Source organism: Rothia sp. HMSC069C01 (assembly GCF_001814655.1).
GTDB lineage: Bacteria > Actinomycetota > Actinomycetes > Actinomycetales > Micrococcaceae > Rothia > Rothia dentocariosa.
In genome coordinates, this window is record NZ_KV817375.1 from 1 (window position 1) to 57,671 (window position 57,671).

Here is a 57,671-nt window from a genome sequence, read left to right on the forward strand (position 1 = left end):
AGCAGCTTTTTACTATGGCTGATGATGATATAAGTGCATGTGTGAATATTCTTGAAGAGATGGAAGTATATTACGCCACTCGCCAATTACACGGCAGCGGGCTATATCAAGTCATGGTTGGGTATGGGTTTGATATTTCACAGGAAAGCTTGCCGCGGGTGAAAGAGTTTTTCAACGATAGCATCGTGATTGCTGCTGACGGGGCCAAGTATCCTTGGTCAGGAATGGAAAAAAATAAGAAGTTTTTCTTCCCGAATGGTTTTCCGGATCCTCTGTATGAAGATGGAGATGACTGGATTGATGATCCTGATGAGTACCCTGAGAGCACATCCTACACCGGCGGTCATGAGGGAGAAAGTTCATCTGAGTAAACATAGTTAGGCTCCTTTGCCTGTCTGTGTTTTAGAGAGAAACATGCCTTATCAACAAGAACGGTCTGCCGTAGAATTTACTGCCCCTTTGTTCATCCGTGAAGACCAGTACTGGGAAAACCACATGCTGCCCTATCTAGAAACAGAGGGATGGAAGGTTATTATCGTTGACTGCACCGGGATAAAAACCACACTAGATTTTGCATACCGTCTGGTTGAGAGTATTGAGAGTGTCTATGCTATTCCGGATGATTTTAACCTGCGCTGGGCGTCCGAAGATGCCTGCCTGATCAACTGGTTCAATATGCGACAAGGACTCTTTGTCCTGTATAAAAACTTTGACGACCTCTTCGTGATGGAAGACGAGGACGTGAGCCTATGCGTAAATATTATTGAACAGATGGACACACGTTATACAGTACGTCCGATCCATGGTAGTGGTCTTTACCAAGTTCTTTTTGGGTGGGGATTCGAAATCTCGCAGGAAAGCTTGCCGCGGGTGAAAGAGTTTTTCGAGAATCATGTGGTAATCGCCGCCGATGGGGCCAAGTATCCTTGGAGCGGTGTGGAGAGGTTTAAGAAAGTGTTCTTCCCTAACGGTTTTCCTGACCCGCTGTATGAGGACGGTACGGAATGGATTGATGATCCTGACGAGTACCCCGAAAGCACTTCCTATACCGGCGGCAGTAATGGGTAAAGTACATCCGAACAAACCTCAGTATTCAATATTATGAGCTTGATGTTCGTGATTCTGGATACATTATCCGCAATGAACCAAGGATTAGAGGAAGACGAGACACAGAACGTTTAGTCGTTGGGAGTAATGGAGATATTTATTATACTCCTGATCATTACAGGACTTTTGTTCTTCTGAAAGGACTATAAATATGACTATTGATTTTAAAATGGATGAAAGGTATCCTATAACACCAAATATTTATCTAAAAGGAGAGCCTATTCTCCATAATAGGATAGATTCATTAGTTTCTTCTGGGTGGGAAATTATTGAAATTAGAGGAAATGTTATTATCGATTTTGATACCATGACATCTGAAATACTTCGTGCTATTAAATGTCCCTGGGATATTCCGGATTATGGTTCGCAATGGACATTAGATTATATTGAGGATATTGATCAATGGCTGGATATATCACATGGTTTTTTTGTGTATATATCTAATTTTGATGATATTATGCTCAAGAATTCTCGAATAGCAAGTTATCTTTGCCAGCATCTCCACCGGTTGCAAACCAGGTACCGTTGGGAGCTTTTGGAGGAAGGAGAAGCGAACCTTAAATTTGCCTACGGTTTTGAATGTTCTGAGAAGAATCTTTCGCTGGTGCGGGATTTTTTCCTAGGGCATGTGGTGGTTGTGGATAGGTTTGATCCTGAGCATCCTGAGCTTGGGAGTGCGGAGGCCCTGGTCCTTTCGTGGATGAGTATCCGCATTTGCCAGAGTAAAGGATTAGAATCAATAACCTATATATAAGAAAAGGCAGGGTTGTCTATGATCGATTGGTGTCGCTTGTGGGCAGCCCTGATGTTCTATATGTCGAACCATGATGAAACGTTTATTTTGATTAAGGAATAGAAAATGGGATTTTACACAGATAAATCGGATAAGACTTTTTTCCCGGTCGTTTATGTGCGGGAGGATGGTGTTTTAGAGCGGCAGTTAGAGCTGTTGCGGCAGGCGGGGTGGAAAATTATTGAGCTTTCCTGTGAAAAGTTTTTAAAGTCTTCAGGCTCCGAGGAAGACGCCATGATAGTTTTTGAAGCTATTGAGTTTCCTGATGAGATTCCTCGGATTCCAGAGGATTGGATTCATGAGTATCTTGAGGATTTGCATTGGTTGGATTTGAGTCAGGGGTTCTTCTTTGTTCTGAAGGATTATGATGTGTTCTTCCAAAATCAAGAAAAAACTGACTATTTTATGGCGAAGTGGACTGCAAAGTTGTTGCAGACAGTGGATAATGATTCGCGGTACAGGCATTCTTGGTCTGGGTATGCGGACTACGATCCACCGCATGTGCTCTATGGCATGGAGGTGTCTCGGAAACACCTTGATCAGGTGTTGGAGTTTTTTGAGGGTCGGGCGATTGTGGTGCCTGAGTTTGATGAAGAAGACCCTGGGTCCGAGTATCCAGTGTATGTTAAAAATAAGGAAGATACTATTAGAAGTTGGCGAGGGATGACGGTTGACCCAGAGGATACTGAGGGCTAATTGTATCTTCTGAATAGACGATGTGACGAAAAATCCAGATCTTCAATTTACTAAAGATGGTAAACGGTACTATGTTGAATGGGATCGTACTACTTCGGCACGTGAAATTGGGCATGCCGAACGTATCGCAGCTAATGATCCTAACCACGGCGGTATTGAGCTACGTATTGTTGACCCGTATAAAAAATAATTATGTTTGAAAGGGTAACCCCTATGGTTGAGGATGTTAACCGTTATCGTCTAGCTCGTGGTCGGTATGAGCCTACTACGTATAATTTGGTATTTTTTAGGGGTGATTACCATCGAATTGCTACGTATTACCAAGACTGGGCAAAAAATATAATATTTCCACAGTTTCTAACTAGTACTGAGGAAAATCTTGCTGGGGAAGCAATATTTGATGCCTTAAATCCTTTAACACGTGCAGAGTCAAAGATTATATTTGCTCAATGTCGTAATGGGTGGACTGTTATGTTAACTAATAGTCCTAAACCGGTGGATTATACAACAATAATGTGGAATATGAAAAAGAAATATTTATTAGATAGTGTTTTTCTGCGTTATATACCTAACATATACCCACCAAAAAATTATAAAGAACTTGAAAAATATCGAGAGTCTTATGGAAGTATTCGGCTTGCATATTATAATGGTTCTGGACAGAAAATCTGTGGGAATGACTGTGGCCGTTCATTGCACTTAGGGCGTGAAGGTGTAAGGAAATGGTTTTTTCAAAGTAGTGGTAATCCTTTTGAATTTGAGGATACAAATGTTTACAGTAAACATAAAGTAACTGACCGATTCTCTCCAGAACTATTGCTCCATTATGCACGGCAGCTGGGGATTGACCCATATAATCTGAGTTTCTACACTGGTCCTGCACTTGTATGCAATGTAGATGCACCTTGGATGCATGAAGACCCTGAGTCTTTGCGGCCTTTGAGCTTTACCCAAGCGCGCAAAGAATATAAGCTCGATCATCTTTACGATAGCTATGGTGATGATGAAGGCCCATTGAAACCATATCTTGATGATGTCCAGAAGAATGAATCTAAAAAATCTGATGAATTCGAGCCTTTAGATGAATATCAGGCTGATTCTCTACGTCTGAGTGAGCTACAGGCATTGTTGCCATTATCGGTTGAACAGGTTAGCGTGGGAGATTTGAATTTTTCTTTCACGGGTAATAAAGATAATTCTTCCTTTAAGGTCTATGTGGATTGTGACTGGCGTATCGCTCCAGCACTAGAGAAAAATCGCCTAGAGGAGTTTCCGAAGAATCAGCAAGAGCCTATTAAAGCTCTCCAAGGCGGCATGATAATTGCCGTTGAAGCGGATACACCAGATGCCTATGATCCGCTTATTACCGTTCGCGATATTCATGGTGAGGACTGGGTAATTCACATTCTGAGCGAAGACGAAAATGCTCCGTGGGGTGTCATACAAAATCGGGAACAGATTATCGAAGGCCCCAGTTGGCAGGCTCACGAAGCATGGAAAGAAGCACATCGACGGATCAGCGAATATTAGATTTAACCCCCTGTTTCCGAGAGATAAAAACAGTTCTCTGCCCAGAAGCAGTGTAATCTGTCTCTTTTTGCCCTTCACCGCATCGCCGGAAAGTGAACGGCGTTCCGGCTGGTAAACTGATGGTGCTATACGTGCGGTATAAAACCGCTCAGTCACCGTGTGAATGTGCCCCAGGCGTCTGCCGTAAGCACGTACCCTAAGAGAGGGTTTCTTATGATTATTGGATACGCCGCCGGCGCCTACGACCTGTTCCATTACGGGCACCTCGAAATCCTGCGCAAGGCGAAGGAAAACTGCGATTACCTTATCGCCGGTGTCGTGCACGACGACGTTCTTGAACAGACCAAGGGGCGCCGCCCCGTCATCCCCATTGATGAACGTGCCGCAATCGTCAGCCATATCGACTATGTGGACGAAGTCTACATCGAAACCACCCCCGATAAGATCGAAACATGGCGCCAGAAGCCCTTCAACGTCTTTTTCAAAGGCGACGACTGGAAGGGAACCCCGCAGGGCCTCGCCCTCGAAAAACGCTTCGCAGAGGTCGGTGTGAGTGTCCACTACTTCCCCTATACGGAGCACACCTCAAGCACCAAGCTCCGCAAAGTTGTTGATTTGTTAGAAGCTGAGCACGACTTGCGTGTAGAGATGCGCCGCTTCGCCGAACTTCTTGGTGACCGTGCCTACCATGAGGCGGTAGTCGCCGCTAAAGCAGAGACCCCCGTGGGAGCGGCAGAAGCCGAAGCATCCTAAAGCCCCATCGGTCGTTAGCATTCAGTACCCAACATAAGAAGGCTCTTTATTCGAATAAAGCGGGTTTTCCGCCGCTTCATTCACATAAAGAGCCTTTTTAGCAGGTAGACTAGCAGGTCAGTAATTAACCCTGCTGAGCGGTCCACTTCTCAGCCGAGGTACCAAGAACCTTGAGCACGCGACCAACCTGAGGTTCGGCAGCGGCAGCAATCTTCTTGCCCACCAGTGGAATCGAGCAGGAGACCTCACCATTGACGTCCACACGTGCCTGGCTGTCGCTCACAGGAGTGAGGGTCTGGGTAGCCTGTGCGCTTACAGGCATACCGCTAACCTTAACCTCGGTGTTCACGGTGCGGGTGCCGTCGGCAGCGGGTGCGCTCACCTTATCGGTCTGGGTCATACCCACACCGTTAGAGATGAACTTCTTCGCAATATCCGGCACGCGGTCTCCGGGGATGGTGCGCTCTGTGGTGATGGTGTACTCACCGGCGGGGTCACCGTCAAGGTTGAAGCTGACGAAATTAACACCAACCTCGTTGCATACAAAGCGTGCGAAATCTTCGCTGGCGTATGCTGCAGCGATCTGCTCAACCGACACGTTGACGTCGTTGGACTCTTGAACTGCCATATTTTCTCTTTTCCTTCCATGGCGCGTGCGAAGCCCCGGGCATCCTATCCGGAAGATAAGCGCTCCGAGGCTTTCGTACCTAACAGGTAACAGCCTTCGTAGCTGCACAACTTGAGTGGAACACCCGCGCATATGTGCGGTCTTCTGCCTCATATAGTGGCGAATGTTCCGGTGTAGCCTTACGTCTGAAAACTCGGCGGATACATGTGCACTATATCGTCGATAGCTACTTAGATTCTACTCGCTGGGTGTAATAGCGTTAATTCGAGCCATTTCTTGCTTACCCGCAGCGTGGGCACGTGCTGCCTGCTTGAAACGGGCTATATATCCCTCAGCACGGCGAGTCCTCCCCGAAAGCAGGTTATCGAGCCCCTGCGCCAGCTGTCCCGCTGCGATACTCGGGTTCGCCACATAGGGCTGTGCCGCATGAAAAAGTGAGGGATTTTCAAAGGCTAAAGTAAGCTTGTCGAACAGGTCTGCGCGGCTCTCAACGATAACGGCGCCGCCCTGCTTCTCCATCATGGTAACGAAAGGGACCTGGTGGTTATCGACAACTTCATCAAACTCAACGCGGCGCGGTACAACGAGGGGGATAGCACCGGTAGCACGCGCATCTTGAATAGACCCTGGGCCGCCCTGAACCAGTACAACCTGCGCCTTGGCATATAGGCGTTTGAGGGTTCCTGCGGGCAGAAGTTTAACGTTGTCTGCTCCTTCAACGGGGGAAGTATGGCCGTGTTGAATGAGGCATCGTACCTGAGGATTCTCCGCCAAATAAGCCTTGACCCACCGTAGCAGCCGATCAAAGGTGTGATAGTCGGTTCCGAGAGAAACCACAAGATCATAAGTATCCGCCGGAAGACGTGAGGGAGCCTGGGCGAGAGTGAAGCTCGCCGGATCGAGAATAATGCTATGCCCTGCAGTATGGGGCACGTTCTGAATAGACATATATGTCTGATCCTAACTCTAATCGGTGAGTGCGGAATCGGTCAGCCTAAAGAGTGGAAGTAGGCCAGCTAACCCCGAGTGGTTGGTAAATCGGAAGAGTTTCTGCGATTGACTCCGGTGGTTAGTCGAAGGTAATGCTCGCCCGCAGATGTTGTTATCAGTTTGTTATGTATTAAGTATATACGCGCAGACGCAGGATTAAAGTAAAACTTCACGGTCATGAAAGCGGTGAAAATTATTAATCCCACGCCCGCGCATATAATGCGGTACTGCGCCCTAGAAAATCGGGTGCAGAATCGTCGAATCCGGAAAATTCTTCTGCTGTTCCTCATTCTGAACGTTAAAGCTATCGGCCAGAATATAGAGCATTTTTCCCGTCATCGTTGGCAGTGTTGGGCGGTCATAACACTCAATGTACATGGTCTTGACCCGAAACAGCTTTGCCGCCACGAAGAACGGAACCGCAACCCCGGCCCCCGCAGAAACTACGGCCTGCGGTTTCTCCTGAGGAATAACCTTCAGAGCCAAGAAGAAATTCCGAATAGCGTTCTTAATATTGCGGGTCGTAGGGTAGTAGGCCCAATGCACACGCTCGTTCTCAAGCGCCGCCTGAACATCGGGCTGTTTGAAACTCACCCACACTCGCTCGTAGTTTTCCCATGCAGAAGCGGTCTCGGTCAGATGTTTCAAATGCCCGCCGCTGCTAGAGACGAGAAGTAACTTTGCGGACTTATCCGACGAATTAGTCATCGCTTACCCCTCCTTCTGCGGTTCCATAAATACTGCGATGCTCACGGTATTTTCAAGAGTCTGCAGGTACGAGAAGAGCTCGCGCAGCTTTGCCCGGTTAGTATCTTTATTCACCGGAATCAGGCACAAACGAGTGGCATTGCTGAATCGCACAACCTGCGGAAGCGTAGCGGAATTTCCCAAATCAACCACAACGGGAATGGAATTACCCGCAACATACTTCTCGGGGTTCTGCAGCGAGTGACTGTCTTTGAGCGACTTGTAGTCGATAAAACGCACCTGATCGCTTGGCAGCGCAGTGTAGAGAGCCTGGTACATACGGTAAGCGAGTTTGCCGGATACAGAACTGAGGGTAATACCGGCATAACCGGCCTTCTTGAGGTCACCATCCGTAGCGCCTACACGGTGCAGCAGCAACAGTGCGCCTTCGGTGTCGTTCGGCTTGAGCTCATGCGAATCGATACCCATTTCCTTGAGACGACCAGCGTAGCCCAAGGTACGCATCGAACGGTCATAAATGTATGCCGCAGCAATACCCACCAGCAGACCGAAGGCACCGCCAACGACCGTCAGAACCACGGGGGAGAGACCCTTCTGGCTCTTTGGAACCTGAGCCGAGGATACAACACGACCGCCCTCCTGAGAAATCAACTCAAGCTGAGAACGGCGTTCACGAAGCTGAGTAAGTTCGGAGGCAGGGATAGTAGTGCTATTTTTTGCTTCGTCAATCTTCTCATCGAGCTTCTTGCGCTGGTCCTCCACATTAGCCTTGAGGCCTTCACTGCGCACCTCCAGATAGGCTTCAGCCACGGCATTTGCGTAGTCAGCCGCTTGCTGGGCGTTAGGCAGGGTCACTTCAATATCCAAAACGGCCGACTGCGAAGTACCCGTTACCTTTGTGGCAGCCATGAGCTTATCAACGTCCATCGCCTGGTAGTTGGGGCCTTCTTGGTTAGCCTGAGCCTTGGTGACGGCACGCACGGCAACCTGGCGGGAACTTGCCGCACGGGACTCGGTGTTAATATCGACCTTCAAGGAGTTCGCGCTGCCCGTTCCTGAAAGGTCGTTCACGAGCGGATAAACTACCACAGTTGATTTCGCGGCGTATGACGCAGGGGAAATCACTCCGTAGGTTCCTGCAAGAATCGCCATCACTACGATCGGAATAAGAATAATGAGCTTATGGCGCCATACTCGCTGAACCTGCTCAAGCAAGGATGCCGAAGGCTGTTTCTCGGAAGTGCTCGAATTTTCCATGGTGTTCTCTTTCTGAACGATAATCCTGGGTCGTTCGTGGTTCGTGATCGGTGTTGTGTTGTGAGAGTCTGTCGTATCTTCAGGAGATTTCGCCGGGGCTTCGGCATTTGTGCTTTCCGCTGGTGTCGCCTGAGTCTTAGCGGCGGGCTGCGCGGGTATCATGCCCGTGGGTGTATTCGGGGCACCATTCGCGGTAGCCTGTGCAATCGCAGGAAGCCTTGGCTTCTTCATGGCTTGCACGGGTTGAGCTGGCTCGGGAGATTTATCGGCTTCAGGCTGTGCAGAATCCTGCGGCAGAGCATTTCTGAGGGTACCAACTGCAGAATCGGGTGAACCCGGCTCATCACCAGCCGCCGCACCCAGGAATATTGGCACGGTTGGCGATTTTTCGATATGCGGTGTTTTCCCCGTCTGGGGGTTGCTGTGATCCTGCGACGATGCGTTAGCCTGCGGCGCAGACTCTTGTTCTCTCCCCATGCGCGGAGTTTGTCCCTTCTCGTGAAGTTGTTCGTGGTGAACCGCCGTTCCCTCGGCGGGAGGCGTAGCTGACAGATGTTTCTCAACTGCGGTATGTTGCTGAGTGGGCGCATCCGAAGACTGCGCCGGTGGTGTTTTGGAAAGCGCCGCAGTAACGGCGGAAGCAATGCTGGAGGAGCGCTGAGGATGCTGCGGGGAAACCCCGACGAGCTGAACCATCGTTGCCCCGTGGGCAAGCGCATCATTCAAGCGCTGTGCATCTGCACCGGAATCGGTGTACTGCGGGAACGCTTCACGTCGCCCCTGAGCAATGGCGGCACGCACCGCTGAAAACTTGCTGGGGGAGCGAACGATCGCCATCACCGTGGTAGGCGCGTTTTCCGGGGTCTGGGCTGCAACAACTTCTTCCGCGGTTGCGGGTTTCTTGCGTGCCGAGAGGAAACGTTCAACGCCCAACGGCTTGCGGAAGCGCTTCAGCAGGTAACCGTAGCTTGGAACCAGAAGAACCAGGTACAGCACCAGAGCTACTAGGCTTTGCCCCAGAACCGCAAGCGGAATAAGGGCGCATACGGTCGGTACCGCACCGCCAAGGATGAGCGCCGGAGCCATTTCCTTGACGGTAGCGCGAATACCCACCAGCTTGAAGACCTGGTAGCTTGCCAAGAATGTATCAATCAGCAGCGCCGCCGCCCAAGCGGTGACGGCACCATAGAGCCCCCATAACGGGACCAAGGTAAGGTTCAGGATAATCGCCAGAACCAGAGCCGAGAGCTTATTGAGAAGCTGCCAACGGCTTTTACCGCTCATGAGTAGAACTGACTGCACGCCGCCCGCACTCATTGCGAGCATTGCCGCCGGGCAGATAACCCAGAGAATACCGGCGCCAGACTCGAAACCTTTACCAAAGAAACGCAGCAAAACCGGGCCGAAGAAAGCAAGTGAAAGGTAGAAAGGCCAGGCTAGGGCGGTGAGCACGCGGGTGGTCGCAAGGAAGATTTCACGGGCACGAACCAAGTTTTGGGTTGCCAGAGCCGCGCTGATCGATGGTCCAGTCACGATGCGCCCGGTGTGTTCGACCATAGTGCCAACACGCACACACCGGTTTACCGCGCCGTAGACACCGCCCGCGGCCGGTCCGAGGAATGCTGCGATAACCAGCACATCAATCCATTCGAGTGCGGTCTCGACAATGGCGGCAACACCGCGGGCAGATGAGAACATCCAAAAGGAACGCAGCGTTTCTTCCGGGGCATCCTGATGCTCGTTCGTGGTGGGCGGCGCATCCTGGCTCATTTCTTCGGGAAGAGGGCGGTTGAGCAGGTATGCGGTGACCGCCGTGGTGATAATCACCGGAATAGTCCATGCCCACACTAAGCCCATCAGAGAACCCGCGAGAATCACCGCAAGAGCTACGCCAGCTAGGCGAAGAGTCGGGAGCACCACGTTCTGCAGGAGGGTGAATGTCACTACCTGGTTTAGACCGCGTAACGCGCCGAACCCCACCGTCATGGCGGCGGCAATTATCAGGAACGGAGCGCTCACCCGTAGAGCGGTGGCGTATTCGTCGCTTCCCGGCATGATCAAGCTGTACACCAGCGCTGCGAGGGCTACGACAACGGCAAGAAGTACCGAGGGGAAAAGAGCGAAGCGGATAAGCTGGGGGAGCGCAGAGTATCGTCCCAGGGCACGCTGTGCGGACATCGTGCGTACAAGCCCGGTATCCGCGCCGAAGACTGAGAGCGAGGTTCCGATCGCAAAGAGTGCCATTAGACGGAAGAATTCACCGGCACCGGCGGCGCCGATTCCGTTTGAGACCACGAGGGTTGTAACGAACGCAATACCGGCACCGTACATCACACAGAGAGAAGCCAGCGATCCACTGCGTGCTAAAGAAGCATGACGTGCCATTAAAGCTCCTCTCTGTAATATTGCGCACGAATGCAGGCCATGGCGCTGAGCAAAAGAACGCTCAGCTGTGCCACATCGAAGCTATAGAAAATAATGACAACACAGCTGCAGACCGGAATGGAATGCAGCCAGAATCCGGCGGGTGTGCGCACCTTCAACCCTTCACCCAAAATACTGAGAATAAAGAGGGCATATATAGCAAGACCCACAAATCCGAAACAGAACATTAGAGTCCATAGATACCCCTGAGTACCCATCGAAACACCCACGCTCAATTCCATGCGGGGAGTTCCATACCCCACAATGGGAGACTCTAAGGACGCTGCCCAGGTTGAGCGGTACAGCGCCGCGCGACCGCCGGTCGAGTCAGAATATTGCTGACGACCCAAAATAGCCGCCACCGTGCCGGAGGCAATTAACGCGGTCACCACCCCGACAACCATCACCCCGGCCGCCGTTACCAAGCCCCAGTAGCGACCAATAATCAGGCGAATAATGACGTATGCAGTCGCAAAACCCAGACCGATGAACATACCGCGGTTACTGGTCGCAACGAGCGGCACGACCGATGCTCCGAGGACGATCGCCAAAAAGATGCGCAGAAGCCACGAGCGTGTGCGCGCAAAGAACGCGAACATCACGGGCGTAAGCACGGTAAAGGCAAGACCCCAGCTATTGGCGTAGGGGAAAGGAGCGGCGGGGCGCACGTAGGGTTCGGGCGCCCCCCAGGGGTTTTGAACCTCCGCGAAGGGTGGGAGCATATAGTCTTTCACCAAAGAGTTCGACATGAAACTCTGTGGCACGACGTAGCTCATTGGTGTTTGAACGCGCACTTCGGGGAAGAGCACGCCGCCCCATCCGAGTACGACAACCGTAACCCACAGGGCAGTTAAGCTGCCCAAGAGCTGATTGATCGAGATGCTTTCTTTAGCGTTGAAATAGTAGAGTGCATACACGCCCGCGTTGAGAATATTGACGAAGCGCAGCGTCCAGGCGATATAGTCTGTCACATCTTCTAACGAGACGGTACAGACAATCACCCAGAAGATGAACGCAGCCCATATCCAGAGCGAGCGGGGCACTCGCACGCCGCCGCGGATAGTCAAGTAAATGACCATCGTTACCGAAAGCACCAGCGGCACGATCTGAAGCAGCCCCAACGCCCAGAATGCCGGGAACCCATAGAACAGGGCGAGAAGAGGCCACGCAGGAAGACGTTTACGGGGTGCCTGTGCGGATGCACCGCCCGCCGCGGGCGTAGACGCGAGTTTCCTTGAAGCACCGAGGGTTGGAAGAGCTAGAGCAGTAGACATTACAGACCTCTTCCTGTCTTCTGAACGAGATCAAGAAGCAGCTGAGGTTTCACAATCCCCAGTGCTACCACGTATGCCGCCCAGGCACGTAATTGCTTTTTATCGCGTTTAAGGGCCGAGCGGGCGTAGGAACGAGCAAGATCACGGTGACCGAGCGCCGCATGCACAAAAGCTATCTGCCCGGCAATACGTGCCAGTCCACGCGGGCTACGCTCAAATTCGGGGAATTTTTGCAGTATATAGGTAAGCCCGTCCGCCATAGCCTGCCACTTACCGGCAAAAAATGAGGGACGATCCCACAGCACCAGAATAAGCGGTTTCTGCACTGAAAAAACGTCGCCGTAGCGGGTTGCTCGTAAGAGTAAATCGTAGTCTTCGCCGTAGGAAGCTGGCAGCTCCTCATCGACTAAACCGAGATGGTCGGTCACAAGGTCTTGCCTCGCATAGAGCATAGCGGAAGGATGAATTTCCGTAATGCGTGAGAGCAGAAAGTCATCGAAGGATGCACGCTTAGGCGCCAGCCGCTCAATGTCACGCCCACCCGAGCGAACGGTGATACCCGAAGAAACCGCGACCGCCTCCGGGTGAGCATTCCATAGTGCGAGTTGTTCGGTCAGCTTGGTGGGCATCCAATAATCGTCGTCGTCACAGAAGCCAATAACTTCTCCAGTGGCGGCAAGAATCCCGCTGTTACGACCACCCGCAAGACCGCCCGTGCGTGTGTTTGCTATCGTAATGAGCTTCCGATTTTCCGGAACCTGCACGTCTTCCAGTAGATCGGGCTCTACCCGGTCATACACCACGACAACCTCGATAAACCCCGCATAATCTTGATCGAGAATAGAGCGTACCGCAGTGCGCAGAGTTTCGGGACGTTTACCGTTAGTTGCGATCACGGCGCTTACGGCGGGAGCTGAAGATTCAAACTTCATGGTTATGCCTCCTGCGAGGGGGACGATGCGGGGGTTGCGAGCGTGACGTATTTACGGCGCATAGACAGCAAAACGGTCGCCGCGTTTGCCAAGAAAAGAAGCGCATAGACGAAGACGAAGATCACGCCAAAACCCCAAAAAATGTAGATCCAGCAGAGCGTACCGGCGTCCATATGCAGATTGATGAAGGAACGGAGGTTACCCCCGGTCGAAGGTGCCGCAGTTTTACGGTTTTTGCGCAGCTGCTCAGCGAGAATCTGACTCATAAAATGTCCGGCGGTGAGTACTGTGAACGCCATGGGCAGTGCCCAAAGAATCCAGCCACCGGGAAAACCATCGGTGGTATGTGATGCAGAGAAGTACTCGGGAAAACGGATGAAACCTACCAGCGTCGCTAGGTGTACGGTGGGCACTCGCATGGAATCTACTACATGGTCAAGCCATTCTCCGGCAGGTGAGGATGCGCCGGTCACGCGGGCTACCTGCCCGTCCGCCGAATCAAGCCCGTAACCGAGGGCAAACAGAAGCGCAACGATAACGCCTGTCAGGATTGTTGGGGGAGCGGTTAGAAGAACGATAACACCTGCCGCTGAGATAGCTGCGCTGACCGCCGTAACGCCGTTGGGCGTAATACCAAGAGAGACAGCGGCAGCAGCGAAATAGCGTGCAATCCTGCGGTTTACCCATCGGGTGTATGCGGGAACTCCAATACCTGGTTTTTGCGCTTGCTCAAGCGCTCTCAGAGTATCCGAAAAGCCGGGGCGTTCTGCTGTGCTTGGCGTAGTGATGTGACCCATGTGAAGAATCCTAATCGGTGATCAAAGTTTGAGGTGGTGCCGCGGGTGATGACGACGTTTGCTGTTACCTAAGCCCGCCGGAAGACATGCGATCTAAAACCGAGTGTCCGAGCAAAAAGTAAGTCATAAAGATTATAGAAATAAAATGCTCTAAAAAGTAGGACTTTGCCAGGCGCGCCTTATTTTGCTGACTCTTAGTCAAACATTGAAGACGGTATCGCGCTGAAAAACGCCCCCGTAGCCGAATACTAAATCCAGCTACAGGAGCGTTTATGCAGTCCCTACAAAGGGGCTAGGTGATTACCAACCGAATCCGTAGTCATAGAATGCACGACCGAAGAATCCGTGGGCATAACCGAAGCCACCCATGTAACCAAAACCACGGTTATCGTAGTTGTAGGCTACGCGTTGGTTACGGCGACCGTAGTAGTCACCGTTACCATAGTTGCCGTAGTACTCCGGGTAGTACCAGTACCAGACCTGAGGGCGGTGCTGCTGACCGTTATCCTCCTGATTCTGCGCTTCAGGAAGGGGGTTCTGGTGCTGCGCGGTGGAAATAACCTGCATATCGAAGCTGATGTTATTGCTCCAGTGCGAGTTAGCGTGAACCTCAACGGCGATTGCGTTGCGACCTTCGCGCAGGTACTCAGCAGGAACGTCAACTGAGAACAGCTGAGCGTTCTGGCTTTCCGGACGCTGGGTTGCGGGGGTGTTAGCCGAGATACGACCCTGCGGCATGTTCTTACGAGCAACTTCCTTGCCGTTGACATAAACCACAGTACCGTCATCTGCGTAGGTGGTGAGCTTCAGATACTGCTGAGCCTGTTCCTTCGTGAGGGTAACGTCCTTACGGGCGTAGATGCTCATCGGAGTACCAAAGAAGGTGTTCACCTCGGTCTCAACGTTCACCGAGCCAGCACCCAGGGGAGCCTTGCCGCGAGACCATGCACCGCCGAGCCATGAACGAGTTTTCCATTCGCTTTCGGCGCGGTCGCTGCCTACGCGGTAGACCCATGAAGAACCGCTATCGACGAGAACCTGATCGCCCTGGGGTTTCTGCTCCTGCTTCGGGTCCTCTTGTTTGGGCTGCTCCTGCTTGGGGTTGTCCTGTTTAGGATCTTCCTGCTTGGGCTGCTCCTGCTTCGGGTTCTCCTGCTGCTTAGGCTCGTTCGGCTTCAGATCATCGTTGGGATCAGCGGGCTGAACCTGGTCGTCTGTCGCAGGGTTTTCTGGCTGAGGCTGTTCATCCTGTTTAGGATCTTCCTGCTTCGGGTTGTCCTGCTTGGGCTGTTCCTGTTTAGGATCGTCCTGGATGGGGTTTTCCGGCTGAGGCTTGACGATATTCTTATTGTCATCCTGCTTGGGATCATCCTGTTTAGGCTGCTCTTGCTTAGGATCTTCCTGCTTGGGCTGCTCTTGCTTGGGGTTGTCCTGTTTAGGATCTTCCTGTTTAGGCTGCTCTTGTTTGGGCTGTTCCTGTTTAGGGTTGTCCTGCTTGGGATCCTCTTGTTTAGGATCTTCCTGCTTCGGGTTTTCCGGCTGAGGCTGCGGATTCTCCTGCTTGGGGTTCTCCTGCTTAGGCTGCTCAGCCTTCTTACCAGATACAGCAACCGAAGTAGAAGCAGAGTAGTTACCGTTTGCATCAGCCGCACGCACGAAGTAACGAGCGTTGTCGGTGTGCTTTACCCGGTAGCTGGTGCCGTTCACAGTAGCAATCACGCGATCGTTACGGAGCACATGGTAACGTGCACCCGCCTCGCCAGATGCGCTCCAGTTCAGCTGATCGTTATCACCGGATTGAGTAACGGTCAGGTTACTCGGAGCAGGCGGGGGAGTAACATCGCGTGGTGCGTAGCGTACGAAGCCAACAGATTCCTGCTGCACACCATTTTCACCTAGGGAGCGGTTCAAATCGCCGCCAACCCACAGTACACCATTGGAGTCCACGAAGGATTCCCAGATGCCGTGACCACTCTTACCCTTAAGAGTAGGAGCGAACTCGGGGAGAGTTTTACCGCTGTCCTTATCGAACGCAGCAACCAAACGGATGCTGTCGGTCACGGTAGAACCACGCCATGCGTAGTCGTGGGTGCCGCTGCCCTGGTACAGGAAGTCACCACAGTGGCAGGCGCCGTAGATGTTATTACCGTTGAGATGCAGATCCTGGAAATCACCGCCGTTGCGGGTAATACTAGAGCTCAAACGGGTCATTGGTTCGTTCTTAGTGTACTGAGAAATCATGTGCTCAGTACCGCCAAGCCATACGGAGCTGCCAGCATCCTGAACGTCAAAGTGGAAGCCCCACACCCTTTTCTCGCGGGTTTGTGGATCCGGAAGGTATGAGGGAGTGACCTCCCATGTTCCGACCTTCTTGGCGGAATCGAGGATACGTGCCACACGGAATGCGCGTTGGTCATTCATCTCGGTGAAGTAACCGGCGGCAAACACCTCGGAGTTATCTGCCGATGCACTCATACCATTTACTGTTCCGTTGAAACGCGGGGTCCACATGCGATCAACCTGGTTGGTGGAGATCTTCACGCGAGCAGCGTTACGGGAGTAAACCTTATTGGGGGTTCCTGAGCTCTTGAGATGGGTAAACGTACCGCCCAAGTACAGGTAATCTCCCTGAGCTTGCAGAGTCTTCACAGCAAGAGCTGAACCGGAAACATTGTTTTCAACCTGCAGGTTCAGTTCGCGGTCAAGCTGTCCGGTTGCGGGGTCAAGCACCGCAAAACCGGGCACCTTTTCGCCGTTAACCTCGGTGAATTCGCCGCCAACGGCCAACTTGTTGTTCGGCAGAGCCTCAAGAGACTTAATTTGACCATTGAACTTCGGCTTGAAGGTCTGTACCAGTTCACCAGTATTGACGTTGAAACCAGCAAGATAAGACTGATCCACATGAGCACCGGCTGCAGACTCCAGGTATGCAAAGTCACCACCGGTGAAGACAGTGTCGCCTACCTGAGTAATAGCCTGAACGTAGGTGTTCATTTCGTTGACATTACCGGTTCCGGACTTATCGCTTGTGCGCCACTTCCATGGCATAGAACCGCTCTTGGGCAGTGCGCGGCGGTTACTCGCCGCGGTACCGTTATCGCCAATAGCCTGCGCACCCATGTTCTGCTGGGTCAGCTTCGGGCGCAGGTACACCTGAGTGAAAGCGAAGGGAGTAGCGTTGGAACCGCTCGGGCGGTACAGATATGAGTTGCTTGCGCTCTCATTGCGATTTCCGTTAGCACGAACATCACGGCTGTAGCTAAAGCCGAGCTTCCATCCCTGCTCACGCTGCTCATCAAAGTTCAGCACCGAGTAGGTACCATTTTGCTGGATATGACCCTCGGTCTTGTCGAAGTGGGTACGATCCCTCTGCATGTACTGGGGGTTATCCGCGCTGACGTCAATATTGGACCAGATATTGTTGCTTCGCAGAGCCCAGGTCCAACGCTCGGTCTGATCACGGTGCGCCGTGATGTTCTGCCATTCCGTGCCGTCAGTATTCAGGGCGCGGCGGAAGCGCACGCCATCTTCAAGATCCTGCGGCTTCTGACCGTTCAGCAGCTCATCAACAGTGGTGGAGGGCAGCTGTACCGGAGTCATTGCGTCGTCACCCTCAGGGCTGGTGTACAGCTTAGATGCAGCACCTCGACCGTGGTAGTTCTCGGTCCAACCGTCACGGCCGCGACCAATCAGAACCCAACCGCCGCCGTTAGTCTCCTGGTCGCAGTAGAACTGCTGTGGAGCTGACATCGAAGGGGTGTACAGCCAGTACTTACCGGATTTTGCGTCCTTGTTGACTTGTTTAGCTTCATAACAGGAAGCGGCTGCCTTGTCGCTGGAGGAGCCGTCGTGAACGACCGCATCCTCAGCAGCGTAGGCTACGGGACCTACCGGGGCTAGCCCGGAAAGTCCAAGCGTCAGGGCAAGCCCTACCGCCGTAGTCGCTTTTCTAGCAAATTTCATGGTTTTATTGCACCTCCGTTGAATGCTGAATACGTATTGAAGGAATGGAATAAACACGGGCAGACACCGAAGGATAAAACGGCCTTATGATGCCTGTAGGTACGATGTACCATGTGCTTAGCAATCGGGATTGTTAGGGAAGTCGTGTTGGGCTATTTTCCACGTGCCGTCAGATTCGACCAGCGTATATATATTGAGAGCTCGTTTGCCTCCGCTCTGGAGTTCCCGACCCGAGCTGTCTTTGGTCTTGACTTGGGAGGAATCCAGGCACACCTCGACGAATCGTGCACGCTTGCCCTGGTAGGTTCCTTCGGCAACTTTGGGGCTGCCGACGACCGTGCTGGTGCCCTCGTAATGCCAACCGTTCTGGGCATACTCGGCAGCGGATGCCGCGTATTCTTCGGCGGCGTTGTCTACAGCTACCTTGTTGATGGAGTCCATGGTTGCCTCATCAACAAACTGCCGGGGTTGACCGGAATCTGATGAAGCAGTATCTGCTGAACCTTCAGGCGCGCTTGGAACAGAAGACATAGTCTGCTCATAGGAGTTTACGAGACCGTTGACTTCTTTAACCTCGGCCGCGTCAGTCGAGACAGTTTTAGCGTCTTTGAGTTGCTCTGCCTGGGGATAATTTTCGTCCTGCGCAGGAACTTCAGCTTGTGCAGATTCAGAGGAAGTAGCAGTTTCAGAAGAAGGGGCGGAAGAAGCGCTAGATGCGCTGGAAGCAGAAGATGACGAGCTTGCTGAAGCTGAGCTGCCAGGGCTCGCAGTCTGTTGATCTGATGGCTGAGAGCATGCCGCAAGGGGGACTATCAGAGACAAACTCAGAAGTAAGCCCGTTGCTGCCCGTCGCTGTTTCGGAAGTGAAGAAAACGTACGAAGCACGATCTTTCTCGTTCAGTTGTAAGGTGGTTGGTTATCGGTAAAGTGAAGGCACTTCTGCCAACAATAACGACAACCCACCCTTTGTGTAATTGTAAGTGAGTGAATTGCTATTGCCGACGGGAGTACCCGTTGGTTTCTATTATTTTCCATGGGGCTACACCGCGCCATGAAGGCACAGAACTTTCCGTGGATACCTATAGGCTAGCACAGCGAACGAGAGTTGTGACCGTGGTGAGGTCACAATACTCGCGGATAGTCCGAGGGGTGGACAAATATTATAAGAAAACCTAATAAATATTTTATGAACCCTTATCAAAAGAAAGGTGTAAATGGTTGTTTCGATACAAAGTTGATAGTTGTTCTCGTGTATAGAAATTTACTCATAAAATACCTATAAAACTTCTGAGGAGGTAGGTTTTGGTAGCTGAGTCTACTTGAAAGATACTTGAAGCTCTTAAATTTATAAATATGCACTCAATATACGTTCTGAGACTTGGCACATACTTTACCTATCAAATAAAAAATAATAGTATATACCCCCAGAAAACAGGTTCCCTGTGATAACAAGGGAGAAGGGAAGCGGGCAAGCCTTACTATAAATTTCCTAGCCACAGCCTTAAAGTCAGGATTTATAAGGGGATATACCTTAAGGACACTCTCATGAACAGTTAAAAATATGCATTTCGCATGCCATCCTCAAAAATATGAGCAGATAGTAACCGACGAACAATAGATTTTATCGTGAAGGCCCGCCCCACCGGCTGTAGTCGAGGAGATAGACAAAAAGCCTGAGCGAGATACCCCTACGGTATAAGATAGACGGGTACCCAAACGCATCAACGTGGCAATATAGAGCGCACGCGTTATTGGGAGGCGCCGCCTTGATAGCCACCGCATCCGGTAGAAGGAGTATCCGTGAAACTAACTGGACTGAGCCGTCTTCTGGCAGAACAGCCCTCCTACCGTCATATTCTTGAAGCCTGCGATGTTCCCGCTGCGGAACGTCCTGTCCAAACCCTGATTGGCGCCGTTGCCGGTGTACAGGCACCCCTTATAGCTGATCTTGCCGTTGCAGTACGGCGCCAGTCCAGAACCGGAAAAACTCCGCTGACGCTCATTATTACACCAACCGAGCGACAGGCTGAGGATACCGCGCATGCCCTGCACTCATATTTGCCTGATCACCATATCGAGAGCTTTCCCGCGTGGGAAACTCTGCCGCATGAACGGCTTTCGCCACGCAGCGATACCGTGGGAAAACGTTTGAATGTTCTGCGCTCTATAACTCATCTTGAAACGCCGACTCCACAGGTTGTTATAGCCCCGGTACGCGCGGTCATTCAGCCCCTCGTGGCTGGTATTGAGAACCTGGAACCGGTAAGCCTGGCACGCGGTGAAGAATACTCTTTCAAAGACGTTATTAAAGGTCTAACAGATGCCGCATACTCGCGTGTAGATCTCGTAGCAAAGCGTGGTGAATATGCGGTTCGAGGCGGTATTATCGACGTCTTTGCACCTACCGCACAGCATCCGGTTCGCTTGGAATTCTTCGGCGACGAACTTGACGAAATACGTTACTTCTCAACGGCAGACCAGCGCACTCTAGGGCAAGAAGCAGACCACCCAACGCACGTTACTTTACTCCCATGCCGTGAGCTTCTCATTACCCCGGAAGTTATGGGACGTGCTGCCCGACTCAAAACGGACTATCCGGCGGCATCGAGCATGCTTGAGAAAATTGCGGGAGGTATCTATGTCGAAGGCATGGAATCTCTAACCCCGCTTCTTGTCGATAAAATGCAGACTCTTGTGTCTCTGCTCCCCGAAGAATCACTCATTATTTCTCTGGAACCTGAGCGGGTGCGTGCCCGTGCCGAAGACCTTGTGGCAACCAATGAGGAGTTTTTAGCGGCCGCTTGGGATGCTTCCGCCGATGCGGGCTCGCGTGCGCCCATAGACTTGGGACAGCTTCGGGTCAGCGACATCGGGTTCCGCACGATTGCCGCGACCCAGCAGGAATCTTTGGACCGTAACCTATCCTGGTGGGAAATCACCGAGCTTGTCGATAGTGTAAACCTTCTCAACAATGCTCTCGGCGACGACATCCCAACTATGACGGTCGCGGCACAGGCTCCAGCGTCCTTCACCGGCTCGGTAGAACAAATGCTTCACGAGGTTGGTTCGCTGGTTCGTGACGGCTGGACGGTACTGGCGCTTACCAATGGGCGAGGATCCACCGACCGCCTCATCGAACTTTTCCGTGAGAGTATCTCAGGAGAAGACCCAATTCCGGCCATACGCCGGGAAACCCTCGACCGGGGAACGGAAGGCGCTCTACAGCCCGGAGTCGTCGAAGTTTGTGAGACCCCAGCCTCTGCCGGATTTTTAATTCCTGAGGCGCGCCTTGCTGTTTTGACTGAAGGTGAAATTTTGGGCAGGCGCGGCACCTATGCGCCACGTGGCGCGAGCGGCAAAAAACTCAAACCCCGTAAACGACGTAACGCCGTCGATCCTCTGGCGCTAACCCCTGGCGATTATGTGGTGCACGAACGCCACGGTATCGGTAAATTCATTGAAATGGTTTCGCGCCCAGTCGCTGGAGTGTCCTCAAAACATGGGGAAACCCCTTTGAAAGAATACCTGGTGATCGAGTATGCGCCTTCAAAACGCGGGGGAGCCCCTGACCGCCTCTTTGTACCCTCCGATCAGCTGGATCTCATTTCGCACTATGTGGGAAGCGAAACCCCGACCCTCTCTAAAATGGGCGGGAGCGACTGGGCTAAGACAAAGAACCGCGCACGTAAAGCAGTTAAAGAAATCGCCGCTGACTTGGTGAAACTCTACTCGGCGCGGCAAGCTTCGCGCGGTCATGCATTCTCAGAAGATACTCCCTGGCAACGGGAACTTGAGGAATCTTTTCCTTATAATGAGACTCCCGACCAGCTTACCGCTATTCACGAGGTTAAGGCGGATATGGAGAAGGAAATCCCCATGGATCGCCTGATCTCCGGGGACGTCGGCTTTGGTAAAACGGAGGTCGCTATTCGGGCGGCCTTCAAAGCCGTGCAGGATGGTAAACAGGTTGCCGTACTCGTACCCACAACCCTGCTGGCGCAGCAGCATTTTGAGACTTTTACCGAGCGTTTCTCGGGATTCCCCATCAAAATTAAGGTGCTATCGCGCTTCCAAAAAGCTAAAGAAACCCGCGCTATCGTGGAGGATATTGCCTCCGGGAGTATAGATGTGGTGATTGGTACCCACCGCATCCTCTCGGAAAACGTGAAGTTCAAAGATCTTGGACTCGTAGTTATTGATGAGGAACAGCGCTTTGGCGTGGAGCATAAGGAAAAGCTCAAGCAGATGCGCACTAATGTGGATGTGCTTGCCATGAGCGCCACCCCGATTCCGCGCACGCTCGAAATGTCGCTTACCGGTATTCGGGAGACCTCAACGTTGGCGACCGCGCCGGAAGAGAGGCATCCCGTGCTCACTTTTGTGGGGCCGCGTACCGATGCCCAGATTACTGCCGCTATTCGACGCGAACTTATGCGGGAAGGGCAGGTATTCTTCGTCCATAACAGGGTGGCGAATATTGATACTGTTGCCGCCGAAATCGGTAAGCTCGTGCCGGAGGCGCGCATCGCCACAGCACACGGGCGCATGAGCGAATCCCGGCTTGAGCAGATTATCGTGGACTTCTGGGAGCGACGCTTCGATGTTCTGGTGTGTACAACCATCGTGGAAACTGGATTGGATATTTCAAACGCCAACACCCTGATTGTCGATAACGCCCAGAATTATGGATTGAGTCAGCTGCACCAGCTGCGCGGGCGTGTGGGTCGCGGGCGTGAACGAGCTTATGCCTACTTCCTGTACCCGACGGATAAGAGCCTTGGTGAGGTCGCGCATGAACGCCTCAAAGCTGTAGCTACCCATAATGAGCTGGGTGCCGGTCTGCAGCTGGCGATGAAAGACCTTGAAATTCGCGGCGCCGGTAACCTGCTCGGCGGCGAACAGTCCGGGCATATCGCGGGTGTGGGCTTTGATCTGTATCTGCGTCTCGTGGGAGAAGCCGTGGCAAACTTCCGCGGCGAACAGGAGAACACCGAGGTCGAGGTTAAGGTTGATCTTCCCGTCAACGCCCATATTCCGCATGATTATATTGATGCGGAACGTCTACGCCTGCAGGCATACCGCCAGATAGCCTCCGCAGACACCGATCAGAAGATCGCGGAGGCACGCGAAGAGCTTCATGACCGTTACGGTGCCTTGCCCGAACCCGTAGAGAATCTGCTTCAGGTGGCGGTGCTGCGCCGCGAAGCACGGGGAGCAGGCATCCATGAGATTACTGCGCTGGGGCCGAAACTGCGCGTGGTCAGCGGTGAGCCGCTGCCGGAATCACGGCAGATGCGCCTCAAACGTGTGTATCCCGGCTCAACCCACACCCAACCGAAGGGTCTGAGCACGTGGCTGACTCTGGTTCCGCGTCCTAAGACTCTGCCGGTCGGTGGCGTGGACCTTATCGACGGTCCTATGCTGGAATGGTGCTCGAAGTTCATTAACTCTATCTACTCGGCAGACCCGAAAGCATTGGAGGAGTCATGATGTCATCGGCACCTACCCCGCGCACCCCGAAAGGCTGGGTGCGACTTCTGCTGAGTATCGTGGGATGGGCGGCGCTAGGCATTGTCACCTTAGGCACGATTGCTTGGGTCTTTTTCGGCACATACGGGTTAACGATGTACTTCATTGTAGTGGCGTACCTGCTGATCGCGGTTGCTTGTGGTGCACCTGCCCTCCTGTTTTATGTCGCCCATCGAGCTAAGGTTCGCAGCGGAGAATTTGGCACGAGCGGACCGGTAAAGTTTGGCAGCAAGGAATAGCGTGGGAGCAACATACTGCCGGATGGTGTCACAATTCTTATAGACTGTGACACCATCCGGCAGATAAGAAAAACTATAAAATGGGGTACTTCAGTTACTTCTGTACCTTGTTCTGATCCGTAATCTTACGGGTTGTCTTCGAGGGCAGCAGATGGAACACAACACCAAAGAAAATTCCAAACGCAACGAGGGCACCGGCATACAGAACCGGACCGCCTTCGGGGTAGGTGCCCAGCAAGTAGAGGGATAGAAGCAAAAATACGAAGCAGCCGATGAACAACACTGCGTTCTCAAGATGCCTGCCCTGCCCGGAGTAGGCGGGAGGTTTCGTCGTTTTAGCCATAATTTTCCTTCATCTGTAGCGACCTGCATTGGGTCAATGATGTGTGTGCTTCACCCCGGTTTCAGTGCCCTATAAACATTTATAAACCGAGAAATCCTTTCTCAAGTATAGTGTTTTTACCCGCACGAATGCACACTTATGACGCAGCGCAACTTCAAAATATGGTTCATGACGTTACCCAGCAAATATAAGACTCTCGTAGGCAGCAAGATGTATCCGTAGCGTTCTCGACGACTCTGTCGCTTCTGCAGGCCTCACGGTACCTACTCGGCACCAAAAGTCGGCATTTAATATCCTGGAGACGACGGCGGTTTCGGTTGAGTATTTCAGTGTGATAGCACACAATGAAAGTGTGACTTCAACAGTGAACTATGCATCCCAACGAATCGTGATACTAGGCGCTGGGCCCGGCGGCTATGAGGCTGCGCTTGTGGCAGCATCATCAAATGCTGATGTAACAATCATCGAACGTAATGCTCTAGGCGGATCCGCAGTCCTAACCGATGTGGTACCTTCGAAAACGCTTATCGCTACTGCAGATATGATGACTCGTTTCTCTGATGCTGGGCGATTGGGGATCGAAAATACCAAGGGCAAAGCGCCGCAGCTGCAAGTAGATATGAACCGGGTGAATAGCCGTGTTTTGGATCTAGCGCATCAACAATCCGCCGATATTAAACGGGCCCTTGCCTCCGCCGGGGTCAAAATTATCAGCGGCACCGGTAAGCTTACCGGCCCGCATACCGTCGCGGTTACCGATAATACCGGGCTGGAATATGACCTGCATGCAGACTTTATTCTGCTTTCAGTCGGGACACACCCACGTGAGATGGCGACCGGGCAGCCTGATGGGGAACGGATTCTCACCTGGACACAGCTCTATAATCTGCGTGAGGTACCTCGCGAACTCATCGTGATTGGTTCGGGTGTTACCGGTGCCGAATTCGCATCTGCCTATAACGGGCTTGGCTCCCAGGTGACCCTAATTTCCTCGCGAGATCGTGTGCTTCCGGGCGAAGACGAAGACGCCGCGCGTGTGCTGGAAGACGTCTTTGAGCGCCGTGGTGTTCGGGTAATGCCGCGGTCGCGTGCGAGCGCTGTGGAACGCACCGATGACGGCGTGGTGGTGACTCTCTCCGATGGACGCAAGGTTTCCGGCACGCATTGCTTGGTCGCAATTGGTTCTATTCCCAACACTGAAGGACTGGGTCTTGAGACCGCTGGTGTAGAGACCAATGAGTCGGGATATGTGGTTGTCGACGCTGTTTCACGCACGTCAGTACCGCATATTTACGCTGCGGGAGACTGCACGGGCGTGTACCCGTTGGCTTCCGTAGCCGCTATGCAGGGGCGCATAGCGATGGCGCATCTTTTGGGTGATACGGTGCATCCGCTTCGCACCGACCGAGTGGCAGCGAATATTTTCACCACCCCGGAGATTGCGACTGTGGGTATTAGTGAGAAAGATCTTGCCGCTGGGGTTTACCGAGGCGAGGCTGTCATGCTTCCGTTGACTACGAATCCGCGCGCCAAAATGATGGCGTTTCAAGATGGCTTTGTGAAGATTTTTGCCCGTAAGCACTCCGGTACTGTGATTGGCGGGGTTGTGGTCGGTCCGCGTGCATCCGAACTTATCTATCCTATTGCGCTGGCTATTGAGAAGAAGCTAACGGTGGATGATTTGGCCGCTACCTTTGCTGTATACCCGTCTCTGTCCGAGGCGATTTCTACGGCATCGCGGCAGCTTCACACCCGTGTTTAGTTTTTTGCATAGCTCTTGATATAGGTTTGAGGGGCGTGACTCATATAGAGTCACGCCCCTCAAATGCTTACAGTATTCAGGCTATTTAGTGTTGACTGCGTTCATATCGACGTCGCGGGTTTCATGGGTGAGTAGGATGAAGAGAACACTCAGCAAGGATGCACCTGCTAGGTAGTATCCGACGGCCCCAACACCAAACTTCGTATTTAGCCATACCGCCACGAACGGGGTCAAGGCTGCACCCAGAATAGATGCCATATTGTAGGCGATACCGCTGGCAGTGTACCGCACATTAGTGGGGTACAGCTCGGGCAGGTAGGCACTCATGGAGCCGAAAGAAAGCCCCATCAGGCACATTCCGATGAACATGAAGATGGTAACTGCGGTGGTATTGGCCTGTGCTCCGGTACCCACGACGGAGGGTGCAATAAATAGGGTGAAACTACCGCCGAAGACAGCCATAGCGATAGTGGTCCACAGCTGCTGTTTGCGGCGACCGTATTTGTCGGCTAACCATCCCGAGACGGGGATAAAGAACGCAAAACCAATGATAGAGATGAGCTGAATCTCCAAGAACTTGTGGTAGGGGATGCCCAAACCACCCGCATTAACCTTTCCAATACCGTAGGAAAGAATCCATGCAGTCATCAGGTAGAACAGCACGTAGCATGCCACCATGATAAAGGTACCCTGAATCATGGGCCACCAGGCAACTTTGAACGCCTCAACCAACGGGGTCTTGACCTTCTCATCGTTCTCGACGGCTTGAGCAAAGACAGGGGTTTCTTCGAGCTTGAAACGCACATACAGACCCACGGCAACCATGAGGATGGAGAGCAAGAACGGAACACGCCAGCCCCAGACGAGGAAGGGGTGATCGAGGTTCTTACCGTCTGTGGCGGAGTTGAAGGTAATCCAGCTGGTTAGGAACAGCATGAATCCGTTAGCAAAAACGAAGCCAATGGGCGCGCCCAGCTGGGGCCACATAGCGGAACGTGCACGCTTGCCTTCTTCGGCATATTCGCTGGCGAGCAGAGCCGCACCCGACCATTCGCCGCCCAGGCCTAGACCCTGGCAGAAACGCATAATGGTTAGCATTGCCGGTGCCCACAGACCAATCTGATGGTAGGTGGGCAATAAACCGATGAGGAAGGTCGCTAACCCCATAGTGAGTAGAGCGCCCACGAGTGTTGCTTTACGGCCGATCTTATCGCCGAAGTGACCGAAAACGATAGAACCCAAGGGGCGGGCGATAAAAGCAACGCCGAAGGATGCGAATGAAGCTAACAGCTCAGTGGTAGGGTCTTTGGACGCGAAGAACAGAACCGGGAAAACCGCTACAGCTGCAGTGGCGTAAATATAGAAGTCGTAGAATTCGATGGTGGTGCCCACCAGAGAGGCGATAATAACTCTGCTCTTGGGGGTCGTATTCTTAACCTGCGTGCTGTGCCCGGCGGAAACGTCGGGCGCGTGTGTGCTCATCGTGAACAGCTCCTGAAAAGGGATAGTAGCGACTACGCTCGATGCTGTGAGTGTAGATTTTCAACTTTTATATTCTACGCCTCGCGATGCGGTGCCAACATCCTGTATTCATCATCTGGACTATTCAGCTGTATTTCAGCGTTCGAGGATGAAAAACAGGAACACACGAAACAAACCGCCGGATGCGTATGAGAGAACGCATCCGGCGGTTATAGGGTATAGATCCCGTCAGAAGGCTATTTGATGGTGGCTAGAACGGCACCTGCGGTGACGGTATCGCCCGCCTTTAAGGACAGCCCGGAAATCTTACCGGCCTTATGCGCGTTGATAGGCTGTTCCATCTTCATAGCCTCTAGCACCAGGATCAGATCGCCCTCAGCGACCGTGTCTCCATCAGCAACGGAGACCTTCACAATCGTACCCTGCATGGGGCTTGTCAGATCGTCTCCGCTGACCGCATTTGAACCGCCGCGAGCACGGGACTTACGGGTCTTCGATGTGGGCTTTGAACTGCTCTTGGCAGGAGTACCGCCCAGCTCAGGCAGAACAACCTCAAGACGCTTACCATTAACCTCAACGACCACGGTTTGACGTTCGGCATCGTCATCATCCACACTGCCGGGAGCGCCGGAGTAGGGCGAAATGGTGTTCTTGTAATCGGTTTCGATCCACCGGGTGTGAACCTTGAAATCTGCTCCTGCAGCGGGGGCGAAATCGGGTTCGTCCAGAACTGCGCGGTGGAAAGGAACCACCGTCGGAAGACCGTCGAGTGTGAGCTCGTCTAGCGCTCGGCGAGCGCGTTCGATTGCCTGCTCGCGGGTAGCACCAGTCACGATGAGCTTGGCCAGCATCGAGTCGAAGTTGCCGCTGATAGCATCGCCTTCTACGAAGCCGGAATCCCAGCGCACACCGGGGCCGGAAGGAACACGAAGTTTTTCGATGGTACCCGGTGCTGGCATGAAGGAACGCCCTGCATCTTCGCCGTTGATACGGAACTCAAAGGAATGACCGCGCAGCTGGGGGCTCTGCGGATCGATTTTCTCGCCGCGGGCAATGCGGAACTGTTCACGCACCAGATCAATGCCCGATACTTCCTCGGAAACCGGGTGCTCAACCTGCAAGCGGGTGTTTACCTCCAGGAAGGAAATCGCTCCGTCGGGGGCAAGCAGGAACTCGCAGGTACCCGCACCCTGGTATCCGGCTTTCTGCAGAATCTTGCGGGATGCTTCATAGAGCCGGTCGCTTTGTTCTTCCGTAAGGTATGGGGCGGGGGCTTCCTCTACGAGCTTTTGGTTACGGCGTTGAAGAGAACAATCACGGGTCGAAACGACTTGCACATTACCGTGAGCATCGGCCAGGCACTGGGTTTCGATATGGCGCGGGGAATCTAGGAAGCGCTCAATAAAACATTCTCCGCGGCCGTAGGCTGCGACCGCTTCCCGTACGGCGGATTCGTAGAGCTCGATAATATCGCTGCGGTTGCGCACAACCTTGATGCCGCGACCGCCGCCACCGAACGCTGCCTTGATCGCGATGGGCAAACCATGCTCGTCGGCAAAGGCGAGTACTTCATCAGCAGATTCTACGGGGTCCTTGGTCCCAGGTACCAAGGGGGCACCCACTTTCTGGGCGATATGGCGCGCGGCGACTTTATCGCCCAACTGGGTAATAGATTCGGGGGAGGGACCAATCCAGGTTAACCCGGCATCAATGACTTTTTGGGCGAATTCGGCGTTTTCTGAAAGGAAACCGTAGCCGGGATGCACCGCATCCGCGCCGGAACGAATAGCTACCTCAATGAGCTTGTCCATCACCAGATATGACTGGGGCGCGGTCGCCCCTCCTAGAGCGTAAGCCTCGTCCGCGAGTTTAACGTGCTGGGCATCGCGATCCGGTTCTGCATAAACGGCGACGGTCTCTAAACCTTCGTCACGGGCTGCGCGAATAATACGTACCGCGATCTCGCCGCGGTTAGCAATAAGAATTTTACTGACCGGACCGGTATGGTGTCCGGGAACAGCTGTAAAGTTTTTGATGGCTTTTGCCGGGTTGTGAGTCACTGAGGCTCTCCTTTTTATCCTGCCGAAAGCATAGCGAGAAAAGCTGAGAATGGCGAATATATAGCGCCGAATGACGCGAAAAATATAAGAAAAGTGAGGATGCTTATACTAGGTTTGGCTTAGCGCTCGTTAGTCTGATGAGGACTTCCAGAAAAAGCTTATCGATATCCCATATTGTGAGAGCATTTCTTTGAGTGCATTCACCGACAGCCCAATTACCGTATGTGGTTCCCCGCAGATGCCCTGAATAAAGGCAGCACCATATCCGTCGAGGGTAAAGGAACCCGCTACATGAAGTGGCTCACCCGTGGCAACATAAGCATCAACCTCTGCGGCGCTCATCGGCGCAAAGTTTACGGTAGCGCTGCGTACCTGCTGAATAGCGGGAAGCTGTTTATCTTTGGTCTCACCGATCCCATCCCGTAAATCTATGAGGCAATGTCCGGTGTGGAGCACCCCGCTTCGACCACTCATCGCGGCGATGCGCTCGCGTGCTTTCTCAGGGGTGTGCGGTTTGCCGTAGGCAACCGATTCAAACTCAAAGACCGAATCGCATCCGAGCACGAAGGCATTTACTATACCCTGGGCGGCGAGAGAATCAGCAACCGCGCGTGCCTTTGCCTCCGCAAGAATACCGGAGACCTCCGCCGGGGTTAGGTCAGTGCGGCTCTCTTCGCGGGCGCGTTGGGCAGCGCTGGCGAGTACCCCATCCTCATCGACATCAGAGACGTGAATATCAAACATAATGCCGGAGTCTTCAAGGAGCTTTTTACGCGCGGGTGATGCGGAAGCCAGAATCAGGCGCGGTGCGGGCTTTGATGCCGAATGCGACGCACCGGATGGAACAGAAGATTGGGAAGTCATATCTTTATTTTAGAACGAGTATCAAGATTGGTCTTCATACGAGAGAACGAGCTCCGTACCATACCGATGCGCTGCATACCCTATGCCGTAGCCAAGAACCGCCTAGGACGCAGCGGTAACCTTGGCAGAACTAGGCGAGGTATCCTCGCCACGAATCAGCTTCGACTGGGCGGCTTCCACAAGATCCTGCGGCACAAACCCGTTAGCGCTGCGCGGTGCATTGTAGATCTCAGCGCTGAGGATACCCTCGCGCTTAGAGACAATCGTGGGAACCAAAGCTTGCCCGGCAACGTTCAAGGCGGTACGTCCCATATCAATAATCGGGTCAATCGCCAATAGAAGACCCACTCCATCAAGGGGAAGACCCACAGTCGAAAGGGTCAGAGTGAGCATCACGATAGCGCCCGTTGTACCTGCCGTAGCGGCAGAACCCAACACCGACACCAGAATAATCAGCAGATACTGCGAAATATCCAGGTGCACCCCGTAGAATTGCGCCACAAAAATAGCTGCCAGCGCGGGGTAGACGGAGGCGCATCCATCCATTTTGGTCGTAGAACCCAGCGGCACTGCAAAGGATGCGTATGCACGCGGCACGCCGAGATTACGTTCGGTAACGGCCTCAGTTATGGGCATAGTGCCCATCGAGGATCGTGATACGAAACCAAGCTGCACTGCAGGCCATACGCCCGAGAAGTACTGTTTCACAGAGAGCCCGTTGAGCTTCACGATCAGGGGATACACCACCAGGAACACGAGGAGCAGACCCGCATACAGTGCCGCAATGAACTTCACCAGCGAGCCCATGGATGTCCAGCCGTAGGCATAGACGGCGTGCCCGATCAGACCAATCGTGCCCAGCGGAGCGAGGCGAATAATCCACCACAGCACCTTCTGAATAATGGCGAGCGCGCTCTTGACGATATCGATAAAGGGCTTAGCCGCATCGCCCACCTTCAGAGCCGCAATACCGATAGCCCCCGAAATCACGAGCATTTGGAGCACGTTAAAGGAAACCGAAGAAGTTATACCGGAGTCGGTGGTTTTCGTGGTGACCTCAAGCCCTAAGAAATTGGAGGGGATAATCCTGGTCAGAAATGCTGTCCATGATCCCCGGGCGCTGGTGCTGCCCGAGGCGCTTACCTCGGCACCCACACCAGGCTGCACGAGCAGCCCCAGTACGATACCGATGGAGACCGCAAAAAATGCTGTAATAGCAAACCAGATAAGAGTCTTAACCGCTAAACGCGCCGCATTCGTTACCTGCGAGAGATTCGAGATTGAGGCAACGACGGCGGTAAACACCAGCGGGATCACCGCGGCCTTAAGGAGAGTCACATAGGACGTGCCGACAGCGTCTAGAGTGGCCATGAGCCAGTTGGGGTTATTTTTTGCATCGCCGCCGAGGGCGAGTGCAACGTACCCGAGCGCGATGCCCAGAATAAGGGAAGCTATAATTTGATGTCCGAAAGAAGTAGCCCAGCTGGGAAATCTAGATTTTTGCGGTGTTTCATGTGTAGTAGGCATGGCGTTACTGTAGACCCGTAAGAGAAAACAGCGGTAATTAGTGTGACGAACTATGACTGTATGACATAGCGTGACCGTGCAAGCGCCACCGAAAAAGACCCGAGGCACGTATTATTGCTAATTTTTATCGGCTCAGAAAAGCCTTTGTGCGAGGCGCGCTTGGTATCCTGAAAAGAGCCTGTTATCACCGAGACAGGATAGTGTGAAGGAGAAATGACCCGTGAGCGGGGCCGAACATCAAACCGCAGATGCCGCAGACATAGAGTATCCGGAGAACGCACAGGACAATCAAGACCTCAAGTCCCCTCCTGCACGCGGTACCGGTAAGAAAGTGCTCGCAGTGTTCGGTGCCGGTGCCCTTTTGGCAGGCGGCGGCATATTCGCCTATAACTCTTTGCACCAGAGCGAGGAAGCCTTCAGTGCGGACGGTGAAGAATACGCTCAGGTTTGTCAAGACTCCAACACCGGGCTGCGCGTTGAGGATGAGCAATGCGAGAAGGCAGAGAAAGAGGCTGGGAATACTTCTTCGGATTCCAGCTCTGGTTCTTCGGGCGATTCTCATTCCGGAACTCAGAATTCCGGTAATTCGGGCACGACACACCATTCCGGTGCAACCAACGCGTTCCTGTGGTACTACCTAGGGCGCCGCAGCGCCGGTACCACATCCATCCCCGCCGTGGGATCATCTCTGAGCGGCGGCAGCACCACACGCCCCAATTCGGGAACGGTATACAGCGGTCTTTCCCGCAGCGGCGGCGGATTTGAATCCTCCTATAAGAGTGCTAAAAAGACTTCCACCTATTCCTCGGGCAAGGTGACGGAATCGCGCAGCGGCGGCAAGACTACGACCTCTAAGGGAACGGGGCTGACAGGGAATAACTCGGGCGGTAAGGGTGGAAGCAGCTCGAATAATAAAGGCGGCTTCGGCGGAGGCTCGAAGTCCGGAGGCGGTACCTCCGGCGGATAGCCCGCTCCGCGTATTTTCTCAAGGGATACAAACACCCGGCCGACGTATCTATATCTGCGCCGGTTGCTCTATACGCCTCGCAGATGAGAATTCTCTACAAGTTCCTATACTGCACATCGTACTCAGCGGCGGTGTCTTATCACGAAAGATAATATGAAACGCGAAGAATTTCCGGTGGGACGCCCCGGCTGGGAACAAACCATTATTGATGAAGGCCTGACCTATAGCGTTGATGGTCCACACGATCTGCAGCATTACTGGAATGAGTATGCGGCCTATGTTTTTACACCCGCAGAAATGACCAATCTGCGGGACCAGGCGCGTGAGGTTCATCAAATGTGCCTGCACGCCATTGAGCGTATGGCATCTGGTGCCTACGGAACACTCGGTCTTCCCGAAGCCGCCTTTAACCTGGCTAAAGAATCGTGGAACCGCCACGAACCGGATTTCTACGGTCGCTTCGATTTCATCTACTCCGGCGTGCCCGGCGATCCTCTCAAACTCCTGGAATACAACGCCGATACCCCAACCGGCATCGTTGAGGCCACTATCAGCCAGAAGACATGGGCGAGCGATCAACGCCTCGACACCCGCGGTTACGTACACTGGGGTGAAATTGGTGAGGCTTTTACCGAACGCTGGCGGCAAATGTTTGCGCACGATCTCTCTCATGGGCGTTCGCCACGACTGCACTTAGCGAGTGTAACCGAAGAAATCGATGTTAACGATGAAGACTATAACAACCTCTGGCTTATAGCCCATGCCGCCAATCGTGCGGGACTGACCACGAAGCTTATCCGTATCGACGAGGTTATTTTCGATGAGACCCTAAAAATCTGGAAAGACCCTGAGGGAGAGCGCATCGAGAACCTTTTCAAGCTTTATCCCTGGGAAGATATGGTGACCGATAGCGAAAGCGGTTACGATAAGCTGCTCTTCGCCTACCACGATATGATGAACCGTTGGATTGAGCCCGCATGGAAGATGTTCCTGTCGAATAAGATTCTGCTCGCCGCGCTATGGGATTTATACCCCAACCATCCCAACCTCTTAGAAACCCATGTAGGTACGCGAGGCGGTCTGAAGAACTGGGTGCGTAAACCGATATTTGGTCGCGAAGGCGATGGCATTGAGATCAATGCTCCCGATTACGATGTCTTTGTGCGTGATGAGGACGATGACCACTTTATCAACGTACCTGAAAGCGAATTTGTGTATCAGGATTTTGTTGCCCCGCCGGTGTACTCGGGGATTATTAACCGCACTAACCTGCCGATGCTGGGCATCTGGATGGTCAATGGCGAGGCGGTCGGTATGGGCATTCGCGAATCGGACAGGCCTATTACCGACTACGAATGTCGTTTCGCCCCGCATCTCGTACAGGTCAAACCGAACCTTATTCCGTAGCCGGTGTATCGCGTTTGACCACACTAAAACCCGTACACTTTACTGTATATTCGTAGGTTTATGTACAATACGCAGCACAATATACGGGTTTTAGCGCCAGCTCTCTAGGGTCTAGCTTTATTCCCCGGTAAAGTGCAGGGATTTAATCATCGTCGTCGTCATCCTCATCATCACTATGGGGCATGACCTCATCGGTGAGGGCACGTCGTAACGTATCGAGCCCTACCGAACCGAGCATAAGAGCTTTCGTGTGGAACTCACGTAAAGACAGCCCGTCCCGAAGCGCATTGTCCCGAAGTTGAAGCCACAAACGTTCACCTACCTTATAGCTGGGCGCCTGCCCGGGCCACCCTAGATACCGCAAGAACTCAAAACGGATAACGCTCTCGGTACCCTCTAGATTGAGTTTCAAGAACTCGTACCCCAGCTCAGGAGTCCACAAGGTGCCTGGTTCAACCCCCAGCGGTTCAGTCCAAGCATCGGGGATCGGAAGCTCACAGTGCACGCCAATGTCGAAAACCACGCGGGCGGCGCGCATCCGCTGACCATCCAACATGCCCATACGGTCTCCAGGATCGGTCAAGAACCCGAATTCTTCCATCAGACGCTCAGCGTAGAGCGCCCAGCCTTCACCGTGCCCGGAAACCCAGATCAGCTGCGAACGCCATTTATTCATACTCTCACTCATGACCAGCGCAATAGCCGTCTGCAGATGATGCCCCGGAACGCCCTCGTGGTACACCGTCGAAGTCTCGCGCCACGTGCCAAATGTATCGTCGCCCTTAGGAACAGACCACCACATGCGCCCGGGGCGCGAAAAATCGGGGGAGGGGCCGGTGTAATAGATACCGCCCTCATGGGTAGGGGCGATGCGGCATTCTAGACGCAGCATTGGACCGTCAAGATCAAACTGGGTACCTGCGAGCTCGTGCACTGCGTGATCCGAGAGCGACTGCATCCACTCGCGGAGCGCATCGGTTCCGTGCAGGGTGCGTGACGGGTCGGCATCCAGGATCTCTTTGGCACGTTCAATCGATGCTCCGGGTTCGATCTCTTCGGCAACCTGCCGCTGTTGAGCGATAATGCGGTCAAGTTCCTGCACACCCCATGCATAGGTTTCATCAAGATCGACAGAAGCCCCCAAGGATGCCCGAGAGTGCAGGGCATAGAGTTTGCGGCCGACCGCATCCTGCTGGGGAGCTGCCGGGAGCAGCACCTCGTGCAAGTACGTCTTGAGCGTGGCGTACCCATCTTTTGCCGCTTTAGCACCCCGCCGCGCCTGCTCGGCAAGATCCGGTACCGCTTGAGTAATCTCGGCGGCAAGCTCGTCGAAGAAACCGTCCTCGGCGATATACTCGGCGATCTGCTCGATAACAATCTCTATCTGTCGACGCGGCGAGACATGGCCGGCAACCCGAGCCGTATGCAGAGTCTGAACAAACCCGGTGATCGCCTGCGGAACGTTGAACAGACGCCCGGCAATATTAGCCCAATCCTGCTCGGTATTTCGCGCCATCAGATCGAACCCGCCGCGAATCTCTTGAGGAACCGAAACAATGTTGTTTAACTGCCAGCCGCCCAGCCCCGCACGGTGGCTCTCAAGACTAAGCCCCAGACGCTCCTGCATGGCATCAAGAGTCACAAGATCAACATCATCTATGGGAATGACCTGATCAAGTTTCTTGAGGGTCGCGCGTACCAACTGGATATAGGCTTCCTCCCCGGCGGGGGAATAGTCGCGAAACTGAGTCGCGACACCCGTGCGCCCCTGCTCTGTCGCAATGACGGGGTCTAAATCTAGAACCGCTTCGTAGAATTCGTTGGCGATGTGATCGACGTCGGTCAGCGCTCGCTTGACGCGGTAAATCTCCGGAATTTCGTGGTGAATGCTCATACTTTTCATACTAACGTAGCGTGGCATACAGCACGGCATTATTGCGCTGTATGTCCAGTATCCAGTACGTGAAGCGCCGAAACTTGCGTGCACCGCATACGCCGCGACGGCGGCTGAGCAATCCTGAGATTATCAGCCACCGTCGCGTGAGGGGTACTTAAGATAATTACGATGCAGCGGAGCCAGAACCGCTGAAATACGCGTCATCGAGCTCTATAGTCCCGGGCACCCGACCGTCACGAATACCCAAACGATGGGCAATTAGACGGTTCATGAGCTCGTCGCCCGCGATAAGATCCACCAGAATATGCGGGTACTTGGTGGAGCATCGAATGTACTCATCGTATGCATCATCACCGAAAGTTCCATCCGTGATAAACGCACCCAGTTGACCGCCCAATTGTTCCAGAGAGAGGTACAGGTTGGTAATATCCTGTACGCTGACCGTACCGTCGGCTGAGCGCTGAGCCCGCACATAGAATGCGCGGTCGCGTTGCCCACCAGAGGGGTAAGCAATAACCTGAACACCCTGTGAAGCATCCGCACGTTCAGCCGTATATCCGCGTACTGAGAACAAGTCTGCCGCAATATCGGTGAAACGGTCCTTCGTCACCGCCTGCAGCTGGGGCTGAAGAAGCGCACGTTTGAAGATATCGCGGTAGCGCCTCTGCGCATCCTGCACGGCATTCCTTGCGGCTTCGACGGCGCTGAGAGCGTCCGAAGGTGCATCCGACGATTGCTCTACACCGGGTGTCTGAGACGGTACCGGCGCAGGTGCCTGGTAGGCGGGGGCAGGCTGGGTGAAAGACTGTGCAGAAGCGTAAGCTGCCGAAGAAATACCCGAACCACCCTGCGCCTGGGCAATGTTCTGCGGGGTCGCCTGAACGGGGGCACCATAGCCCGAGCGAGGACCCGACCCGTAATGCCCGCGCGAATTCTGGTAGGAATAGGAATCCTGAGAATGCTCTCGCTTCTCATAAGGTTTACGGCCAGTATTGAGCGCAGCCGCAATATCCTCGGGAAGTTTGTGCCGAAGTGCCTGCTTCTGAAGCGGTACGATACGCGCGGCAACAGTCTCCGGAATACCGTTGGGGAAGCGATCCAAAAGCTCTATGGCGCTCTGCGTAAGTGTGTACCGTTCGGGATCCTTGCGAGAAAGCCTACCGCTCTGTCCACCGTGAACCTGCAGATAGCCTTCCTGCTTCAAAACCTGAACCGCAACCGCGTACCGGTTGCGCACGCGAGGAGTCGTATTGGAGCGATGCGGCGCTAAACGAGCCTGCAGATACGGCAAATCCAGCGTGTCCTCAACCTTCGCGAACAGGTCGTAGAAATTGATATCCGGGTTGTCACGCACCAAGGCCAGAATATCGAAAAGCATATGATGCGGATGCGGAATCTGTTCCGCCGCCGCGGGATCGAGGAACGCACGGCGCATCAACTCGTCAATCGAGCCGTCCTCTACGCTACTAAGAGCATCGGCGTAGGCAGTCCCCACCATGAAGACCTCTTGCTCATCTTCATCTCCCTCTTCAAGGTAACGATGCGCCAACAGCACGTCATAAACATGTTCGCGTCCTTGCAAATACTCAGGAGAGTCTTCGTCTGCAAGCTGCTGAATCTCAGCATCCTGGGCAATAGCACGATCCACATCGGCCAGGGGCAGCTTCGCGTTCTCGCCTTTGGCGAGTACCGCATCCATGATGACGCGCCCCATACGAATGAGAAGTTTCTCATGGTGTTTAAGCTGATCCACCGTGAGCAGGGAGACGGGAGCATCATCGAAAATATCGCTGAGTGCTTGGGCAGGTACCCCGTGCGGGAAACTGTACCGCAGATTCTTACCCTCGGTCGTGAGCGCATATGCGATCTTATCGTGGTGCTCCTTAGGGCGCAGGTAGCCTGCATCAAGAAGTCCACGCACAGATTCGGCGCATGATGTCTCAAAAAGCTGCTGTTCCAGTTGGGTGAGACCGTACCATCCCTGCACAAAGCCACATTCGCGCATCACAAGCTCACGAAGTTTACTCTCTGTAACGCTCAGATGCAGCGGAATAACCGATAGGGCAATAGGAGCAATATTGCGCACATTAATTTGAGCCAGCAGTCGCGGATAGTAATCCTGCATATAGAACAAATGCGTGCCAATAATGGGATAGAAAAGATCCTCTAGAATTTCACGCTGTTCGTCCTCAGCGCGCTGAAGAAAATCAAGCCCACGTTCGCTCAAAGAATAGAGCAAATTTCCCGGATGCAGATTACTGAGCGATACATCAAGATAATCATGATTTACGAATGCGACAATAATTTTGTCAATCGCATCACGAAATAGCACGGATTTACCCACCGCAATATAGCGCTGGGTCATGGTGAAACCTATTTCAACCCCAACTGGAGTGTAAAGTTCGGGAAAAAGCAGTTTCTGTCCGTGCTCATGTGCTCGTTCAAATTGGCGCAAAAGCGCTAATGCCGCTCGAACCGCAATATCACGGCAATCATCGCGGTATTCCTCTGGAATATCATCCCAGGAAAGCGCTTTAAGAATGTTATCTACCGGTGTTTTCTCATGCCGAAGCATGTTCGTATTTACGATGGTCACAAGTACCCCTGTTGATATCTATATTTACTGTTCTACTAGTATAAACGGGAAAAAGGAATAAGTGTATTCATCCAAAAGGATGAATTATGGCAGGAAGGCGCGCAGAACTGCTGATCCAGCTTTGCGGTCTATTTATACAGGATTCTGCTGTCCTTCGAAGGTATCACTCATGAGAATCCTGCGGAATCCCGCGGGAGAAGTACTCTTCATCAATTCTGTAGGTGCATTCTCCCGGAGTATGAATGACCCCCACACGGTGTCGAATCATCAGTGAAACTAAACGGTCACGATCAACCAGAGCAATGCGGTTGCCCCCGGGAAGAGCTTCCATTTGTTGCGGAACCTGCGCAGCAAATTCTCCACAGGTAACAAAAACACCCTGTAACCCATTGTGTAAAAGAACTGCTCCAGCAAATTTTTGAATATCGCGGAGGGTTACTTTTGATGATCCGCAATAATGTTTTGCTTGAACATAGATAGGCGGAAAACAAAGTTCTTTAGGATAATGTACTAGAACATCAATCCCGTGATCGTTAGGACCGCCTGTAACTGCTGCATGAAAAGTCCCTAAAGAATTAAAGACATCTGCCACAATATATTCAAAATATGTCGGTGAAACAGCATAAATACGTTCGATAAGATCACCGGCAAAATCTGCCGCATATGCCGCCTGAGCCAAAATAAGATCGGGATGCGCATCCCGCAAAGACGCACCGGAGCTCAACGGGGTGGTCATCGGGGTATACGAACTATGTTCGTGTTTATCTTGGGCTGGGGTATCGTGGGAATCCAGTTTGTCTGGATCCTTAGGAGCGCTTGCATAAAGCGGAGTAAAAAGTTTTTGGAGCTCATATCGAGCGCTTTGGGGAATGACGCTGCCGCGGCGCCGAATCTGCGCCGTTAGAATGTCGGCACCGGAATCGCTGAGCAGATAGCGAGTTTTCGAGGTTGTGGTTTTGGGAACGACCAGCACATAGTCCAAGCGAGCCATCGCCTGGAGCGTAGCCTTGACCTGGTGCATAAAAGCATCGGATTTGAGATCCTGAAGTTCTTCTTTGGTGCCTAAAGCGTGTGTTTGTTCAGAGAGGGACTGCGATATATCCGCCACGGTGCGGGGGACTGCACGGCTAAGCCGCCGCAGAGCCGGCAGAAAAAGAATCTCAACGGCCTCAAGCGGCACAGCATAATTTTTGTATTCTTTAGACATACCTGAACCACCTTTCGGGCATTTTAGTGTGGTTCGCTATATATACCTAGTATATAGGGCATCTAAATATCTTCCAGAGAAGCCATACGTATTTCTCTTCATATACGTCGAGCCTCGTACGTTATAGCGCACGAGACTCGATATTTTGCCGCAGCGAAGGCAAGGTTACATCGGGCGAGCCCTACGCCACGATCCCGGACCGGGACGCAGCGAAGCCCCCAGCCGCTGACGCCGGTTAAGCAAACGAGAAGCCGCCGTCAGAATCGAATTGTGCTCCTGCTGAGCCTGCGAACTCTGATATGAAGCTACCAATACGGTGAGTGCGGCAATCTCCTCAACCGTCGGATTACCCTTGATAACACGCAGCAGAGGCTGCTCGGAAGATTGTGAATCATCCTGAATATCCGCAGGATCCACGGTATCAGCATGCGGGGCAGCCTCCGAAGTGCCGTCCTGCGGTAAAACCTGATCAGCGGACTCTTTGGGAGTCGTAGGAGCATCCTTCTTCTTCCCGAAGGAGAAATAATTCAGCGGATTGTAGCCTGCCACAGGCGCCTCCTGACAATAAATAACCGATAATGCAGTATCTTGGTTCGAACTCCGGTCAGTACTGCATCACAACGTGAACTAAGAGCAGTCAAGAACTACAGCGGAATATTCCCATGCTTCTTCGCTGGCATAGCGGCACGTTTATCATGCAGTGCGCGAAGAGAAGAGATAATACGCACACGGGTCTCATGCGGAGCGATAACCTCATCCACATACCCCAACTCGGCGGCCTGGTACGGGTTCAGAATCTCTTCCTCATACTGCTCAATCAGCTCAGAACGGCGTCCCTCAACATCTTCGCCAGCCTCCGCAGCTGCGGCAAGATCACGACGATAAAGAATATTGACCGCACCCTGACCATTAAGCACACCCACCTGGGCGGTAGGCCACGCCATGTTAATATCGGCTCCCAGAGTTTTTGACCCCATCGCAATATATGCGCCACCAAAAGCCTTGCGGGTAATGATCGTAATGAGCGGTACAGTCGCCTCCGCATAGGCGTAGAGCAGTTTAGCACCGCGGCGAATAATACCGTTGAACTCCTGATCCGTACCCGGCAAGAATCCGGGAACGTCCACAAACGTCAAAATCGGAATATTGAAAGCATCGCAATTACGCACAAAACGCGCAGCCTTCTCAGCGGCGGCAATATCGAGACATCCCGCAAACTGTGTAGGTTGATTTGCCACAATACCCACTGTGCGACCCTCCACACGGGCATAACCAATCATGACATTCGGGGCGAATAACGCCTGAAGCTCGAAGAAATGCCCATCATCAACCACGGACTCGATCACATTGCGCATATCATAAGGCTGATTCGCAGAATCGGGGATGAGAGTATCAAGATCCAGATCATCCACCACGACCTCAAACTCCTGATCATGATCCAACGGCAGCGACTCTGACAGGTTATTGGAGGGCAAGAATTCCAAAAGCTCCCGCACGAAATCGAAAGCGTCTTCTTCATCTTCGGCAAGGTAGGCACTCGTGCCGGTCATTGCATTATGCTGACGGGCGCCGCCCAAGGTTTCCATGTCGACCTGCTCACCGGTGACCGCCTTAATAACGTCCGGACCCGTGATAAACATATGTGAGGTTTTATCGACCATCACAATAAAATCAGTGAGCGCGGGGGAGTATGCGGCACCACCTGCGCAGGGACCCATAATAATTGAAATCTGTGGAATAACGCCCGAAGAACGCACATTCATCCGGAAAATATCGGCAAACAGCGCCAGAGAGGCCACCCCCTCCTGGATGCGAGCCCCGCCGCCATCGTTAATGCCGATCACCGGGCAGCCATTCTTGAGGGCAAACTTCTGCACCTTCACGATCTTCTCGCCGTTCACCTGCGAGAGCGAACCCCCGTACACCGTAAAATCTTGAGAATAGATAGCGACAAGACGCCCATCAATGGTGCCGTAGCCTGAGACTAAGCCGTCACCGAGTGGTTTTTTCTTATCCATACCGAAAGCCGTGGTACGGTGGCGAGCTAAGGCGTCAAACTCTACAAAAGAACCCTCATCGAGAACCATGTCGATGCGCTCGCGTGCCGTATTCTTACCGCGTGCATGCTGTTTATCTACAGCGGCCTGCCCGCCGGGGGCAAGGGTCTGCTCGCGACGAGCATAAAAATCGGCGAGTTTACCGGCGGTCGTACTCAAGTCGTATTCCTGAGCGTTCTCAGACATGTATTCCTCGATTCGTGCGGCACGCATCATGGGTAGAGGGTGTTTATGACGTGCGGTGTCGATACGGATAGTAGGTTTTCTCAGGCTAGAAAAGCTACCCTATCAACTATAGTGTGCGGGGCGGTCATGGTGCCAGGTACCCGCGTATTTTCGTCATATGTGTTGCCTCAGATTCCTATGCTCCATCGGGATAAACCCGCCGGTTCGTTGCCTGGTGAGGGCACAAAGCGGCGGGTCGAAAACGGTGCTGAGGGGTAAAACTAGCGGATGCTGCCCAGAACCGGGTTCCATTCGCCGATAGTGTAGGACTCGACGGCACCGCCAATTTTCATGGGGTCGTTCTTGACGATGGTCTCGGCGGCATCAAAAGAATCAACTTGAGCGATCAGGAGAGCACCTACGGACACCGAGTCTTTCAGAAGCGGACCGGAAACTACGATCGTACCTTCCTGAACGCGTGTAGAGAGGTATTCACGGTGCGCCGGACGATGTGCATCCTGAAGGGCTGGGTCTCCGTAGACGTAAGAAATGACATAGTATGCCATGACGGGTTCCTTTCCTGTGGTATTTACCGGTGGTTATCTGTCTCCAAGGGTACGCGCAGGGCGTAGACCCCAGTTACTCTACTATCTCACACCCGTATGAGAGCTCAGCATCACGAAGTACAGAGTGTACAAGGCTCCGAGCCACTATGATGGTACATATGTCGCTACCAGACCAGAGGCCTGCAATCCTTGATCCGTCCCGTATTCTCCCCGAAGCACGTGAGGCAGGGTACAGCTTCGTGCGTGTTTACGATGTTGTCGATACGACGAACACCGAAATTGTTCGGCGCCTTACACGCGGGGAACCGTGCGAACGTACCGAATTGGGGGAATTGTCGGTTTTTACCACCCTTTATATGACTGCCGGAAAAGGACGTATGGACCGCTCGTGGACAGCTCCTGCAGGTACTTGCTTAGCCACCAGCATTGTGGTGCGCCCCCATGCTGGTATTGGGCAGCAGCTGCCGATCACAAGCTACCATTGGCTGACCATGCTTGCCGGGCTGAGCGTGCTCGATGTCTGGCGTGAACTGGGGCTTGATGCCGCCTTAAAATGGCCCAATGATCTGGTCATTCAAGGTCGTAAGGCATGCGGTATTCTCGCCCTGCTCCTGAGCGAACCGACTCAAGCGCCGGGGGAGAAAGATCGCCTGAGCATTGTCGTGGGGATTGGGCAGAACCTGAATATGCGTGAAGACCAGGTGCCTGTACCGACCGCCACGAGCGCTCTTATCCAACGCGGTGAACCCGTTGATAACCATGTGGTTTTGAACCGTATGCTGACCATTTTTGCCCGTCGCTATCGTGAGTTTGTAAGTGTTGGGGGAGACCCCCAAAAAACTTTGTTGTGCGGACAGTCTCTGCTTGATCAGGCACGTGCCGCCACGGTGACGCTGGGAGCCGAGGTATCGGTGCACCTTCCTGATGGACGCATCGTCACCGGAGTTGCAACCGATCTTGATGCTCAAGGGCGCATCCTAATTCGTGATACAACCGGTGCCGTGCAGGCCTATTCCGTAGGAGACATTGAACATTTGCGTCCGGCAGATGGAAGCTACGGTAATTTTTATCCTGCCCTCAGACAGGAAGATTCTCCAACGCTAGCACCGTCTGAGATAACCCCTAATACTTCTGCAAAGGCATAAGCATGAAACTGCGTGGCAAACTCTACCCCGGCGAACAGACCATTATCCTAACGAGGGCTCATCCCGGCGCTCTTGTGGGAGCCTTCGTCTACCTGCTGGTGGCCTTTACCTCAGCAAGTTTTGCCTCGACCGCACGATCATCGGGGCTGCTCTTCTGGGCGGGCAGTGTGGTAGCTGCGGTTACCGCTCTGGTGGCTCTTCGTAAGATATGGCGCTGGTCTGTCACACGGTACGCTATCACTACGCATCGCATCATGATTATTAAGGGCCTGATGCGCCGTAAGGCTGACATATCCTTGCTGCTTGACGGCATGGGAAATCGTTGGGTTTCGCAGAGTAGCCTGGGCGCTTGGATGGGGTACGGATCTTTCCATGTTGATTATGCAGGAGGGTTTCGGCACCAGCTTATGCACCTTCCAAACCCCGAACGGTTCCGGAATATTGTCGAGCATGCCTGGCAGGACTACTATCCGTTACGTGTTAGTTATGTTTAGGGTCTAGCGGGCGAGATTTTTGCCTGGTAAGGGTAGAATAATGTGGGCAAGCATACTTTTTATGTCTGCCCGGAAGAGCACACGGGTATTCTTAATGTGAAATATTGCACCCGAATACAGTGTGCTGCATATATCCAGGGGACAAGGAAGGAGAACTCAACGCCTATGACTCATGAGAGCCTATCTGGCGATAGCGTTGAGGCTACCCCGTATAAGAATCCCCGAACGTTGGGTCCTGAAACCCAGATGTTGAATCTGCGTATTCTGCAGAACCTGGCGCAAAACAATATTTACCGTGACGAAACCTCAAAAGAAGGCGTACGCGTGCTTGAACGCGCCCTGCTGGGAGAGGGCCGCCGGTATAAACCTGGAGAAGCCGCTGCTGCCGCGCAGATGAGCCTTGAAGATGCTCGCCGGATCTGGCGCAATATGGGTTTTCCTGATATTCACGCCGCCGATCCCCATTTCACAGAACTCGACGTCAATATGCTCGAAGACCTGGAGAATCTCAACCGAACGAATCTTGTTGCGGAAGAGAGCATTGTCTCTTTGACACGTTCTGTAGGGCAGCTGACCGATCGCATTGTGGCGTGGCAGATTGAAACGCTGGTGCACGACATTATGGATCGTGATGGTGTAGACGATGCGCAGGCACGCCGTCAGCTTCTTTTCCGTCTTGCAGATCTCATGCCGGTTCTCGAAGAACTCGCGCTCTACGCTTACCGCCGTCAAATGTATACGGGTGTTCTTCGTCTCGCTCTGCGCGAGAATAAAAAGCTGGGGCCGGAACCGGCTCAGCTCCCCCTCGTGCGGGGTGTAGGTTTCGTTGATTTGGTGTCGTATACCTCCCTGGTTCGTAACCTGAGTGCCCCCGAATTAGCGCGTCTTATCAACCGTTTTGAGCAAAGCTGTCTCGATATTATTGCTCCGAGTGGCGGGCGCATCATTAAGACTCTAGGCGATGAAGTTTTCTTCCTCACGGAGGCTCCCGAGGCTATCGCCGAGATCAGTCTGAAACTGGCGGAGCAAATCGGAAAAGACCCTGAACTGCCAGAAGTGCGTGTAGCATTTATTTGGGGCGAGGTCCTGGCGAATCGTGGAGATGTTTATGGTTCGAGCGTAAACCTTGCTTCACGGCTGGTATCTCTCGCGGAACCTGGTTCTGTGCTGACCGATAGCGAGACCGCCGAAACGCTCAAAGAGTATGGCGACCGCTTTACTCTGACGTACCAAGGCACACGCAACGTGCGTAGCTTTGGTAATGTAGACCCTGTGGCGGTTACGCCCGGCGCTAGTTACATAACGGAGAACGATACATCATGGCAACTCCCTTGAACCTGACCCTGCGCACCGGTGGTGCGACTCATCGTGGGGCTCATCGTGACAACAACGAGGACTCGATGGCTGTAGCGGGGTCTCTATGCGTGGTGGCCGACGGTATGGGCGGTCACGAAGCGGGAGAGGTCGCATCGCGGTTGTGTGTACGTCAGCTGGCGTATTCGCATTTTTTTACTCGACCCGGCGGTATGAGCGAAGAAGAACAAGAAAACTACCGCCAGCGTGTCGAAAAGATTAAACAGGACTACCAAGATAAAAATTCAAAGCAACGTCATCGTCGTTTAACAAATGAACTGAACCATGAAATTGTGCGTGCCCTTGATCGCACACGTGAGATTTTGGGTGAAACGAACGACAGTATTAAAGATGCGCTCTCGCGTTCAGGCGGTACCACCGTAACCGGCGCGTGGCTTACCAATATAGGTCAGCAGTACCTGTGGGTTGTCTTTAATATTGGCGATTCTCGTACATACCGGTTGATGCGTGAAGACGATGGTATTCACCATGCTGAAATGGAACGCCTGCCGGGCAACGAGGGCAATGTATCTCTTGAGCAGGTCACTACTGATCACTCTGAGGTTCAATATCTGGTGGATGAAGGGCAGATTACTCAGCTTGAAGCCCTAACGCACCCGCGCAGAAATGTGATTACCCGTGCACTAGGTACAGGTAATTTTTGGGAACCCGATTTTTGGGTGCTTCCCGCACGAGCGGGCGACCGTCTGATGCTCTGCTCGGACGGTCTTTCTGGCGAGCTTTCCCATGAATATATGGCGCGTGTTCTTACTTCTATACGTCACCCGCAAGATGCCGCCGATGTGCTTCAGCATGAGGCGCTGCGCTCGGGCGGTCGCGATAATATTACCGTGATTGTTGCTGACGCCATAGAAGCGCAAGACTAGTCTTTCCCCGTGACATTAACCGGCGCATCGGGGAAAGCGAACGGTTAGACTAGTGGAGTGACTGAAAATCTTGCTGAAACTCCCGCATCCCTTGACCGTGCCCTCAAGGCGCTAGATTCGAGCGCTGAGCTGACCGATACTATTCGCGCCGAATATGCTGAGCTGACCGATACTATTCGCGCCGCCCGGCATGACTACTATCAGGAAGATGCCCCGACTCTCTCGGATGCCGAATACGATAAGCTCTACCGCAGGCTTGAGCAGATTGAGGCACAATATCCCGCGTTGATTGCTAACGATTCGCCTACCCAAGAGGTAGGTGGAGAAGTCAGCGAGGCTTTTTCGCCGGTAACCCATCTGGTACGCATGTACTCCCTTGAGGATGTTTTTTCTCTTGAGGAGCTTCGGGCATGGCTAACAAAGGCCGAGGAAAATACCCGTCTTCTCACCGGTGCCGCACCGCAGTGGCTTACGGAGCTGAAGATTGATGGTCTTGCGGTCAATCTGCTGTATCGTAACGGTGTGTTGGTGCGTGCGGCTACTCGTGGTGATGGCACTACGGGTGAGGATGTAACCCATAATGTGCGCACTATAGCCTCGATCCCGCAGAAATTAGCGGGGGAGAACCATCCGGCGGAGCTTGAAGTACGCGGTGAGGTTTTCATTTCATCGGCAGATTTCAAGAAACTTAACGAAAAAATGGTGTCTGAGGGGAAGAACCCGTTTGCTAATCCCCGCAATGCTGCGGCAGGTTCCCTGCGCCAGAAAGATCCTGCCGTGACCGCCGAACGCCCCCTGAGCATGTATGTTCACGGCGTGGGCTCGCGGGCTGGGCTAGAGGTAAACTCCCAGTACCAAACCTACGAGCAATTGGCCGCTTGGGGACTTCCCACCAGTCCGTACAGCAAACTTTTTACTTCAGTCGATGATATTCTTCGGTATATCGCCGAGTACGGTGAAAAACGCCATTCCCTGGTGCACGAGATCGACGGCATCGTCATCAAGGTCAACGACTTTGTAGCGCAAACTCAACTGGGGTACACCTCACGAGTGCCGCGCTGGGCTGTAGCGTATAAATACCCGCCCGAAGAGGTTAACACCAAGCTTCTCGATATTCGCGTGGATGTTGGGCGTACCGGCCGCGTGACCCCCTATGGTGTGATGGAACCCGTGCTTGTCTCGGGCTCTACCGTTGAACGCGCAACCTTACATAATCAGGATGTGGTGAAGGCCAAGGGTGTGCTTATCGGAGACACCGTGGTTCTTCGTAAGGCTGGCGACGTGATTCCCGAGATCGTGGGGCCTGTTGTTGCTCTTCGTAACGGTCATGAACGCGAGTTCGTTATGCCCACCGAGTGCCCTTCCTGCGGTACGACGTTGGCTCCCGGTAAAGAGGGCGACGTCGATATGCGCTGCCCCAATTACCGTTCCTGCCCGGCGCAGCTGACCGAGCGCATCTACTACGCCGCGTCGCGGGGTGCTTTCGATATTGAAGCACTCGGCTTTGAGGCGGCTAAGGCGTTGACAGCTCCCGCCGAGCCTGAGCAGCCTCCGCTCACGAGTGAGGCGTTCCTCTTCGATCTCACCGCCGAAGATCTACGCGATGTGAAAATTCGCCGCGAGAAGAAGGTCAAGGGGGTGGGTACCGGCAAGTTTGAGCTTGTTCCGTACTTCTATACGAAGCCCACGAAAGCAAAGCCAGACCCTGTTCCTACGAAGAACACACAAAATCTCTTCGTAGAGCTTGAGAAAGCAAAATCGCAGCCTCTCTGGCGCGTGCTTGTGGCCTTATCGATTCGCCATGTGGGGCCAACTGCGGCGCGAGCCCTTGCCACCGAATTTGGCTCTATGGATGCGATCGCCCAGGCTGACCGGGATAGGTTAGCGGCTGTTGATGGTGTGGGCGGCGTTATCGCCGATTCGATTATCGAATGGTTTGCAACGGATTGGCATCGCGAAATTCTTGCCCGTTGGGCGGATGCCGGTGTGCGTATGGAAGATGAGCGTGACGCGTCAATAGAACGCACGCTCGAAGGCGTGACCGTGGTTGTGACCGGAACCCTTGTGAACTATAGCCGTGACAGCGCGAAGGAAGCGATTATCGTGCGGGGCGGGCGTGCCTCCGGGTCTGTGTCTAAGAAGACCCATTTTGTGGTTGCCGGAGCCTCTGCGGGGTCAAAACTCGATAAGGCCGAGGCCCTGGGAATTCCGGTTCTTGATGAAGACGGGTTCACGAAACTTTTGGCCCACGGGCCCGATGCGCTAACACCGGGGGAGTAGGACTCTTACGCCGAGTTATCTACCAAATAACGGCGAAAGGTTACGCTGTAGCTGGTATTTGGTGTGGGGCAGCGCAGCTATGATGTACTGCGATGAAGGGCCTGAAACCCGGTAATAGAGTTGTTAACGCCCGAAAATAGCTCTATATGGGGTGACATAAGCACATAATCTCCCAAAGACCGTGCATATATGCTAAGGCGCGCCATCGCGCCGCAGAGCTGTTAAGTGGTTTGGACTCATGTCGTCATGAACCCTTAAAACACGCCGCAAGCGAAAAATTTTTTAAAAAATTTTTAAATGGGTGGAGGGTCACTATTACGAAATGATAAAGCCCACCCCCAGAAACAGAATATAGAAGAGTTGTTCTTGTATGCTTCCTTGGTATGGCAATGGATGAGTAGGAATCGAGGTTTTAAAAGTTTGAACTTAGCCTACCCTGAGTTAATTTACCTGGGAGTTCCCTGTGAGAACTCAGAACGCTTGCTGAGAGCATAGAAGAGGTTGGAATCTTGAGTTTTCTCAGCTATCTTTATCTGCAGAACGATTCCTTTATTGGGAGTCAATCAGAAATTTAGTTTTGGGACCGGAAACCCCAAAACGATGCCCGGTTCTACCGCACGTCCCCACGTGAGGATGCGCCTCTGCCGTCTACCCCGCAATACGCGACTATGGCGGAAGTGCGAATCACGTGGATAGCCGCTCACATGGTAGAGCCTCGACAAGTAATCAATTTGTTAAAACGGGTGAGCGGTAACGCTATGAAGCTCCGGGGACGGAGTGAGCGTGGATGGCCTTATTTGGAGCATTATGAAGAACACTTCCGCAATCCGCCGTACTGTTGCTGCTCTCGCTATTGGTGGTGCAGCTGCAGCCGCTGCCGCGCCTGCTGCAAACGCAGCACCGGCATCCACCTGGGATGCTTTGGCACAGTGTGAGTCCGGTGGTAACTGGGCAACCAACACTGGCAACGGTTTCTACGGTGGTCTGCAGTTCACCCAGCAGTCCTGGAACGGTGTCGGCATGTCCGGTTCCCCCATGAACGCTTCCCGTGAACAGCAGATTGAGGCAGCAGAGCGTCTGCTTGCACAGCAGGGCTGGGGCGCATGGCCCGCATGCTCCTCGAAGCTCGGTCTGTCCGGTAACGCAACCCCCTCCTACACCGATCCCGGTGCAGCTCAGCAGGAGGTAGCACCTCAGGCACAGGCTCAGCAGTCCTACTCCGAGCCCGTTCAGGAAGCAGCACCTGCTGCTCCCGCACCTACGACTCAGGCTCCTGCTCAGGAAGCTCCTGCAGCACCTGTTCAGGAAGCAGCACCTGCAGCTCAGGCACCCGCAGCAACCGCTGCTGGCACCTACACCGTGCAGTCCGGTGATACCCTCTCCGGTATCGCTGCTCAGCTCGGCGTTGCTGGTGGTTACCAGGCAATCGCAGCTGCTAACACCGACGTTGTCTACAACGTTGACCTGATCTTCCCCGGTCAGGTTCTGAACATCCCCGCATAATTTAGGGAGTTCACCTTAACGTAGACATATGAGCCCTACCTTCCTTTGGGAAGGTGGGGCTCATATGCGTCTAGGCACGATACTGCCCTTTTACACTCCAGACTTATGAATGCCAGAGCGAAAATCTATTCTGTGCAGGCTATAGGTTTGGAGTCCCTGTAAATCTAAAAACTCTCTTGCTAGATCACCGATACGTCAGCATATCTGCGAGCCGGCGGGTACACTAGATAGAGAATTGAAAGTATACCTAACGGAGAATCATGTCTGCCATCACCACCGAGCAGGTTAAGCACCTTGCCGAACTGGCACGCATCGAGATGACCGAGGACGAGCTCAACGCTATGGCGGCAGAGCTCGATATTATTGTCAGCTCGATGGAGCATCTGTCTGAAACCGTCACCCCAGACATACCCCCGACCAGCCATCCGATTTCGCTTCAGAACGTCTTGCGTGAAGATGTTGTGGGGCAGACCCTCACCCAGGAAGAGGCGCTTTCAGGTGCCCCCGATGCGCAGGATGGCAAATTCCGCGTGCCCGCAATTCTCGACGAAGACTAAGGGGAAGACGTGAACGAACTTATTGTGCTCACTGCGGCTGAAGCCGCTCAAAAACTTGCAGCCGGTGAGATTTCTGCCGTTGAGCTTACCCGGGCGCATATAGATCGCATTGAAGCAACCGATGGCACCCCACTCAGCGAGAACCGCGCTGACGGTAAAAGTGGTCTGAACGCTTTCCTGCACATCAACCGTGAGGAAGCCCTGGAGACCGCGCAGGCTGTTGATGCTGACCGTGCGGCAGGTCAAGAGCTGCCCGTGCTCGCTGGTGTACCCATCGCTGTTAAAGACTTGATCGTCACAAAGGGACAGCCCACCACCGCTGGATCGCGCATGCTTGAAGGATGGATGAGTCCCTATGACGGTACCGTAACTCGCAAGGTGCGTGCAGCACGCATGCCAATCTTGGGGAAGACTAACCTCGACGAGTTTGCTATGGGTTCCTCGAATGAGCACTCGGCATTCGGCGTAGTTCGTAACCCCTGGGCGCTTGATCGTGCCCCCGGCGGCTCTGGCGGCGGCTCTGCCAGCGCTGTTGCGGCTTTCCAGGCTCCCTTAGCTCTTGGAACTGATACAGGTGGATCTATTCGCCAGCCTGCCTCCCTCACCGGTTCTGTAGGCGTAAAACCGACCTACGGTTCGGTATCCCGCTACGGCGTAATTGCTATGGCGTCTTCGCTTGACCAAGTAGGTCCCTGCGCTCGTACCGTGCTTGATACCGCGATGCTTCACGAAGCTATCGCCGGTCACGACCCCATGGATTCTACCTCTTTGAATGAGCCAGTCGGTCCTTTTGCGGCTCAGGCTCTTGAGGGTGCCAACCCTGAATCCCTCAAAGGGATGCGCATCGGCGTTATTAAAGAACTCGGTGGCGGTTCCGGCAGTGGCTTCCAACAGGGCGTTCTTGACCGTTTCCACGACGCCCTAAAGTTGCTGGAGAAGGCTGGGGCTGAGGTTGTAGAAGTTTCGCTTCCTTCAGTGAAGGAAGCGATTAGCGCCTACTACATGATTATGTCCTCCGAGGTATCTTCAAACCTGGCAAAATACGACGGCGTGCGGTACGGTCTGCGCGTTATACCCGAAGACGGCCCTGTGACCATCGAGCGCGTTATGGCAGCTACCCGCGAAGCTGGTTTTGGCGACGAGACTAAGCGCCGCATCATTTTGGGTACCTATGCGCTTTCAGCGGGTAACTACGATGCCCACTACGGTGCGGCATTGCGCGTGCGCACCCTCATTCAACGTGATTACACCGCGGCTTTCGAGAAATGCGATGTGCTGGTTTCTCCGACTTCGCCAACAACCGCCTTCAAACTGGGTGAGAAAACTAAAGGTGACCCCATGGCGATGTACTTGGGTGACGTGGCAACCGTGCCGGTAAACCTTGCAGGGGTTCCCGCGATTTCGCTTCCGGCAGGCGTTGCTGACGAAGACGGACTGCCTGTGGGCATACAGTTCACCGCCCCCGCACGCGAGGATGCACGCCTGTACCGGGTGGGTGCCGGTTTGGAAGCGCTTCTGAATGATACCTGGGGCGCGCCGTTCTACACCCGCATTCCCAACACCGAAAATCTGATTAGCGACTTTGACTTTGGGGGTACCAAGTAATGAGTGAAGAAGTCCTCAGCTTCGAAGAAGCCATCGAGAAATATGATCCGGTGCTTGGTTTTGAGGTGCATGTAGAGCTCAATACAAACACCAAAATGTTCGATGCCGCTCCGAACGTTTTCGGGGATGAACCGAACACCAATATCACCCCGGTCTCGCTTGGGCTGCCCGGTGTGCTTCCCGTGGTGAACAAGGTTGCAGTTGAATCAGCTATTAAGCTGGGTCTTGCCTTGGGATGCGATATCGCACCTATCTCGTATTTTGCGCGTAAAAACTACTTCTACCCGGACTCCCCGAAGAACTTCCAGACCTCGCAGCATCACGGCCCTATCGCTGAGAATGGCAAGCTGGACGTGGAACTCGAAGATGGAACCGTCTTTACCGTTGAGATTGAGCGCGCGCATATGGAGGAAGACGCCGGTAAGCTCACCCATGTGGGCGGTGCCGACGGGCGCATCCAGGGCGCTGCATTCTCGCTGGTGGACTATAACCGCGCCGGTGTTCCGTTAATCGAGATTGTGACCCGCCCGATTGTGGGCGCTGGCGAACGTGCGCCTGAACTGGCACGCGCCTATGTTGCGGCGATTCGTGAGATTGTCAAAGGCTTGGGTATTTCGGACGCTCGCATGGAGCGCGGTAACGTGCGATGTGACGCAAACGTGTCGCTCATGCCCAAGGGGAGTGAGAAATTCGGTACTCGTTCGGAGACGAAGAATGTTAACTCCCTGCGCTCGGTGGAACGTGCGGTACGCTATGAGATTCGCCGTCACGCTGCTATTTTGGAGCGTGGTGAGAAAATTCAGCAGGAAACCCGCCACTGGCATGAGGATACCCGTGAGACTTCATCAGGGCGTCCCAAATCTGATGCTGACGATTACCGCTACTTTCCGGAACCCGACCTGGTGCCCGTGGTACCCGAGACGGCGTGGGTTGAAGAGCTGCGTGCAAGCCTGCCCGAGCCTCCTGCGGAACGTCGCCGCCGGTTGAAGGCGGAGTGGGGATACTCAGATGAAGAGTTCCGTGACGTGGTCAACGCTGGCGCTCTTGACGTTATTGAGCAGACTATTGCCGCCGGGGCTAGCTCATCCGCTGCCCGCAAGTGGTGGATGGGCGAGATCGCCCGCAAAGCTAAGCAGGCGGAAGTTGAACTAACCGATTTGGGAGTTGAACCCGCAACGGTGGTGGAGCTTGAAACGCTGATCGGCGAGGGTAAGATCAACGATAAGATCGCCCGTAAGGTTCTGGAGTATGTGCTTGCTGGCGAAGGTAAGCCTGCCGAGATCGTTGAGGCTCGCGGTCTTGCTGTGGTCTCTGACGATGGTGCGCTCACCGCCGCCGTTGAGGAGGCTCTGGCGGCCATGCCGGATGTTGCCGATAAGATTCGTGCCGGTAAGGTTCAGGCAGCGGGCGCAATCGTTGGCCAAGTCATGAAGGCTACCCGAGGTCAGGCGGATGCGGCTCGCGTGCGTGAGCTTATTCTGCAGGCCTGCGGTGTGGAAGGCTAATTACCTAAGCACCCTGATAAATGCTATAACTGGGTGCTAAAAAGGCTCTTTATCCGAATAAAGCGTATTTTTTATCGCTTTATTCGGATAAAGAGCCTTTTTATGCTGAATAGAGTGCAGCAGCGCGATGAGTAAGGGATAAGCCCGCAGCAGACACGCGGCACATTCACCCTCATACGGTAAAGTAGTGATATGCAGCATAGTAAACTGGATAGGAAAGCATGAAGATTATACGAAGTCTCAGCTCGGGGACCCTCCTAATGCTTATCGTGCTTACTTTTGTGCTTGCTGTAAGTTCGGTGCTTGAAAGTGTGCTCATTAAGTACCTTTCCGATGCCGTTATCACGGACGATCGTAAGCTTTTTCTCCTGATGTTTCTTGCCGTGCCCGTATACCTTATCGTCGATACATTTTTTCATTACGCATGCCAGTATCGTGCCGCTCTCGCTGGGGTGCAGATTCAGAATAATCTGCGTGCAGAACTGTTCCGCCGCATCGGGCTTTCTCCCGTAGCGCGGTTGACGGGCAGGAGCTCCGAATATTATTTTTCGCAGTTCACGAGTCAGCTTGAAAACATTAAAACCAACTATATTGACGTTATTTTCTGGGGCGGGTACCTTGCCACGCAGCTTATTCTCGCCATTGTCGCTGCTTTTATTCTGAACCCGTTCATGGCGTGCGCTGTTCTTGCGCTGAGCCTGCCGGTGGGTTTGATGCCGATGCTGACTCGAAAACGTATTGGCGCCGTGACGAAAGTTTATGCTTCGCGGACCGACGCGTTGAACGAGGTTAGCGGTGATGCGCTCCGCAGTGCTTTGGGGTGGAAGATCCTGGGCGCATACTCATTCGTGGCTAAACGCTTTTCTGAAGAATTGAGTGAATGGTACGTGGCGGCGCGGAGCTATCAGCGCACGCAGGAGCGTGTAGACGCCGTCAATAGTATGTTCACGAAACTTCTGTATTTGGGAACGTGGCTTGCCGGTGGGGCGTTGGTGCTCTCGGGGCTATCGAGCGTGGGCGAGGTGGTCGCTTTTGCCCAGTTGACCGGTATGATTTGCATGCCGCTGTTTATGTCTACGGGTTTGCTGACCCAGTATTATGCAGGTCGTGAGATTATCCGCAAGATTAATGCGGAAGTACCCGCTGTGGAAGATGACCGATCGGGTGGGCCTCTCACACTGGACGCAATTACCTATCGTGACGTCAAGCCGTTGGGCGAAAAGTCGGCGGGGTGTGGTGTGAGTTTCATATTTGAGACTGGTAAAAAGTATCTGGTGATTGGCGCATCCGGCTCGGGCAAATCTACGCTTTTCAAACCTCTTTTTGGAAATCACCCCGAATACAGCGGAACTATTGAGGTGCATGAATCGGCGCAAGTGCGCGATCTGCGTGAGATTGCCGAACAGGATATGCACGCTTCCTTGGGTCTGCTTGCGCAGGACAGCCATCTGCTGCACGATAGCCTGCGCGAAAATATTCGCCTGTACGATCCGTCGGTGCCGGATGTGCAGATTCTCAGGGCTTGTGAGCGCGCAGGTCTGGGTGAATGGGTTTCCGTGAGGGGTCTTGACTATATGCTGAGCGACGATTTGAGGTCGCTTTCCGGCGGAGAGAAACAGCGTATCTTGCTTGCACGTATGCTCCTGCACGAACGCTCTTTCTACATTGTGGATGAGCTTACCACTGGGTTGGACCACGCTACGGCGGGACGGGTTGAGCGTGCTCTTTTCGAGAGCATGAAAGGGTTCGTTTACATTACGCACCGTACGGTTCCCGAGATTTTGGCGGCGGTCGATGAGGTGCTTGTCATGGAAGACGGCGAGCTTGTAGCCTCCGGAACCTGGGATGATGTGCACGCGGCCGCCCTAGAACGCGGGCTTGTGGGGCATTCCTGACAACCTGCTAAAAAGGCTCTTTATTCCAATACAGCGTATTATTCGCCGCTTTATTGGAATAAAGAGCCTTTTTTGTGCCCCGAGGAAGGGGACACATTGGAAGGGTATACCCGCTTATTCGGTAATCCCCAGATTCGTCAGGATAAAGGCGTAGTCCCACGCGATCTCACGCCAGCGGGCTGGAGCATGCAGATTCCGAGCGCGCGAGGTACCAAATCTGCGTGCGGAAGGGTATACCCGCTTATTTGGTAATCCCTAGGTGTGTGAGGATGAAGGCGTAGTCCCACGCGATCTCACGCCAGCGGGTATACCGCCCGGAACCGCCTCCATGTCCGCCGGTCATGTCGATCTTCAACAGTGGGGTGGGGGATGACGGGTCGATGGTTTCGCGCAGTTTTGCAATCCATTTGGCGGGCTCCACATAGAACACGCGTGTATCGTGCAAGCTGGTTACTGCCGCGATGGCGGGGTAGCGCACGGGGCGGATGTTCTCGTAGGGGGTGTAAGACTTCATGTACTCGTACACTTCCTTATCCTCAATGGGGTTGCCCCATTCCTCCCATTCCAAAGCAGAAAGCGGCAGGTCAGGGTCAAGGATGGTGGTGAGTGCATCCACGAAGGGGACCTGGGCTATTGAGACCGCATATTTCTCAGGAGCCAGGTTCAGCACGGCACCCATGAGCAGTCCGCCCGCGGAACCACCGTAGCAGGCGATACGTGCAGGGTCCACCCATGGCTTGGTCGCTAGGTAATCGGTGACATCCACAAAATCAGTGAATGAGTTCTTCTTGTGCAGCTTCTTGCCGTTGAGGTACCAGGTGCGCCCCATCTCGCCGCCACCGCGAATATGCGCAATCACGTACACCACCCCGCGGTCCAGAATCGACAGTGTGGGGATAGAGAACATGGGGTCCATCGAAATTTCGTAGGATCCGTAAGCGTACTGAAGCACCGGATGCGGCTGCGTCAGGTCAAGATCGGCACGGTGAATCACCGAAATGGGGATGAGGGTTCCATCGGCGGCGGGTGCCCAGTCACGGTAGGCACGATAATCCTCACGCTGGTAACCCCCAAGCACCGGGGTCTCACGGCGCAGAAGCAGGGTCTGCGACATGGGGAAGTAATCGTATACGCGGCGCGGAGTTAGGAATGAGGTATAGGCGATGCGGATAACCGGGGAATAGTTCTCGGCACGCAGCACGCCAGCGGTGTACAGTTCTTCATCGAACCCGGCAGGCTCCATGAACGTGATGCCTGCGGGCTTCTTGCGGCGCCACTGCACGGGCAGCTGCTCCCGCGGGGCAAGGAACAGGCGGGTGGTCGTATCCGCGCGGGCGGTCACCACCAGGTGGGTCGCAGAGAGCGTGAACCCTTCGAGGCGAACATTTTCGCTGTGGCGAATTACCGGAACCCAACGTTTCGAATATTCCTCTAAAGATTCGCCGTCCTGCGGCATATCGGCGAGCACCAGCTCTGAGTTCAGCGCCTTATAGTCGTGCTGAATCAGCAGATGGGTTTCACCGGCAATCGTGATCGGCTCCGCCTGGTACTCGATGCGCGCATCCCTCGGAATGATCACGCGCGGCGTGCTCTTCGGCTCGGCAATAGGCACCAGGCTAACCTCGGTAAACTCGGAGTTGCCGCTGGAGAGTACGATTGATGAACGGTCGGCGCTCATTGCAGAGCCCAGCCACATGGTGGGGTCAGTTTCCTCGTAGATCAGGTGGTCTTCGGTGCCCGCCCCAATATCGTGCACATACACGCGGTAGGGCCGCCACGAATCGTCCGGCACAGTGTACACGAGCTGCTGCGCATGGTTGATGAAGAACGACCCGCCGCTAATATTCGGGATGGTATCGGGCAGGAACTCGCCGGTTTCCAGGTTGAGGAAGCGCTGCTCGTAACGTTCGTCGCCCTTCTCGTCCAC

General features: G+C 53.5%; 43 protein-coding genes and 1 pseudogene (1 of these 44 running past the window's edge). 23 read left to right on the forward strand and 21 right to left on the reverse strand.

Annotated elements, in window-relative coordinates; all coding sequences use genetic code 11:
- The 8 genes and pseudogenes from HMPREF2981_RS00005 to HMPREF2981_RS00030 form a co-directional block, all read left to right on the forward strand.
- A pseudogene (locus HMPREF2981_RS00005) lies at positions 1–371 on the forward strand (hypothetical protein); the annotation flags it as partial.
- Between the two features lie 43 nt (positions 372–414).
- Positions 415–1,068: a hypothetical protein gene (locus HMPREF2981_RS00010; RefSeq protein WP_070659797.1), complete on the forward strand. Its 654-nt coding sequence runs from the start codon at positions 415–417 to the stop codon at positions 1,066–1,068.
- Between the two features lie 23 nt (positions 1,069–1,091).
- Positions 1,092–1,256, forward strand: coding sequence for a ribonuclease domain-containing protein (locus HMPREF2981_RS11220; RefSeq protein ID WP_371326213.1), 165 nt, complete (start codon positions 1,092–1,094; stop codon positions 1,254–1,256).
- Between the two features lie 2 nt (positions 1,257–1,258).
- Positions 1,259–1,861 (forward strand): hypothetical protein, encoded by a 603-nt coding sequence (locus HMPREF2981_RS00015; protein ID WP_246825170.1) that lies wholly within the window; start codon positions 1,259–1,261, stop codon positions 1,859–1,861.
- 105 nt (positions 1,862–1,966) lie between these two features.
- Positions 1,967–2,596, forward strand: a complete 630-nt coding sequence (locus tag HMPREF2981_RS00020) for a hypothetical protein (RefSeq protein WP_070659800.1) — start codon at positions 1,967–1,969, stop codon at positions 2,594–2,596.
- Positions 2,597–2,618: 22 nt separating this feature from the next.
- Complete coding sequence (locus HMPREF2981_RS10815; RefSeq protein WP_168165912.1) at positions 2,619–2,786, forward strand: hypothetical protein; 168 nt, start codon at positions 2,619–2,621, stop codon at positions 2,784–2,786.
- Between the two features lie 23 nt (positions 2,787–2,809).
- On the forward strand, positions 2,810–4,126 hold the full coding sequence (locus HMPREF2981_RS00025) for a hypothetical protein (RefSeq protein WP_246825171.1): 1,317 nt from the start codon (positions 2,810–2,812) through the stop codon (positions 4,124–4,126).
- Between the two features lie 213 nt (positions 4,127–4,339).
- Positions 4,340–4,879, forward strand: a complete 540-nt coding sequence (locus HMPREF2981_RS00030) for an FAD synthase family protein (RefSeq protein WP_004006160.1) — start codon at positions 4,340–4,342, stop codon at positions 4,877–4,879.
- Positions 4,880–5,003: 124 nt separating this feature from the next.
- On the opposite strand, the gene HMPREF2981_RS00035 is transcribed toward HMPREF2981_RS00030, so the two are convergent.
- The 9 genes from HMPREF2981_RS00035 to HMPREF2981_RS00080 form a co-directional block, all read right to left on the reverse strand.
- Positions 5,004–5,507 (reverse strand): DUF2505 domain-containing protein, encoded by a 504-nt coding sequence (locus HMPREF2981_RS00035; protein ID WP_070659806.1) that lies wholly within the window; start codon positions 5,505–5,507, stop codon positions 5,004–5,006.
- A 237-nt stretch (positions 5,508–5,744) separates the two neighbouring features.
- Positions 5,745–6,455, reverse strand: a complete 711-nt coding sequence (locus HMPREF2981_RS00040) for a glycosyltransferase (RefSeq protein WP_048755148.1) — start codon at positions 6,453–6,455, stop codon at positions 5,745–5,747.
- 276 nt (positions 6,456–6,731) lie between these two features.
- Positions 6,732–7,205: a PssD/Cps14F family polysaccharide biosynthesis glycosyltransferase gene (gene pssD, locus HMPREF2981_RS00045; RefSeq protein ID WP_048753458.1), complete on the reverse strand. Its 474-nt coding sequence runs from the start codon at positions 7,203–7,205 to the stop codon at positions 6,732–6,734.
- A gap of 3 nt (positions 7,206–7,208) precedes the next feature.
- Positions 7,209–10,847: an oligosaccharide flippase family protein gene (locus tag HMPREF2981_RS10485; protein ID WP_083313822.1), complete on the reverse strand. Its 3,639-nt coding sequence runs from the start codon at positions 10,845–10,847 to the stop codon at positions 7,209–7,211.
- Positions 10,847–12,160 (reverse strand): O-antigen ligase family protein, encoded by a 1,314-nt coding sequence (locus tag HMPREF2981_RS00060; protein WP_070659809.1) that lies wholly within the window; start codon positions 12,158–12,160, stop codon positions 10,847–10,849. Before HMPREF2981_RS00060 ends, HMPREF2981_RS10485 begins: the two co-directional genes overlap by 1 nt.
- A complete protein-coding gene (locus HMPREF2981_RS00065) occupies positions 12,160–13,092 on the reverse strand; it encodes a glycosyltransferase family 2 protein (protein WP_070659812.1) in 933 nt (310 codons plus the stop codon). The genes HMPREF2981_RS00060 and HMPREF2981_RS00065 overlap by 1 nt, the downstream gene beginning before the upstream one ends.
- Positions 13,093–13,094: 2 nt before the next feature.
- On the reverse strand, positions 13,095–13,889 hold the full coding sequence (locus HMPREF2981_RS00070; RefSeq protein ID WP_070659815.1) for a CDP-alcohol phosphatidyltransferase family protein: 795 nt from the start codon (positions 13,887–13,889) through the stop codon (positions 13,095–13,097).
- Between the two features lie 300 nt (positions 13,890–14,189).
- A complete protein-coding gene (locus tag HMPREF2981_RS00075) occupies positions 14,190–17,852 on the reverse strand; it encodes a fibrinogen-like YCDxxxxGGGW domain-containing protein (RefSeq protein ID WP_070659818.1) in 3,663 nt (1,220 codons plus the stop codon).
- Between the two features lie 117 nt (positions 17,853–17,969).
- On the reverse strand, positions 17,970–18,674 hold the full coding sequence (locus tag HMPREF2981_RS00080; protein ID WP_179918963.1) for an IMS domain-containing protein: 705 nt from the start codon (positions 18,672–18,674) through the stop codon (positions 17,970–17,972).
- Between the two features lie 978 nt (positions 18,675–19,652).
- On the opposite strand from HMPREF2981_RS00080, the gene mfd reads away from it, so the two are divergent.
- Together mfd and HMPREF2981_RS00090 are read left to right on the forward strand one after the other, a co-directional pair.
- Complete coding sequence (mfd, locus tag HMPREF2981_RS00085; RefSeq protein WP_070659821.1) at positions 19,653–23,342, forward strand: transcription-repair coupling factor; 3,690 nt, start codon at positions 19,653–19,655, stop codon at positions 23,340–23,342.
- Positions 23,339–23,620 (forward strand): amino acid transporter, encoded by a 282-nt coding sequence (locus tag HMPREF2981_RS00090; RefSeq protein WP_070659824.1) that lies wholly within the window; start codon positions 23,339–23,341, stop codon positions 23,618–23,620. The genes mfd and HMPREF2981_RS00090 overlap by 4 nt, the downstream gene beginning before the upstream one ends.
- Before the next feature lie 94 nt (positions 23,621–23,714).
- Here HMPREF2981_RS00090 and HMPREF2981_RS00095 read toward each other — a convergent pair whose 3' ends face one another.
- The gene (locus HMPREF2981_RS00095; protein ID WP_004006172.1) at positions 23,715–23,963 is read right to left on the reverse strand and encodes a hypothetical protein; all 249 of its coding nucleotides are present in this window, start codon (positions 23,961–23,963) and stop codon (positions 23,715–23,717) included.
- 352 nt (positions 23,964–24,315) lie between these two features.
- Here HMPREF2981_RS00095 and HMPREF2981_RS00100 point away from each other — a divergent pair, with 352 nt between their 5' ends.
- Positions 24,316–25,725, forward strand: coding sequence for an NAD(P)H-quinone dehydrogenase (locus HMPREF2981_RS00100; RefSeq protein ID WP_013398677.1), 1,410 nt, complete (start codon positions 24,316–24,318; stop codon positions 25,723–25,725).
- A gap of 81 nt (positions 25,726–25,806) precedes the next feature.
- On the opposite strand, the gene HMPREF2981_RS00105 is transcribed toward HMPREF2981_RS00100, so the two are convergent.
- The 4 genes from HMPREF2981_RS00105 to HMPREF2981_RS00120 all read right to left on the reverse strand — a co-directional run bounded on the left by HMPREF2981_RS00105 (position 25,807) and on the right by HMPREF2981_RS00120 (position 31,658).
- Complete coding sequence (locus HMPREF2981_RS00105) at positions 25,807–27,207, reverse strand: MFS transporter (RefSeq protein WP_070659827.1); 1,401 nt, start codon at positions 27,205–27,207, stop codon at positions 25,807–25,809.
- Between the two features lie 236 nt (positions 27,208–27,443).
- The gene (locus HMPREF2981_RS00110) at positions 27,444–29,267 is read right to left on the reverse strand and encodes an acetyl/propionyl/methylcrotonyl-CoA carboxylase subunit alpha (protein WP_070659830.1); all 1,824 of its coding nucleotides are present in this window, start codon (positions 29,265–29,267) and stop codon (positions 27,444–27,446) included.
- Positions 29,268–29,396: 129 nt separating this feature from the next.
- On the reverse strand, positions 29,397–30,131 hold the full coding sequence (locus tag HMPREF2981_RS00115) for a Maf family protein (protein WP_070659833.1): 735 nt from the start codon (positions 30,129–30,131) through the stop codon (positions 29,397–29,399).
- A gap of 102 nt (positions 30,132–30,233) precedes the next feature.
- Positions 30,234–31,658, reverse strand: a complete 1,425-nt coding sequence (locus tag HMPREF2981_RS00120) for a dicarboxylate/amino acid:cation symporter (protein ID WP_070659836.1) — start codon at positions 31,656–31,658, stop codon at positions 30,234–30,236.
- Between the two features lie 220 nt (positions 31,659–31,878).
- Between HMPREF2981_RS00120 and HMPREF2981_RS00125 the strand changes: the two genes are divergently transcribed.
- Both HMPREF2981_RS00125 and HMPREF2981_RS00130 read left to right on the forward strand, forming a co-directional pair.
- A complete protein-coding gene (locus tag HMPREF2981_RS00125) occupies positions 31,879–32,625 on the forward strand; it encodes a hypothetical protein (RefSeq protein ID WP_070659839.1) in 747 nt (248 codons plus the stop codon).
- Positions 32,626–32,778: 153 nt separating this feature from the next.
- Positions 32,779–34,032, forward strand: coding sequence for a glutathionylspermidine synthase family protein (locus HMPREF2981_RS00130; RefSeq protein ID WP_070659842.1), 1,254 nt, complete (start codon positions 32,779–32,781; stop codon positions 34,030–34,032).
- 142 nt (positions 34,033–34,174) lie between these two features.
- On the opposite strand, the gene HMPREF2981_RS00135 is transcribed toward HMPREF2981_RS00130, so the two are convergent.
- The 6 genes from HMPREF2981_RS00135 to HMPREF2981_RS00160 form a co-directional block, all read right to left on the reverse strand.
- Positions 34,175–35,926 (reverse strand): DUF885 domain-containing protein, encoded by a 1,752-nt coding sequence (locus HMPREF2981_RS00135; RefSeq protein ID WP_070659845.1) that lies wholly within the window; start codon positions 35,924–35,926, stop codon positions 34,175–34,177.
- A gap of 166 nt (positions 35,927–36,092) precedes the next feature.
- On the reverse strand, positions 36,093–38,525 hold the full coding sequence (locus HMPREF2981_RS00140; RefSeq protein WP_246825172.1) for a restriction endonuclease: 2,433 nt from the start codon (positions 38,523–38,525) through the stop codon (positions 36,093–36,095).
- Between the two features lie 163 nt (positions 38,526–38,688).
- Positions 38,689–39,732, reverse strand: coding sequence for a restriction endonuclease (locus tag HMPREF2981_RS00145; protein WP_048778626.1), 1,044 nt, complete (start codon positions 39,730–39,732; stop codon positions 38,689–38,691).
- Positions 39,733–39,897: 165 nt separating this feature from the next.
- Positions 39,898–40,281, reverse strand: coding sequence for an acyl-CoA carboxylase subunit epsilon (locus tag HMPREF2981_RS00150; protein ID WP_048778628.1), 384 nt, complete (start codon positions 40,279–40,281; stop codon positions 39,898–39,900).
- Between the two features lie 95 nt (positions 40,282–40,376).
- Positions 40,377–41,975 (reverse strand): acyl-CoA carboxylase subunit beta, encoded by a 1,599-nt coding sequence (locus tag HMPREF2981_RS00155; RefSeq protein WP_070659848.1) that lies wholly within the window; start codon positions 41,973–41,975, stop codon positions 40,377–40,379.
- Between the two features lie 260 nt (positions 41,976–42,235).
- The gene (locus tag HMPREF2981_RS00160) at positions 42,236–42,520 is read right to left on the reverse strand and encodes a YciI family protein (RefSeq protein ID WP_004006185.1); all 285 of its coding nucleotides are present in this window, start codon (positions 42,518–42,520) and stop codon (positions 42,236–42,238) included.
- Between the two features lie 158 nt (positions 42,521–42,678).
- Here HMPREF2981_RS00160 and HMPREF2981_RS00165 point away from each other — a divergent pair, with 158 nt between their 5' ends.
- The 10 genes from HMPREF2981_RS00165 (at position 42,679) to HMPREF2981_RS00210 (ending at position 55,744) form a co-directional block, all read left to right on the forward strand.
- The gene (locus tag HMPREF2981_RS00165; RefSeq protein WP_168165913.1) at positions 42,679–43,665 is read left to right on the forward strand and encodes a biotin--[acetyl-CoA-carboxylase] ligase; all 987 of its coding nucleotides are present in this window, start codon (positions 42,679–42,681) and stop codon (positions 43,663–43,665) included.
- 2 nt (positions 43,666–43,667) lie between these two features.
- Positions 43,668–44,159, forward strand: a complete 492-nt coding sequence (locus HMPREF2981_RS00170) for a PH domain-containing protein (protein WP_048778631.1) — start codon at positions 43,668–43,670, stop codon at positions 44,157–44,159.
- Between the two features lie 165 nt (positions 44,160–44,324).
- Entirely contained in the window at positions 44,325–45,494 is a 1,170-nt protein-coding gene (locus HMPREF2981_RS00175; protein WP_048755129.1) for an adenylate/guanylate cyclase domain-containing protein, read from the forward strand.
- Positions 45,479–46,399, forward strand: coding sequence for a PP2C family protein-serine/threonine phosphatase (locus HMPREF2981_RS00180; protein ID WP_004006189.1), 921 nt, complete (start codon positions 45,479–45,481; stop codon positions 46,397–46,399). The genes HMPREF2981_RS00175 and HMPREF2981_RS00180 overlap by 16 nt, the downstream gene beginning before the upstream one ends.
- Before the next feature lie 129 nt (positions 46,400–46,528).
- Positions 46,529–48,679 (forward strand): NAD-dependent DNA ligase LigA, encoded by a 2,151-nt coding sequence (ligA, locus tag HMPREF2981_RS00185; RefSeq protein WP_246825175.1) that lies wholly within the window; start codon positions 46,529–46,531, stop codon positions 48,677–48,679.
- Positions 48,680–49,486: 807 nt separating this feature from the next.
- The gene (locus HMPREF2981_RS00190) at positions 49,487–50,182 is read left to right on the forward strand and encodes a transglycosylase family protein (protein ID WP_172461385.1); all 696 of its coding nucleotides are present in this window, start codon (positions 49,487–49,489) and stop codon (positions 50,180–50,182) included.
- A gap of 260 nt (positions 50,183–50,442) precedes the next feature.
- The gene (gene gatC / locus HMPREF2981_RS00195; protein WP_004006192.1) at positions 50,443–50,739 is read left to right on the forward strand and encodes an Asp-tRNA(Asn)/Glu-tRNA(Gln) amidotransferase subunit GatC; all 297 of its coding nucleotides are present in this window, start codon (positions 50,443–50,445) and stop codon (positions 50,737–50,739) included.
- A 9-nt stretch (positions 50,740–50,748) separates the two neighbouring features.
- A complete protein-coding gene (gatA, locus tag HMPREF2981_RS00200; protein ID WP_070659857.1) occupies positions 50,749–52,344 on the forward strand; it encodes an Asp-tRNA(Asn)/Glu-tRNA(Gln) amidotransferase subunit GatA in 1,596 nt (531 codons plus the stop codon).
- Positions 52,344–53,849: an Asp-tRNA(Asn)/Glu-tRNA(Gln) amidotransferase subunit GatB gene (gene gatB, locus HMPREF2981_RS00205; RefSeq protein WP_070449156.1), complete on the forward strand. Its 1,506-nt coding sequence runs from the start codon at positions 52,344–52,346 to the stop codon at positions 53,847–53,849. Before gatA ends, gatB begins: the two co-directional genes overlap by 1 nt.
- A gap of 221 nt (positions 53,850–54,070) precedes the next feature.
- Positions 54,071–55,744 carry an ATP-binding cassette domain-containing protein gene (locus HMPREF2981_RS00210; RefSeq protein ID WP_070659860.1) on the forward strand — a complete coding sequence of 558 codons (1,674 nt, stop codon included), beginning with the start codon at positions 54,071–54,073 and terminating at the stop codon, positions 55,742–55,744.
- Between the two features lie 241 nt (positions 55,745–55,985).
- On the opposite strand, the gene HMPREF2981_RS00215 is transcribed toward HMPREF2981_RS00210, so the two are convergent.
- On the reverse strand, positions 55,986–57,671 hold the 3' portion of the coding sequence (locus HMPREF2981_RS00215; RefSeq protein WP_070659863.1) for a S9 family peptidase. It continues 516 nt past the right edge of the window; only the last 1,686 of its 2,202 coding nucleotides appear in the window; its start codon lies beyond the right edge, outside the window; its stop codon occupies positions 55,986–55,988.

Bases quoted from the DNA above. Each gene is read 5' to 3' on its own strand.
- HMPREF2981_RS00010 (WP_070659797.1), top strand. From the start codon at position 415: ATGCCTTATCAACAAGAACGGTCTGCCGTAGAATTTACTGCCCCTTTG.
- HMPREF2981_RS00015 (WP_246825170.1), top strand. From the start codon at position 1,259: ATGACTATTGATTTTAAAATGGATGAAAGGTATCCTATAACACCAAAT.
- HMPREF2981_RS00020 (WP_070659800.1), top strand. From the start codon at position 1,967: ATGGGATTTTACACAGATAAATCGGATAAGACTTTTTTCCCGGTCGTT.
- HMPREF2981_RS00025 (WP_246825171.1), top strand. From the start codon at position 2,810: ATGGTTGAGGATGTTAACCGTTATCGTCTAGCTCGTGGTCGGTATGAG.
- HMPREF2981_RS00030 (WP_004006160.1), top strand. From the start codon at position 4,340: ATGATTATTGGATACGCCGCCGGCGCCTACGACCTGTTCCATTACGGG.
- HMPREF2981_RS00035 (WP_070659806.1), bottom strand. From the start codon at position 5,507: ATGGCAGTTCAAGAGTCCAACGACGTCAACGTGTCGGTTGAGCAGATC.
- HMPREF2981_RS00040 (WP_048755148.1), bottom strand. From the start codon at position 6,455: ATGTCTATTCAGAACGTGCCCCATACTGCAGGGCATAGCATTATTCTC.
- pssD (WP_048753458.1), bottom strand. From the start codon at position 7,205: ATGACTAATTCGTCGGATAAGTCCGCAAAGTTACTTCTCGTCTCTAGC.
- HMPREF2981_RS10485 (WP_083313822.1), bottom strand. From the start codon at position 10,847: ATGGCACGTCATGCTTCTTTAGCACGCAGTGGATCGCTGGCTTCTCTC.
- HMPREF2981_RS00060 (WP_070659809.1), bottom strand. From the start codon at position 12,160: ATGTCTACTGCTCTAGCTCTTCCAACCCTCGGTGCTTCAAGGAAACTC.
- HMPREF2981_RS00065 (WP_070659812.1), bottom strand. From the start codon at position 13,092: ATGAAGTTTGAATCTTCAGCTCCCGCCGTAAGCGCCGTGATCGCAACT.
- HMPREF2981_RS00070 (WP_070659815.1), bottom strand. From the start codon at position 13,889: ATGGGTCACATCACTACGCCAAGCACAGCAGAACGCCCCGGCTTTTCG.
- HMPREF2981_RS00075 (WP_070659818.1), bottom strand. From the start codon at position 17,852: ATGAAATTTGCTAGAAAAGCGACTACGGCGGTAGGGCTTGCCCTGACG.
- HMPREF2981_RS00090 (WP_070659824.1), top strand. From the start codon at position 23,339: ATGATGTCATCGGCACCTACCCCGCGCACCCCGAAAGGCTGGGTGCGA.
- HMPREF2981_RS00095 (WP_004006172.1), bottom strand. From the start codon at position 23,963: ATGGCTAAAACGACGAAACCTCCCGCCTACTCCGGGCAGGGCAGGCAT.
- HMPREF2981_RS00105 (WP_070659827.1), bottom strand. From the start codon at position 27,207: ATGAGCACACACGCGCCCGACGTTTCCGCCGGGCACAGCACGCAGGTT.
- HMPREF2981_RS00115 (WP_070659833.1), bottom strand. From the start codon at position 30,131: ATGACTTCCCAATCTTCTGTTCCATCCGGTGCGTCGCATTCGGCATCA.
- HMPREF2981_RS00120 (WP_070659836.1), bottom strand. From the start codon at position 31,658: ATGCCTACTACACATGAAACACCGCAAAAATCTAGATTTCCCAGCTGG.
- HMPREF2981_RS00130 (WP_070659842.1), top strand. From the start codon at position 32,779: ATGAAACGCGAAGAATTTCCGGTGGGACGCCCCGGCTGGGAACAAACC.
- HMPREF2981_RS00135 (WP_070659845.1), bottom strand. From the start codon at position 35,926: ATGAGCATTCACCACGAAATTCCGGAGATTTACCGCGTCAAGCGAGCG.
- HMPREF2981_RS00145 (WP_048778626.1), bottom strand. From the start codon at position 39,732: ATGTCTAAAGAATACAAAAATTATGCTGTGCCGCTTGAGGCCGTTGAG.
- HMPREF2981_RS00155 (WP_070659848.1), bottom strand. From the start codon at position 41,975: ATGTCTGAGAACGCTCAGGAATACGACTTGAGTACGACCGCCGGTAAA.
- HMPREF2981_RS00160 (WP_004006185.1), bottom strand. From the start codon at position 42,520: ATGGCATACTATGTCATTTCTTACGTCTACGGAGACCCAGCCCTTCAG.
- HMPREF2981_RS00165 (WP_168165913.1), top strand. From the start codon at position 42,679: ATGTCGCTACCAGACCAGAGGCCTGCAATCCTTGATCCGTCCCGTATT.
- HMPREF2981_RS00170 (WP_048778631.1), top strand. From the start codon at position 43,668: ATGAAACTGCGTGGCAAACTCTACCCCGGCGAACAGACCATTATCCTA.
- HMPREF2981_RS00175 (WP_048755129.1), top strand. From the start codon at position 44,325: ATGACTCATGAGAGCCTATCTGGCGATAGCGTTGAGGCTACCCCGTAT.
- HMPREF2981_RS00180 (WP_004006189.1), top strand. From the start codon at position 45,479: ATGGCAACTCCCTTGAACCTGACCCTGCGCACCGGTGGTGCGACTCAT.
- HMPREF2981_RS00190 (WP_172461385.1), top strand. From the start codon at position 49,487: ATGAAGAACACTTCCGCAATCCGCCGTACTGTTGCTGCTCTCGCTATT.
- gatC (WP_004006192.1), top strand. From the start codon at position 50,443: ATGTCTGCCATCACCACCGAGCAGGTTAAGCACCTTGCCGAACTGGCA.
- gatB (WP_070449156.1), top strand. From the start codon at position 52,344: ATGAGTGAAGAAGTCCTCAGCTTCGAAGAAGCCATCGAGAAATATGAT.
- HMPREF2981_RS00210 (WP_070659860.1), top strand. From the start codon at position 54,071: ATGAAGATTATACGAAGTCTCAGCTCGGGGACCCTCCTAATGCTTATC.